35 protein-coding genes and 2 pseudogenes are annotated in these 42189 nt (G+C 48.7%); 17 read left to right on the top strand and 20 right to left on the bottom strand.

Annotated elements, in window-relative coordinates:
• Positions 1-22 precede the first annotated feature (22 nt).
• A pseudogene (locus tag FD07_RS06960) lies at positions 23-847 on the top strand (ATP-binding cassette domain-containing protein); the annotation flags it as partial.
• Positions 848-852: 5 nt separating this feature from the next.
• Complete coding sequence (locus FD07_RS06955; protein WP_020089562.1) at positions 853-2478, top strand: ABC transporter permease; 1626 nt, start codon at positions 853-855, stop codon at positions 2476-2478.
• A gap of 316 nt (positions 2479-2794) precedes the next feature.
• Here the strand turns inward: FD07_RS06955 and FD07_RS06950 are convergent, their stop codons facing one another.
• From FD07_RS06950 to adhE, 6 genes are all read right to left on the bottom strand, one after another.
• The gene (locus FD07_RS06950; RefSeq protein ID WP_020089563.1) at positions 2795-3982 is read right to left on the bottom strand and encodes an acetate/propionate family kinase; all 1188 of its coding nucleotides are present in this window, start codon (positions 3980-3982) and stop codon (positions 2795-2797) included.
• A 289-nt stretch (positions 3983-4271) separates the two neighbouring features.
• A complete protein-coding gene (locus tag FD07_RS06945) occupies positions 4272-4622 on the bottom strand; it encodes an aggregation-promoting factor C-terminal-like domain-containing protein (RefSeq protein WP_020089564.1) in 351 nt (116 codons plus the stop codon).
• Positions 4623-4856: 234 nt separating this feature from the next.
• Entirely contained in the window at positions 4857-5468 is a 612-nt protein-coding gene (gene apf, locus FD07_RS06940; protein WP_020089565.1) for an aggregation-promoting factor, read from the bottom strand.
• Positions 5469-6024: 556 nt separating this feature from the next.
• Positions 6025-6639: an aggregation-promoting factor gene (gene apf, locus FD07_RS06935; protein ID WP_020089566.1), complete on the bottom strand. Its 615-nt coding sequence runs from the start codon at positions 6637-6639 to the stop codon at positions 6025-6027.
• Between the two features lie 389 nt (positions 6640-7028).
• On the bottom strand, positions 7029-7499 hold the full coding sequence (locus FD07_RS06930) for a flavodoxin family protein (RefSeq protein ID WP_020089567.1): 471 nt from the start codon (positions 7497-7499) through the stop codon (positions 7029-7031).
• Between the two features lie 192 nt (positions 7500-7691).
• Positions 7692-10310 carry a bifunctional acetaldehyde-CoA/alcohol dehydrogenase gene (gene adhE / locus FD07_RS06925; RefSeq protein WP_020089568.1) on the bottom strand — a complete coding sequence of 873 codons (2619 nt, stop codon included), beginning with the start codon at positions 10308-10310 and terminating at the stop codon, positions 7692-7694.
• A gap of 433 nt (positions 10311-10743) precedes the next feature.
• On the opposite strand from adhE, the gene FD07_RS06920 reads away from it, so the two are divergent.
• Positions 10744-12537 carry a glycerophosphoryl diester phosphodiesterase membrane domain-containing protein gene (locus FD07_RS06920; protein ID WP_020089569.1) on the top strand — a complete coding sequence of 598 codons (1794 nt, stop codon included), beginning with the start codon at positions 10744-10746 and terminating at the stop codon, positions 12535-12537.
• A 69-nt stretch (positions 12538-12606) separates the two neighbouring features.
• Here the strand turns inward: FD07_RS06920 and FD07_RS06915 are convergent, their stop codons facing one another.
• Positions 12607-13134, bottom strand: a complete 528-nt coding sequence (locus FD07_RS06915; RefSeq protein WP_020089570.1) for a DUF1836 domain-containing protein — start codon at positions 13132-13134, stop codon at positions 12607-12609.
• Positions 13135-13357: 223 nt separating this feature from the next.
• On the bottom strand, positions 13358-15697 hold the full coding sequence (locus tag FD07_RS06910; RefSeq protein ID WP_020089571.1) for a cation-translocating P-type ATPase: 2340 nt from the start codon (positions 15695-15697) through the stop codon (positions 13358-13360).
• Positions 15698-15868: 171 nt separating this feature from the next.
• Between FD07_RS06910 and FD07_RS12485 the strand changes: the two genes are divergently transcribed.
• Together FD07_RS12485 and FD07_RS06905 are read left to right on the top strand one after the other, a co-directional pair.
• Positions 15869-16030 (top strand): hypothetical protein, encoded by a 162-nt coding sequence (locus FD07_RS12485; protein WP_020089572.1) that lies wholly within the window; start codon positions 15869-15871, stop codon positions 16028-16030.
• A 137-nt stretch (positions 16031-16167) separates the two neighbouring features.
• Positions 16168-17016, top strand: a complete 849-nt coding sequence (locus FD07_RS06905; protein ID WP_020089573.1) for an aldo/keto reductase — start codon at positions 16168-16170, stop codon at positions 17014-17016.
• A gap of 123 nt (positions 17017-17139) precedes the next feature.
• On the opposite strand, the gene FD07_RS06900 is transcribed toward FD07_RS06905, so the two are convergent.
• The 4 genes from FD07_RS06900 to FD07_RS06885 all read right to left on the bottom strand — a co-directional run bounded on the left by FD07_RS06900 (position 17140) and on the right by FD07_RS06885 (position 19015).
• A complete protein-coding gene (locus FD07_RS06900) occupies positions 17140-17565 on the bottom strand; it encodes an Hsp20/alpha crystallin family protein (protein ID WP_020089574.1) in 426 nt (141 codons plus the stop codon).
• A gap of 267 nt (positions 17566-17832) precedes the next feature.
• A complete protein-coding gene (locus tag FD07_RS06895; RefSeq protein ID WP_020089575.1) occupies positions 17833-18159 on the bottom strand; it encodes a hypothetical protein in 327 nt (108 codons plus the stop codon).
• Between the two features lie 2 nt (positions 18160-18161).
• Positions 18162-18488, bottom strand: a complete 327-nt coding sequence (locus tag FD07_RS06890; protein WP_033388842.1) for a type II toxin-antitoxin system Phd/YefM family antitoxin — start codon at positions 18486-18488, stop codon at positions 18162-18164.
• 161 nt (positions 18489-18649) lie between these two features.
• On the bottom strand, positions 18650-19015 hold the full coding sequence (locus FD07_RS06885; protein WP_020089577.1) for a hypothetical protein: 366 nt from the start codon (positions 19013-19015) through the stop codon (positions 18650-18652).
• A 215-nt stretch (positions 19016-19230) separates the two neighbouring features.
• On the opposite strand from FD07_RS06885, the gene FD07_RS06880 reads away from it, so the two are divergent.
• Positions 19231-20601 carry a hemolysin family protein gene (locus FD07_RS06880; RefSeq protein WP_020089578.1) on the top strand — a complete coding sequence of 457 codons (1371 nt, stop codon included), beginning with the start codon at positions 19231-19233 and terminating at the stop codon, positions 20599-20601.
• Between the two features lie 74 nt (positions 20602-20675).
• On the opposite strand, the gene FD07_RS06875 is transcribed toward FD07_RS06880, so the two are convergent.
• Positions 20676-20885: a hypothetical protein gene (locus tag FD07_RS06875; protein WP_155823064.1), complete on the bottom strand. Its 210-nt coding sequence runs from the start codon at positions 20883-20885 to the stop codon at positions 20676-20678.
• A gap of 102 nt (positions 20886-20987) precedes the next feature.
• Between FD07_RS06875 and FD07_RS06870 the strand changes: the two genes are divergently transcribed.
• Together FD07_RS06870 and FD07_RS06865 are read left to right on the top strand one after the other, a co-directional pair.
• A complete protein-coding gene (locus tag FD07_RS06870; RefSeq protein ID WP_020089580.1) occupies positions 20988-21911 on the top strand; it encodes an AEC family transporter in 924 nt (307 codons plus the stop codon).
• A gap of 139 nt (positions 21912-22050) precedes the next feature.
• Positions 22051-23385: an MATE family efflux transporter gene (locus FD07_RS06865; RefSeq protein ID WP_020089581.1), complete on the top strand. Its 1335-nt coding sequence runs from the start codon at positions 22051-22053 to the stop codon at positions 23383-23385.
• A gap of 135 nt (positions 23386-23520) precedes the next feature.
• Here the strand turns inward: FD07_RS06865 and FD07_RS06860 are convergent, their stop codons facing one another.
• Together FD07_RS06860 and FD07_RS06855 are read right to left on the bottom strand one after the other, a co-directional pair.
• On the bottom strand, positions 23521-24954 hold the full coding sequence (locus FD07_RS06860; protein WP_027825975.1) for a DHA2 family efflux MFS transporter permease subunit: 1434 nt from the start codon (positions 24952-24954) through the stop codon (positions 23521-23523).
• A 134-nt stretch (positions 24955-25088) separates the two neighbouring features.
• Entirely contained in the window at positions 25089-26600 is a 1512-nt protein-coding gene (locus FD07_RS06855; protein ID WP_020089583.1) for an ABC-F family ATP-binding cassette domain-containing protein, read from the bottom strand.
• 370 nt (positions 26601-26970) lie between these two features.
• Between FD07_RS06855 and nrdI the strand changes: the two genes are divergently transcribed.
• Positions 26971-27444 (top strand): class Ib ribonucleoside-diphosphate reductase assembly flavoprotein NrdI, encoded by a 474-nt coding sequence (nrdI, locus tag FD07_RS06850; protein WP_020089584.1) that lies wholly within the window; start codon positions 26971-26973, stop codon positions 27442-27444.
• Positions 27437-28189, top strand: coding sequence for an NADPH-dependent oxidoreductase (locus tag FD07_RS06845; RefSeq protein WP_020089585.1), 753 nt, complete (start codon positions 27437-27439; stop codon positions 28187-28189). The genes nrdI and FD07_RS06845 overlap by 8 nt, the downstream gene beginning before the upstream one ends.
• Positions 28190-28237: 48 nt before the next feature.
• On the opposite strand, the gene FD07_RS06840 is transcribed toward FD07_RS06845, so the two are convergent.
• Both FD07_RS06840 and FD07_RS06835 read right to left on the bottom strand, forming a co-directional pair.
• Entirely contained in the window at positions 28238-29437 is a 1200-nt protein-coding gene (locus FD07_RS06840) for an AAA family ATPase (protein ID WP_020089586.1), read from the bottom strand.
• Between the two features lie 238 nt (positions 29438-29675).
• The gene (locus tag FD07_RS06835) at positions 29676-30839 is read right to left on the bottom strand and encodes an MDR family MFS transporter (protein WP_020089587.1); all 1164 of its coding nucleotides are present in this window, start codon (positions 30837-30839) and stop codon (positions 29676-29678) included.
• 238 nt (positions 30840-31077) lie between these two features.
• Here FD07_RS06835 and FD07_RS06830 point away from each other — a divergent pair, with 238 nt between their 5' ends.
• From FD07_RS06830 to FD07_RS06820, 3 genes are read left to right on the top strand one after another with little or no spacing between them, the layout of a single operon-like run.
• Positions 31078-31305: a heavy-metal-associated domain-containing protein gene (locus tag FD07_RS06830; RefSeq protein ID WP_020089588.1), complete on the top strand. Its 228-nt coding sequence runs from the start codon at positions 31078-31080 to the stop codon at positions 31303-31305.
• A 29-nt stretch (positions 31306-31334) separates the two neighbouring features.
• Positions 31335-31562 carry a heavy-metal-associated domain-containing protein gene (locus tag FD07_RS06825; RefSeq protein ID WP_020089589.1) on the top strand — a complete coding sequence of 76 codons (228 nt, stop codon included), beginning with the start codon at positions 31335-31337 and terminating at the stop codon, positions 31560-31562.
• 32 nt (positions 31563-31594) lie between these two features.
• Positions 31595-32158, top strand: coding sequence for a Dps family protein (locus FD07_RS06820; protein ID WP_020089590.1), 564 nt, complete (start codon positions 31595-31597; stop codon positions 32156-32158).
• 289 nt (positions 32159-32447) lie between these two features.
• Here the strand turns inward: FD07_RS06820 and FD07_RS06815 are convergent, their stop codons facing one another.
• Entirely contained in the window at positions 32448-33422 is a 975-nt protein-coding gene (locus tag FD07_RS06815; protein ID WP_020089591.1) for a LacI family DNA-binding transcriptional regulator, read from the bottom strand.
• 185 nt (positions 33423-33607) lie between these two features.
• Between FD07_RS06815 and FD07_RS06810 the strand changes: the two genes are divergently transcribed.
• From FD07_RS06810 to FD07_RS06800, 3 genes are all read left to right on the top strand, one after another.
• Positions 33608-35032 (top strand): SLC45 family MFS transporter, encoded by a 1425-nt coding sequence (locus tag FD07_RS06810; protein ID WP_020089592.1) that lies wholly within the window; start codon positions 33608-33610, stop codon positions 35030-35032.
• Positions 35033-35062: 30 nt separating this feature from the next.
• Positions 35063-37372 (top strand): glycoside hydrolase family 31 protein, encoded by a 2310-nt coding sequence (locus tag FD07_RS06805; RefSeq protein ID WP_020089593.1) that lies wholly within the window; start codon positions 35063-35065, stop codon positions 37370-37372.
• 384 nt (positions 37373-37756) lie between these two features.
• On the top strand, positions 37757-39658 hold the full coding sequence (locus tag FD07_RS06800) for a heavy metal translocating P-type ATPase (RefSeq protein WP_020089594.1): 1902 nt from the start codon (positions 37757-37759) through the stop codon (positions 39656-39658).
• 98 nt (positions 39659-39756) lie between these two features.
• Here FD07_RS06800 and FD07_RS06795 read toward each other — a convergent pair whose 3' ends face one another.
• Entirely contained in the window at positions 39757-40572 is an 816-nt protein-coding gene (locus FD07_RS06795) for a hypothetical protein (protein WP_020089595.1), read from the bottom strand.
• 197 nt (positions 40573-40769) lie between these two features.
• Positions 40770-41615 carry an Ig-like domain-containing protein gene (locus FD07_RS06790; protein WP_020089596.1) on the bottom strand — a complete coding sequence of 282 codons (846 nt, stop codon included), beginning with the start codon at positions 41613-41615 and terminating at the stop codon, positions 40770-40772.
• 384 nt (positions 41616-41999) lie between these two features.
• Between FD07_RS06790 and FD07_RS12610 the strand changes: the two are divergent.
• Positions 42000-42189 (top strand): annotated as a pseudogene (locus FD07_RS12610) (RNA-guided endonuclease TnpB family protein); the annotation flags it as partial.

Raw genomic sequence — 42189 nt, 5'->3', positions numbered from 1 at the left:
TTACACATAATTATTTAAACACTCCTTCAACGTTCATGCCGGCGAGGTCTTTGGCTTTATCGGACCAAACGGTGCTGGTAAATCAACGACAATTCGAGTTTTACTCGGCCTCATTCGGGCAACTGACGGGAACGCCACGATCTTCGGTCAAGACGTTTGGACAAACAGCGTCGACATTCATCGCCGTTTAGCGTACGTTCCTGGAGACGTCTATCTCTGGCCCAATCTTACCGGTGGGGAAATTGTTGACCTGCTGCTAAAGATGAATGGCACACAGCATTCCTCCCGAACCGATGAGCTGATCAAGCAATTCGGCTTGGACCCGACCAAGAAGGCCCGGACCTACTCCAAAGGAAATCGCCAAAAGGTCGCGCTGATTGCCGCCTTCTCTCAGGACGCAGACTTCTACATTTTCGATGAACCCACGTCCGGCCTCGATCCCCTGAATGAACGGCAATTTCAAATGGCCGTTCTTAATCTGAAACAACAGGGTAAGGCGGTCCTCCTATCCAGTCATATCCTTTCAGAAGTTGAACGCATGTGTGACCGTATCGCCATTATTCGTGAGGGCACGATCATTGAAACGGGTAGCCTTGCTGAAATGCGGCACCTGACGCGAACCGTGATCAACGTCACGTTAAAGACGCCACTCGATTTGACTCAGCTCGCAGGCGTTCACAACGCCGAAGCTGGTCAGCATCCGAACGAATGGCAATTCTCAGTCGAAGCTAAGTCCCTTCCTGCGGTCATGACGGCATTAACAGATCACCATATTATGGCTCTACAAAGTACACCACCAACCCTAGAAGATCTCTTTATGCACTACTACACGACGGAAAAGGAGTGAGGGTTATGATATCTCATTTTTCTCGTACCGGTCGTCTAACCGGACTTGCCCTACGCCGCGATCGCTTTAAAATTTTGATCTGGGTTCTGATTCTTGCCGGGCTGATGGTGGGTGTGGCTTACAAATTTACCGACATTTTCGGCACACAACATGAGATTGCGGCGATTAAGGATACCCTGAAAAGTCCTGCTATGGTGGCTCTATTGGGTGCATTTAAGTTCACAAACAATCCATCGACGGCACAGATATTTTCTACCGAAATGGTCGTCTTCATGGTAATTACACAAATCATCATGAACATCATGCTTGGCATTCACGCAACACGGGGCGAAGAAGACCAAGGCATCACCGAGTTGGTTCGCTCACGAGCTGTGGGTCAATTGGCACCACTGAGTGCGGCAGCCTTAGAACTGGTCATCGTAAACGCCATTATTGCGGTCATCTATGGTGCTGGACTAGGACTGTCTGGGATGCATGGTATGACGACTGCTGGAAATTGGGCTGTAGGTCTTGGACTATCTGCTATCAGTCTCGTCTTTGGCCTACTAGGACTGGTCGCCGCGCAACTCGCTGATCATTCTGCTAGTGCCACGGGACTGACTTACGGCCTATTCGGTCTAGCCTACATCGTACGGATGATGACCGATGTTCAGAATCCCGACTACACCTGGTGGTCACCACTGGGCTGGGTGGAAAAAATATCGCCTTACTATCATCTCAATTGGTTGCCTATCGTCTTATCTCTGGTAACTGCCATTATCCTCTTCATTCTCGCAGCAAGCATCAACCTGCACCGTGACCTTAATGCCGGTGCTCTGGCCACCCGACCAGGTCGACGCACCGCATCTAGCTTTCTGCGCGGCCCCGCCTCACTGCTGTGGCGGCGCGAACACAATGTCATTATTGGGTGGATTATTGGCATCGCCATTCTTGGCATGACCTATGGCAGTATCTACAATACCGTTGGCGATATGCTGAAAACCAATCCGACGATGCAGCAAGTCTTCGGTGCCAATGTTTTGCACGAAGCCAATCACGTAATGTTGGTTAATTTCACATCAACATTAGTCGTTCTAATGGCGGCAGTGGCGGCTATCCCTGGCATTCAACTTGTTTACAAACTCTACAGTGATGAAACGAACGGCTGGTTGGAATCCCTATACGCTCGGCCGCTCTCACGAACTCGCCTGTTCTTTAGCTATGTAATCACTGGCCTCCTGAGCAGCCTTGTTACCTTTGCTGGTGCCATCAGCAGCCTGATCTTCGTCGGAAATGCAACTCTTGATCATCCTAAAGATGGTTTGACGATCTTTGAATTCTGGCAGTCCATCTGGGGACAATTGCCAGCAATCTTGGTCTTTATCGGCATCGCTGCAGCCATTATTGGCTGGTGGCCACGGATTCGTTTCCTGAACTGGCTCTATCTGGGACTTGGCTTCATTATGATTTACATGGGCGGCATGCTCAAACTTCCAAAATGGGCACAGCACCTGTCCCCTCTCGGTTGGATGAATAAAGTCCCAACCCATGATGTAGAGTGGGCTAACTTCAGCTGGATGCTGGTGCTTAGCATTGGACTCATCTTACTCGGTTGGTGGGGCTACCGCCGGCGGGACTTGCACATGAGCTAATTACCTCAATTCAGTAAATTCAAGCGGAATCCTTACCTTTGGATTCCGCTTTTGTCTTGCCTGCCTTTTAGTAGACCAAGCATACGGGATTTCACGGCTAATAGCAAGAGTTAATTGTTAATCATATTATTTATAATTTGATATCATAATACTTGTTGCGCTACCTGCCATTTTCACGCTATTTATATTCTAGGATTCGTCATCTAAACCCCTAAATAGAATAGTCAAATTGTTGTCGTATTTTCATTGTCAATCAGTTATGCTAGGTCTATACCAGTCCACATAAAAAGCCCGCTGGTCAACGGGCGCACACTTACTAAGTCGTTAACCGTGTAACATCACGGACAATCATAAGTTCTTCATTTGTTGGTACCACGAGAACCTGAACTGGGGTCCCCTCTGGGCTAACAACACGCTCTTTACCGCGACAATCATTCTTAGTCGGATCGATTACAATGCCAAAGTAGGCCAATTTGTCTGCAATCGTCTGCCGCATCTCAATTCCATTCTCACCGGATCCGGCAGTAAAGACAATTGCATCTACCCCACCCAGTTCAGCAATATAGCTCCCCACGTACTGAACGACACGACTCACGAACATATCGAGAGCTAGTTTGGACTTGGGTCGGTCAGCTTGCGTTTGTTCCAAGTCACGTTGATCCGGCGACAGTTCTGATATACCCAACAAGCCAGATTTATTGTTCAGAATCGCAATTATTTCTGGCATTGTCTTCTGCAACTTCTCAGCTAAGAAGGCCACCAGTGACGCATCAATATCGCCCGAACGTGTCCCCATCATGACGCCTGCAAGCGGGGTAAAGCCCATCGACGTATCCAGAGCTTTACCATGATCAAACGCCGTGATGGACGAACCAGAGCCTAAATGAAGCGTGATTAGCTTTAAGTCAGCCAACGGCTTGCCTAATAGCTCCGCCGTTCGCATTGCCACGTATCGGTGACTGGTTCCGTGAGCGCCATACTTTCGCGCTCCGAATTTTTCATAGTAACTATAGGGAATACTGTACATATAATTCACCGCCGGCATCTGCGCGTACAGCGAAGTATCAAAGACCGCCACCTGTTGGGCCCTCGGTAGCAGCTGCGTAAACACTTCAATATAATACGCCTGTACCGGGTTATGCAGTGGCGCATAATCCTTGAGCGCCTTGATTTGCCGCAACACAGTTGGCGTGATGACGGCAGAATCCTTAAAGATCTCACCACCTGCAACAATTCGGTGACCTACGCCGGTAATCTCGCTCAGATGCGACAAGATACCATATGATTTTAAGCGTGTTAACACCATTGCCGCAGCCAATTTATTGGTAATATTGTCCTGCGTTTCCGTGAATTTTTCACCGTTAGCTAGTTTAACTTTAAACAGTGAACCCGGTAGATTTAACCGGTCAACCATCCCCGAAGCAATCACTTGCTCCTCGGGCATCGAAAATAATTTCCATTTCAGCGTGGAACTCCCCGCATTAATTGCCAATACTTTTGCCATGAGCCGCCTCCCAAGCGTTATTTCTGTCTTAACACTCACAGTTTAGCGAACCCTGTAATCGTTTACAACCGAAACGCTGCACAACTTTCACTTAGTCATTAGCCGTTCCGTGCATCAGCTGTTGGGGTGACAACTGCCGTGTCCGAGTAAATAACGCGTAGGCCTCGTCAGGTAACAGAATCACTGGTTGGCCCAGCCAATAGTGAGGACGTCGTTTTCAAATCATCACTAACTAAAAAAGGTTCCTTGACCTTATCAGTCAAAGAACCCCTACATATTTACGATTTAATTAGAACCAGCCCCAGGATAACCAGTGCCGCTTAGCATGCTTCCACGTCCCATAACGACTGTGTGCGTAACGGTCAGCAGTTTTCTCTTGGTTAGCCTTACTGTAGTCACCCTTCAAGTATGAGCGGGTCAATTGGTACTTCCCGTAATACCGGCCATTGCTGGCACGGTAGTTACCACCGGATTCCTTGTTGGCAATCCAAGCCTTAGCCTTCTTTTCGCTCTTAGACAGGGTACAAACGTACTTCACGCTAGCTTCTGCCGTAGTGGTCGTGCTAGCAACTGAGGTCACGCTAGGCAGAACCATTGAAACAACCATTAACATAACCATGAATAGTGACTTAAGCTTCAATGTGGTCCCTCCTAGCGAATTTGTTAAGACCAGCATAACGTTGTTAAGTTACAGGAAAGTTGTCCGAATGTTACGAAACAGTAACAGCGACCCCCATTTTGACCAGACTGGGGTAAGAATCCCTAATTTATGCGCTCTTGGGGACGCAAAAACGACGGTCCACCTTTTTAGGTTTTACCGTCGTTTCTTATTTTAGTTGCTTAACTGACTAAATTTAGTGACGCACGGCCCAGTTTAGTACCAGCCGTTTGCTTGCCAGAAGGACTTTGCAGCTGCCCATGAACCATAACGGGAGGATACGTAGTTGTTCGCAACCTTTTCTTGGTTAGCGGCAGAGTAATCACCATTCAAGTAAGACTTACTCAATTGGTATTTACCGTAGTAGTTCCCATTAGAAGCCGTGTATGAGCCACCAGATTCCTTGTTGGCAATCCAAGACTTGGCAGAAGAACTGTTAGATGTTGATGAACTCGTCGTGCTCGTTGCAGCTGAGTTCGTTGTCCCAGTGGATGCCGTTGACGTGCTACTGTAGTTGTTAGTCCCAGTCGTAGCATGCGTCGTTGACGTGCTTGGCGTCGTAGCTTGGCTAGTCGTAGCCGTTGCGGTCGTTGAGCCAGGGACCACTAAGGATTCACCCACGTAAATTAAATTGACGTTCTTTAAGTTGTTTGCTTGTTCGATTGAAGAAACACTTGAACTGTATTGGTTAGCGATCTTTGCGACAGTGTCTCCCGACTTCACCGTTACCCGGACGTCGGCGTTAGCGGAAGTGGTGCCCGCGAATAAACCTGCACCTAAGACTGCGGCAGTACCTAAAGTAGTAACTAAAGCTTTTTTGATATTCATAGAAATGAATGTCCTCCTTTGATTTAAGTGAAGCGGTTGTCTATCAATTACTTAACGAGACCTATCATAACCTGTGGAGGTTACACCGCGATTGTTCCTGAGTTACACCCGCGTTAAGAAAAACCTGGTTAAATGACAAACTGTAACATGGTTAACGGTGCCGAAACATTAAGCCGGTTTTCGAGTGCTTCTTTGCTGGGATGTGACGGTTTTGACCAAATCCACGAATTATTTGCGTAAAAAAATTAGGTTTAAAATCTCAAAAATTAAGGAAATACGTCTTAATTTGACGAAAACATGCCGCAATCTTGTGGAAACCACGGTCCGTGTTCTCCGTGTCACGTCCGATTGTGACTAAAATTTTATGATCAGGCGGCTCTCTCAGCCACATTTTATTTGTTTTCCATGTAGTAATGGACAGATGATCCTCTAGCCGGCTTCACCCCATACTTTTCCTCTCACTCTCCAATGCATTTTATTAAAAAACGCAAAAAAGCCTCCACGGACCTGCATCCGTGGAGACTTACTTGATTTAAACGATTAGATTAGCTGAGTTTTAGTACCAGCCGTTTGCTTGCCAGAATGATTGCGCAGCAGACCATGAACCGTAACGGGAGGCAACGTAAGAGTTAGCCACCTTTTCTTGGTTGGCAGCTGAGTAGTCACCATTCAAGTAGGAAGCACTCAATTGGTACTTACCTACGTATTGGCCGTTACGAGCTGAGTATGAACCACCGGATTCCTTACCCGCAATCCAAGACTTGGCACTGGCTTCGGAGCCAGAAACACCAGTAGAAGCAGACGTGTTGCTGCTAGTAGCTGCTTGGTTAGAGTAAGAAGTGGTTGCTTGGCTAGTCGTGGATTGACTAGCTTGCGTAGAAGCGTTATTGCTGTAGTTTTGGCTAGCAACGTTAGCAGCAGTCGTTGACGTCGTCGTACTCGTAGGCACGTTCAGCGTTTGACCCACATAGATCAGGTTGCTGTTAGCAAGGCTGTTGGCCTTTTCAATGGCGTTAACGGACGTCTTGTACGTGTTAGCTAATGACCAAACAGAATCCCCCTGCTTGACCGTAACAGTATCGGCGTTAGCCGTTTCAGTAGTAGCGAAGAAACCGGCACCGACAATAGCGGCCGTTCCTAAAGTAGTAACTAAAGCTTTTTTGATATTCATAAGAAATGAATGTCCTCCTTTGTTTGCTTAACGGATATTAGAATAACTGATAGGTATTACATTCAAATTGATGTTAGATTACGCGGAGGTTAAGAAAAATATTACATTATGACATTCCGTAATATTTGTAATGGTGGTGTAATATAAAACGCTTTAATCAGCTAATTTTTACCCATTTCAGCTAAAACGAGGGCCGTTTTTAAGTGCATTTTGCACTGAAAAATCGGACTTTTTTATTATATTTAATGATAATTCGATGAAAATACGCCATTTTTCCGAATGTTTTTGAAAATTTTCGGAAATCACGTCTAAATTAGAGACTTAAAAAGCGGCAAATTTCACTGAAATTATCCACTTCAGCAAAACTTACCGCTAACAACATTCATTCTTTATAAAGGAAAATCATCCTTCAAGCCGGTCGCAATCTCATCCGGCGTATTCGCCGTAAAGCTATCTTGAATCTTAAAGTTCCCAGCTTCCGCCCACTCCTTCAGGTACGGCAAACTCTCGGTTACCCGGCTACTAGCACTCGTCACAAACGGAACCACCGTCTTACCAGCCAGCTGAGTGGTCGTCAAGAAGTTTTGAATGAGGCGTGGTGGCTGATGGTACCAGGTTGGGAAACCTAAATAAAGCGTCTCAACTTGACTCACATCGACGGGGTCAAAATCAGGTAACTCACGCTGCTCGTTCTCAGCATCGGTCCGCGCGACCAATTGCTGGAAGCCTGTCGTAGGGTACGGATCCTTAGCTTTTAGCCGAACCGGGGTAAGCTGCAGGTATCGCCCCACCGCTTCGGCGGCCGTCTGGGTCCGTCCTGATACAGAGAAGTACACAACTGCTGTTTTTGTTTGTGGCATAATGATTCCTCCTCAGATTAATTTGACACCTTAAGCATAACGCTGTTTAGGGACTAACGGTAATGATTATTGCTATATTATAGTAGAAACGCACCAATTAAAGCGCAAATTTACAGCAGATTGCTCCCCAATCTTCCTTTAAACAACACAAAAACGGCCACTCCATTCAGAGTGACCGTTCCCGGCTAAACCTTATTTTTCGACGTTCTTACCGTCGTATTCATCAATCATGATTTGCTTTAATTCAGAAACTAATGGTTCCTTAGGGTTAGCAGTCGTGCATTGGTCACCGAAGGCCAATTCTGCTAAGTGGTCAACGACCTTGTCAAAGTGGGCCTTGTCCACGCCGTTAGCCTTCAAGCTCAAGGTAACGCCAACTGAGTGCGCCAAGTCGATAACTTTCTTGACTAAGGCTTCCTTCAGTTCTTCCTTGGTGTTCCCTGGCAAGCCCAGGTAACGAGCGATTTGGGCGTAGTCTTCGTCAGCACGGAAGTACTCGTACTTCGGCCACATAGCCAGCTTCGTTGGTTCCTTGAAGTTGTAACGAATAACGTGTGGCAAGGTGATGGCGATAGCCAACCCATGAGGTAAGCCGAATTCCCCACCTAACTTATGGGCAATCGAGTGATCCACCCCGAGGAAGGCGTTGGCAAAGGCCATCCCGGCAAGTGTCGAAGCGTTATGCATTTCTTCCCGCGCCGTCACATCGCCATTGTAGGAGTTGGTCAGGTTTTCCATAACTAACTTGATGGCTTGTAATGACCATGGCCGTGTGTAATCGGAAGCCATTGCGGAAACGTAGGATTCGATGGCGTGAGTTAACACGTCTAGTCCAGAGTAAGCCACCGTCTTCTTTGGTACCGTTTGGATAAATTGTGAATCCACGATCGCCACATCAGGCGTCAAAGCGTAGTCAGCCAGTGGGTATTTCACGTGCGTCTTGGAATCCGTGATAACGGAGAATGGCGTTACTTCTGAACCAGTCCCAGACGTCGTTGGAATTGCAACGAATTGTGCCTTGTGAGGCTTGTGGAACTTGTAAGTCCGCTTCCGAATGTCTAAGAACTTCTGCTTAGCACCGAAGAAGCTAGCGTTAGGATCTTCGTAGAATAACCACATGTTCTTAGCAGCATCGATTGGTGACCCACCACCTAAGGCGATGATCGTGTCTGGCTTAAATGTCCGCATCTGAGCGACCCCACGTTCAACCGTGTCAGTCGTTGGATCTGGTTCAACGTCGGAGAACAGGGAGTATTCGATACCACCTGGTTGACGCTTCAATTCATTTAAGACAGTGTCGATGTAACCCAGTTCAACCATGGATGGGCTGGTTACCAGGAAGACCCGCTTGATGCCAGGCATATCGTCGAGGTAACGGACAGACGTCTTTTCAAAGTAAACTCGAGGTAATTTAATCCATTGCATATTATTTCGCCGCTTTGCAATCGTTTTGATGTTCAACAGGTCAAATGAGGAAACGTTATGGGATACAGAGTTCTTACCCCACGAACCAGTCCCCAACGTCAATGAAGGAATCATTTCGTTGTAGAGGTTCCCAATACCACCGATAGCGGATGGCGTGTTGACCAGCACCCGACTAGCCTTCATCTTAATCCCAAAGTCAGTAGCTAAGTCGTCATCCATCGTGTGAATGCCGGCCGTGTGACCTAAACCACCGAAATGGAGAAGTTCATCACAAAGTCTGAACGCATCTTCGTGGCTCTTGGCCTTGTAAACGGAAAGTACTGGAGATAGCTTTTCTTGTGAAAGTGGGAACTTAGGCCCAACACCCTTCAACTCAGCAGCCAGAACCTTCGCCGTAGCTGGAACTTTGATACCAGCAATTTCAGCAATCTTCTGTGCGGACATCCCCGCGATAGGTCCTTTGACCCCACCTTCTGGCCGAAACATTGCATCAGCTAAGGCCTTTTCGTCACTCTTCTTAATGAAGAAGACGCCACGATCTTCCATTTCCTTCTTAACGGTGTCGTAGATTTCTTGATCAATCACGGCACTGTTTTCAGAAGCACAGACCATCCCGTTATCAAACGTCTTGGAAAGCACAATGTCGTAGACAGAACGCTTGATGTTGGCCGTCTTTTCAATGTAAGCTGGACCGTTACCAGGACCAACCCCTAAGGCTGGCTTCCCAGTTGAGTAAGCAGCCTTAACCATGCCGGGACCACCAGTAGCCAAGACACTGGCAACCTTTGGATGGTTCATCAATGCCGTCGTGGCTTCCAGACTAGGCTTGTCGATCCACTGGATAACACCTTCTGGGGCACCAGCAGCAATCGCAGCGTCGCGAACAACCTTAGCAGCCATCACGGAAGACTTCTGTGCTTGTGGGTGGAAGGCAAAGATGATTGGGTTCCGCGTCTTAACGGCAATCAATGACTTGAACATTGCCGTTGACGTTGGGTTGGTGACAGGCGTTACCCCGGCCAAGATTCCCAGAGGTTCAGCAACCGTAATCAATTGGCGTTCACGGTCATCTTTGATGATACCGACCGTCTTATCGTTCTTGATGGAGTGCCAGATTTCTTCAGTGGCAAACATGTTCTTAACGGCCTTGTCTTCCATCACACCACGGCCAGTTTCTTCAAAGGCCGCCTTGGCTAATTCCATATGGTGGTCCAACCCAGCGATCGCCATTTGGTGAACGATGTGATCAACTTTTTCTTGGGTAAAGTCATCCATGGCGCACAGCGCGTCGTGGGCTTTAGCGGTCAACCGGTCGATCATTTGATCAACGGTTTCCGCACTTTCTTCTTTTTTTACTTTTGGATTTTCTTTCACGTCTTTTAACATTTTTATGCCTCCATTTGAAAACATCTTGTTAAGTTCTTCACGAGTTAAATCATATCACCTTTTTAAAATTCTGCAAGAGGTTTATGTTAAAAAAATCACAACTAGTTGGACTGACAAACAAACCCGCCGCCAGCAAGGCTTACAGCGATAAAGAATGTAAGCGCATACACAAATTTTAAAAAACTTTTCAGAAATTTTTTGATGTATTTTAAATCACAACCCATCACTTTTCTTTCATAATTCTGGCAGTTGCGCCACTGAACTCTTGTGTTCGCCAAGTTTTTTCCACCAACTGGGCAGTTTCCATACCGGCGGTGCAACGAGTATGCTACAGTTAAGACATGAAAAATCTCTAGTTCGGCCACTGCGCACGGTGAAAGCACGCCATGCCAGTTAGCCGTAAATCGCAAATAAATTTGAAAGCGTGATTTCTATGCGACCCTTAGCTTTCTGGCGTGACGCGAACAGCCACTTTTTCCATCATTGGGGTAGTTACGTCACCCTAGTCTTTCTAACCAACCTGGTCGTCAGCTACATTGCGGTGCCTACCTTTACCTGGTTGACTGCTGCTTTGATGCGCTGGCAACACGTACCTTACGTCTCCTATACCAATATTGGCGCCCTATTGATCCATCATCCTCTAGCCATCCTAGGGCTGATCGTCATTCTGCTCGCCATTACGACCTTGATCTATTGGCAGTTTGCCTACCTACTTCTGGGGATCACCAATATCCGTCACGGTCGGCCTCAAACCATGCTGGCCGTTTTAGGCGATACCATTCGTAGCATCGCCGGGGCCTCGCCTAGTACTTTTCTCTTCTTTATTGGCTACTTCATCGTGATCATGCCCTTTGGGAGCGAACTTTTTACAACCCCACTGCTCAATAAGGCCAAGATTCCGGCATTTATTATCAGCTACCTTATGGCCAACAACGCTTTTGCCATCCTCCTGGGTATCTTCTACGTTGGCGCGGCTTATCTGGGAATTCGGTTAATTGCCGTCCTCCCCTTAATGATGATCGACCACTATCACAGCCGTGACGCCATTCGCCTTAGCTGGCAACGCACCCGCGGTCACTTCTGGAACTATTTTCTTAAAATTATCGTGACCCTAGTCATCGTCAGCATCGTTGTCGCTGCTATCTACATGACCATCTACGTGGGCCAAGTTCTCTTTGATAAGACGGGGATTGCCCTAGTCACCGCGACCATCAATCTCTTTTTAATGGAGGTTATTACGGAATTCATCGTCTGCTACGCCACCGTGATTTTTATGATGGTGATTCTCAGTAGTCATGACGCGCACCAACCCGCACCATCCACTCTGTTCAGCTTTCGTGAGCCCGCCAAGACTCGGCTACGAACGCGACTCTTGATTATCACTGGTCTAGCGGCCATTAGCGCCGCCCTAGTCGGATTCAACTTGATCTACCTGAATGGGTTGACCATGAGTAGACCACTGACGATTGCCCACCGTGGTGTGGACAACGGCAACGGCGTCCAAAATACAATTCCCGCCATGGTCAAGACCAGCCAGGAACGGCCGGATTACGTTGAAATGGATATTCGAATGACGAAGGACCATCAGTTTGTCGTCATGCACGATGCTAATTTAAAAAATCTCGCCAATCTCAAACGCAAAGTCTCGTCCATGACCCTCAAGCAATTGGCTAACGTCACGGTCACCGAAAATGGTTACCAGGCAAAGATTCCCAGTTTCAATGATTACCTCAACACGGCGATCAAACACCATCAAAAATTACTAATTGAAATTAAAACTGGCGGTGCCGACACCAAGGACCTCCCCGAACGGTTCTACCGGCAATTCGGTGCTCGTATCCTCGCCAATCACGAGCAGGTTCACACCCTAAGTTACACCATTATGAACCGGTTGAAGATGGAGCATCCCGACCTCTTTGTCAGCTATATCATGCCGTATAACCTGACCTTTCCCCACACACGGGCCAACGCCTACACCATGGAGGCAACTACGCTTAACGACGCCTTCATTGAGCAGGCTAACCGCGAACATAAGAAGGTTTACGCCTGGGATATCGATGATATTACCAGCATGGATCAGATGATGTTTATTGGGGCTAACGGCGTCATCACCAATAACCTCCACCTGATTCAGCAGGAAATTAAGGACAACACGGATCATCCGAGCTACGCCAACCTCCTGTTAACATTTATGAACGACTTAACGTTAGAGACACAGACGCAGTAAGCTCTAACCAGTCGTATAGAAAAAAGATGCTCGACTATAACTAGTCAGGCATCTTTTTTACGTTAAAGCCTATTTACTTTTTTCAATCTTTCGGAGCGGACGCTTAATCAAGTGCAGTAGTTTTTCCGACTGTAACCGGGCTACTACGGCATCGACCGCAACCTGCATCAACTTTTCGTTTAAGTCCTTAGCAGCGGGTTGAACCTGTTCCTCACCTAAATGGTGCAAGCGGTCTTCCAGCTGGCCAATGAAGTTATCGTAGGCTTGCTTGGGGTAATCTCCGGCCGTGATCTGGTCAATCCCGGAGCGCACCGTATCCGTTTGGAACATGGGCTTAAGGAGGCTGATCATCAAGATATCCGTCAACTGCATTGTCTGATACTTCTTCTTGACGGGCGCTAGGATCACGTGATGCTTCACATAATTATTGATCATTGCCGGCGTGATGGTATCGATACCTAATGGTCCCAGAATATCGTTGATCAAGGCCGTCACCTGGTCCATGTAGAGGTCAAACTTTGGTAAATCATCCCATCGTGGCAACTTCGCTTTGTGCATCTGGTTTTCCCAACGGGTATATTGATTATAATCAGCCATATTTCTTCCCTGCCCTTCTATTTCTTGCTTTCATTATAGCATATTACCTAGTTCTAGTGACTAGATATAACTAGATTAAGTTATTTCAGCTAGCGTTAAGACGAAAACGCGGCCAGTGGACGAGTTGTGCACTGACCGCGTTACTTTTGTAGTTAGGTTTATCAGCTTTAGAGTAGCCAACATCCGTGTTTTGGGATAATCTCATTGCACCAATAATCAACCTTTACCGCCACCGAATACGACTCAAGATCCGTTTGCCTAAGCCTTCTTGAACCACGATGAAGACTGGGTACACGCTGATCATCAGTGGTAAGTAAATCAAAGCCAGTTTCCAATTCAACAGGCTAACCAGCGAGAAAATCGGACCAAACAGTAGGAAGACGACGGCAAAGAGTCCCGCCATGAGGGCAATCAGCCCGATCTTAAACCGGTTCAGCGGCCGGGCCACCATAATCAAGGCATTTAGGCTGATCAGCCCCGTCATCAGGACACTCAGCGTAGAGGTCGTGGCGAAGCTCAGACCAAATTGCGTGCCCAATGCCAAAATGACCAGAATGTAGCCCACTACACAGACGGCTGCCGGCGCAGCGACCTCCATGACTTGCTTCATGAAACGGCCAGCGATTCGCGCGTAGTTTGGCTGTAGCGCTAGGAAGAATGTTGGAATTCCAACCATCAGTGAAGAGATTGGTGTTAGCTGAATCGGCTCAAACGGATAGCTACGGCTCATGAAGATAAAGATCAGCGTCAACACCACGGAATACATGGTCTTGATCAGGTAGAGTGAGGCCACCCGCTCGATGTTATTAATAACCCGGCGACCTTCATTCAGGACGTTGATCATCGCATCAAAGTTGGAGTCGACCAGTACGAAATCCGCCAGACTCTTCGTGGCCTCACTCCCCGAGGCCATCGCAATACTGCAATCCGACTGGCGCAGCGCCAACAGGTCATTGACCCCATCCCCAGTCATGGCAACGGTATGCCCGGCCGTTTGGTAGGCCTTGATCAGTCCCTGCTTCTGCTGCGGCGTGACCCGACCGAAGACGTTGTAGTCCGCAACCAGTCGATCATAGTCGGGTTCTTCCCCGACCTGACTCATGTCGACCAACTGATCAGCGCCGTCAATTCCGGCCCGACCAGCGATACTGGCAACCGTCACCGGATTATCCCCGGAGATGACCTTCAGCGCCACATCCTGATTGGCAAAGAAGCTAAAGGTGTCCTTGGCCCGCGGCCGCAATTCATCGGTAATCAAAATCAGACCAATTGCCTCCGGATTAGTGGGCTTGGGTGCCGTTAATGCCGTGACTTCAGCCAGCAACAGGACCCGATAGCCTTGCGCGGCGAGTGTTTGAATTCGTTGCTTCACATCAGCTGGCACGTTATCAAAAATAAACTCCGGCGCCCCCATGACGTAAGCCCCAGTGGCCAACCGAGCTCCACTCCACTTACGTCCAGAGGAGAACGGCAAGACTTCTGGTGACGTGACGGTTGGTGTTCCCAGCGCGTTCTTGATGGCCGTTGCCGTTTCGTTGTCGTCACCCGTCGCCGACACCAGTTGGGCCAATGTTTCATTCAGGTCGTCCGTTGACTGATTACCTACGGCTTCGACCTTTTCTAATTCCAATTTACCGTTAGTGATAGTCCCGGTCTTATCCAAACACAGAACGTCGACTCGCGCCAGCGCTTCAATGGCAGGTAGTTCTCGAACCAACACGTGTCGCCGACCCAGAGTAAAAGCCCCCGCAGCCAACGCCACCGACGTCAACAGAACTAAACCTTCTGGAATCATCCCGACCATCGAAGCAACCGTTCCCAGAATGGCGCGGTTTTGGTCCTGTCCTCGCATCAACGCGGAGACGAACAACGCTGCTCCCAAAGGAATAATGGCAAAGGTCAACACTTTAATAATCCGGTTAATAATGATCAGGAGTTGGCTAGCGGAACGCCGTTTTTGCTTAGCCGAATGAGCCAGCTGTTTGACGAAGCTGCCACTGCCGACCTTGGTCGCTTGTACAATGGCCTTTCCACCGAGAATGACGCTTCCGGAGACCAGTTGATCGTTGGTGTTCTTAATGATTGGCGTCGATTCTCCGGTAATCTGGGATTCATCGACTTCCATCCCCGCCGTCTCGCGAACCAAACCGTCGACTGGTAGTTGGTCCCCGCGACCAATGGCAAGCAGGTCATCCTGGACGATTTTGTCCTGATGCATCGCCGTGAGCTCGCCATCTCGCAGCACGTTAATCTGGGCCTCCGAAAGTAGCGCGAGTTTATCGACTTGCCGTTTCGACCGAATTTCCTGAAAAATTCCAATCCCGGTATTAAAAATCACGACACCTAAAAACAGTAAATTTTTATAGCTGCCAGTGAACAGCACGAGGCCACCCAGCAGAATGTTGATTAAATTAAATAGCGTTAATAAGTTGTCTCTAAATATTTGTTTTACACTCCGCGTTAACGGTGGTAGCGGGTCATTCTTTAGCCCCTCAGCCACCCGTTGTTTCACTTCGACCGCAGTTAAGCCTTGATCGAGCGGTGGCAGGTAACGTTCTGTCATTTAGGCGTCCTCCTTTACCGATTCGTTACCCATATTGTACTCGATAATGCGCTTTCACGCCGACTAATCTGTTGCATTTTTGGGATTCTTAAATGAAACGCTAGCTGTTAACAGGGCTCGGCAAGAGTGGTTAAATGGAGATGGACCCAATTACACGAGGGAGGAATTACCATGAATCATAAATCATCGGCAGTTATTTTATTTATCCTCTACATTATCTTGCTCGGCTGCATGCTGGCACATCAAGAGATGTTGGCCATGTGGTTGATGACTTTCGGGATGCTGGCAGAAGCCGCGATTAACCTCTACGACCAATTCAAAGCCAAAAAGTAAGCGTTACCAATACCGCCAAATTGGCTTAACATATTATTTATAACCGTATTTAGACGCTGACCGCCAAACTTCGGGTAAGCCTGAAGTGGCCTAACAACATTTCGATCAACGCCCTTAATGCCAAGGAGGAAGAACTAATGACACTTACCAACATTGCAGATACGATCAAACTCGCGGATGGCAACAAGATTCCTGGTTTTGGTTTCGGGACCTACCTCATCAGCGACCAAGAAAGCATGGATACCACCATTAAAACCGCATGGGACGAAGGCTATCGGCTATTTGATACGGCGATGCTTTACCGCAACGAGGATATCTTAGGGGAAACGCTGCACCGTCTCGAAATCCCTCGTCAGGAACTGTATTTGACGAGTAAAGTTGCTGAAGAAGTTCAGGGCTACGACCAAACGTTGAAGTCTGTCGAAGGGTCTCTCAAGCGCCTGCAAACGGATTACTTGGACCTATTACTGATTCACTGGCCTGTGCGCGAACATTTCTTCGACACGTGGCGCGCCTTTGAACAATTGAAGGCGGATGGCAAGGTCAAGTCTATCGGGGTTTCCAACTACACCGCGGCACATTTGGACTTACTGGCAACCAAGGCTAAAGAAATGCCGGTCGTTGACCAAGTGGAATACCACCCCTACCTAAACCAGTTGGCACTGCTGGACTACAACAAGCAACACAACATCGTGACGGAAGCGTGGAGTCCACTGGGCCGGCGCGCTGTTCTGGGCGACCCAATGATCGCTAAGATTGGGAAGCACCACGACAAGTCCGTCGCTCAAGTTATCCTGCGCTGGGAACTCCAACACGGCATCCTACCGATTCCCAAGTCCCAACATCCAGAACGGATCGTCGAAAACACGAAGGTCTTTGACTTCACGTTGGATGAAGACGAAATGTCCACGATTGACCTGCTAAACAAGTACCAACGGACCGGGAACGAACCGGAAATCGTTTATGAAACGGGTAAACAATACTAATGATTAGAAAAGATCTGATGGCTGATAAGAAATTTACTGCCAATCAGGTCTTTTATTTTCCCTAAAAGAAAAGGCACGTATTCCGATCTCTCCAGAATGCGTGCCTTCACTCGTCTTTAGCGACTAGTCAATACTGATTTTATGGTTGTCTTCAACTTCGGTTTGCTTTGGCAGGGTCAACGTCAAGACACCATCAGTGAAGCCTGCCTTGACCTGCTTCAAGTCAATATTTGGCAGATAGAAGGAACGGGCAACGTTTTGGCTGTGACGCTCTTGCCGTAAGATCCGTCCGTCATCGTCCTTAGTGGATTGATTGACTTCGGACTTACCAGAGATCCGCAACGTCTCATCACGGTAATCCACGTGGATATCATCCTTCTTGAATCCTGGCAATTCAGCTGTAACCACGTAGTCCTTGTCGTGTTCAACAACGTCGGTCTTCATATCACTCTCACCACTAAACATATCGTGACCCAAGTTACCCACTTCGTTAAAGAAATTCATTGGATCAAAGAAATCAAAGTTCCGGTTCATTACATCATTAGCCATAATCAATTAACCCCTTTCTGCTTTGTTTGATTACATTTTCTATAATAGTCAGTATTGGTCAGAATTGCAAATAATTAGCACTCAATTTTTAGAGTGCTAATTCCAGCAGGCAATTGCCGATATAGAAGCATTCTATTTTCTGGTAGATTAACTCTTTAGTTTTCAAAGGTCAAATATATTGGCTAAAGGTCAAAGATCATTTAATACCTCTATACTTATACCAATGTAAAAAAAGTGTTTTGAGTCTCATGCTTTAGCGCGACTTAATCAAATCTTTAGTAATCCAGACAAATTCGAAAAGTGATAAACAATCTTATCAGCACGTTGTCCGATAGCCACAATTTGAATCACATTAATTTTTTCGCCATCCTGTGTAAATACAATCCGTAGACCCATTTTTTTATTCTTAAGCTTTCGGCAAAGACTTAGATCACCCTTCAGTGGTTGACCCGCTTGCATGCCCAATCGACTGATTCGAGCTAACCCCTTGTTCACAAATACTTTCTGCGAACCATCAAGCCGTTCATACTCCAGCCTAGCCTTCCTAAAATAGTTAATGACGTATTTGGATGAATGGTGCTCATCAGCAGTCATCCTTATTCCCAACCATCCTTTTCATCGATCTCAGGATTCTCGTTGGCAACCGAACCGCGAACCTCAGCATCCGTTGCCAAAGGCTCGGGATTTTTCGCCTGTTTTGCCAAGCGCTTAATGACTTCATAGTCCTGTTCCATTTCAAATACTTTATCCTTTAGCTCTTCGTTTTTATTGACCAATCGTTCATAATCAACGACCGATAACACAACACCTGCCGGCCGATCACGATTGAACACATAGACACCCGTTTTTTTATTTTCAGCTTCTTCAAACAACTTCTTAGGCGATTTTTTTAATTCCGTAATGTTACTGTATGGCACATCCATTGTTTTCACATTGACTCCCCCTTAGGCACCTAATATATACGAAATCAGCTTTAAATGACATTAAAAAGACTTTTAAAAGTCTACTAAAAGACTCTTTCAGTCTGCAAAAAAGCACCCAACATCTCTGTCAGGTGCTTCACCACAAGCAACGTGGTTAGCTTTTAGTAAGTTTCTTGGTCATTATCCTTAGGAACAACAATCTTTTCGCCCAAGGCGTCGGCTAAGTCTTGCAAAGCCGCTTCACGGGTTGGCACAACGTCCATGTTAAAGAGAATGGAGTCAATGTCCCCACCAGCAAAGTCAAATTGTTCAAAGTAAACGTAAGGATCGTGATCGTCGTCATTTTCCAAGAAGTGCTTCGTGACTGCCTTAGAGAGAGCCGTTGCCCAAGCTAGGTCCTTCATCTTTGGTAAGTCTTTCTTCGTTACAAATCCTGGCGTCAAAATTAATTCTGCCGCCTTTTCGACGTCGGCCGTTGGAATTTCAATGGTTGGCGCAATTTCTTCGTCCTTTGGTGTTTCTGCCATAATCAAAATCTCCTTTGATGTTACTAGTTTCAGTCTAGTCCTTTTTGACGAAAACGTTAAGTATCTCATTTCTCAAAGTTAATCCAATTATTTTGTCTTGTTCGGTTGCCAGGCGAACGCTTTGAGAGTAGAATTTGGTTCAATCTACTCACTACAAAATGGCGTGCAGACGCGCTATAATAAAGAGATAGAATTAATGAAATGAGGAATGATGTGTGGATAGCGGTCAGATAGTTGTGAACCTAATTATTATTTTAATTACCTTCTTCTTTGCAGCTTTCTTTGTTGCTTGTGAATTTGCCTTAGTACAGACCCGGCCTAGTGCCTTGGAGGAAAAGATTGCCGAACGAGACAAGCCGTCGGTTAAGCTCAACCGGGCCATGAAAATGGTAACCAACTTAAATGAATATTTATCAACGACTCAAGTGGGGGTCTCACTTGCCGGAATCATCTTAGGGTGGATCGGTGAAACCTTCTTCGTTGACCTTTTGCTGGACGGCATGGCGCCAGCGCACCTCAACACGGCAACGACCCACACCATCAGTGTGATCGTCGGGGTGCTCCTGTTGACCTACTTAGAAGTGGTCTTCACGGAAATTGTCCCTAAAAACATCTCGATCGACATGCCCATGAAGGTCTTAATGTTGATTGTGACGCCGTTGCACTACTGCCACATTATGTTCTACCCGTTCGTCTGGTTACTCAACACCAGTGCGTCCGGTGTCGTTCGGTTAATGGGGCTGAAGGTCGCCAACGAGAGTGACGAAGTCTTCTCACAAGCTGAGATTTTAAACCTATCACGGAGTGCCGTAGAAGGTGGCCAACTGGAAAAGAACGACTTGGTCTACATGCAACGAGCCTTCGAGTTAAACGACAAGGTTGCCAAGGATATCATGATCGACCGGACGCAACTAGAAGTCATCGACATCACGTCGAGTGTCAAAGAGGCGTTGAACGTCTACCTGCAAGAACGGTTCAGCCGTCTACCAGTCGTTGCCGATGGCGATAAAGATAAGGTCCTCGGTTACGTCTACAACTACGACTTGATTCGTCAGCAACAGGTTGACTCCTCCGTGCGCGTGGATAAATTGATTCGTGATATTTCCACGACGCCCGAGACGACGCCCATCACCGAAGTCTTACAACAAATGATCCAGAAGCGGACACCAATCGTCGTCGTTGTTGACGAATACGGGGGCACCTCCGGGATCATTACCGATAAGGATATTTACGAAGAGTTGTTTGGGACCGTCCGTGATGAAATCGACGACGCCAACGACCAGTACATCTTCAAACAGCCTAATGGCACCTTCCAAGTTAACGGTAAGATGACGACCTACGACTTCGAGCGGTACTTCAATACCGATATTAAAGGCTTTGAAACCACCGAAACCGTCACGATGGCCGGGTTTATCATTGATAATTACCCGAACGTCAAGGTCAACGATGTCATTCACCTGAAGAACTTCGATTTGAAGGTTCTGGACTACGAAAATTCATTTATCAATTGGTTAGAAGTCACGGTCAATCCGCCACAGAAGCAGATTACCACGACCGAAGCTAGCGATGATGATAGCGACAAATAACAAGGATTCATCAAAAAACCGCCGCCCAATTGGGTGACGGTTTTTTGACGGTTTTAAATTGCCTCGTAATGGCTTCACTTACGCGTCAGCATTCCCGCTACCAGATAGCCAACACCCCCGACCAAGCAGGCCAGTGAGACCCACCAGAAGACACTCGTCAGGCTAACTGAGATCACATTGGGCAACATGAGACCAATGACAACGAGACCACTCCAGAAGCGCACAGAGCGGTAAAATTTGCGATTAAAGCGCATAGTCTGATCAGCCTCTCTTTCTTTTCCCATTGTAAGCCCCGTGACGACCAAAATCACGGCCAAGTTTGACAGTCACCATCAACTGTTCCCATAATAGAGCGTTGTGTTTTTCCAGAAAGGAAGTCCCGTGTCATGGACATGGCTCAATTAACCACGCAAATTCTCCTGATGTTCCTACTGATGGGCATCGGTCTATTGACTAACAAGCTCGGCTTCATGCACGGCCAGACGGCGACGGATCTGACCAATATTCTTCTGTATATCGTCTCCCCCTGCCTGATTGTGAACGCCTTCGAGCAGGACTTCTCGACGAGTCGGTTACAGAGCCTCGGCCTCGTTCTCTTAGGGATTCTGTTGACTTACGGCCTCATGGTGCTGATCACCAACATTGCCTTCAAACGCGTTGCGGACCGCAACCTGCAGCGGATCATGCGTTTTGGTGCAGTCTACTCCAACGCCGGCTTCATGGGGGTCCCCCTGGCCAGCGCGTTGTTCGGCAGTACCGGTGTCTTCTTTGCCGTTGCCTCCCTAGCTGCCTTCAATATTTTCTGCTGGACGCACGGTATCGCGCTATTTACACCACGGCAAAAAGGGACACCACTCAACTGGCGGCAAATTCTACTCAATCCCAATATTATCGCGATTGTCGTGGGTTTGGCCATCTTCATCAGTGGCTTTCACCTGCCAAGTCTGCTGAATCACGCGGTAACTGACGTGAGCTCCATCAACACACCCCTGTCGATGATCGTCATTGGAAATAGCCTGGCCGCAGTCAAATTCAATCGTACCTCTCTTAATCAACGTCTCTGGTGGCCGTTGCTCTGCCGGAACCTCCTGTTTCCAGTTATCGATATCGTTATCTTGCGGGCCTTTGGTATCAGCGGAATTCCCCTCTACACGACGGTACTGATGGCCGCCTGCCCTGTCGCTGGTAACGTTGTGTTGTTCACACTCAAAGCTCACGGGGACCCGAGTCCAGCTGTGACTTTGATGAGTATCTCCACCATCTTTAGTGTCGCCACAATTCCGGTGGTCTTTGCGCTATGTACCCTTTGATGCTTGTTGACTACTGCAATAGTGGTCGCAGCCTTTTTTCATGGGCACGTTTAAAAGTTCCTCGAATCGTGGTGACTTTTTTCGCCAGTGACTGATATACTAAATAGCATTGAAACCGCTATCAACCAGGAGGAACGCAATGGCACCCTTAAAATTAACCGAAGGCCGCCCCATCAAACAGATTATTCTGTTTTCACTACCCTTGATTGGCGGCTCCCTCTTTCAACAACTCTATAACTTTATTGATACGCTGATTGTTGGTCGCTTAATTGGTGTCGATGCCGTGGCTGCGATTGGAGCCTATTATCCTCTGAGCTTTCTGATTATGGGCTTCGTACAGGGAACCTGTATTGGCTACAGTATTCCCCTCTCTCACAGTGTGGGTGAGGAGAATCATGCCGCAATTCGGCAATACCTGACCAACGCCGTGTGGCTCTGCTTGGTGCTCGCCGTGATTCTGACACCACTGATGGTCGCCTTGACGCCAACCCTACTGACCGCCCTACATACGCCAAACCAGATTCTTCAGTTGACCATCATCTTCACGGCCATCTCGTTTCTGGGGATTCCGGCCAATATCCTCTTTAATTACTCGGCGGACGCCCTGCGATCCTTTGGTGACGCGGTCCATCCGCTCTACTTTCTGATTGTATCGCTGGTGGTCAACGTGATTCTGGACCTGGTATTTATCCTGGTCTTCCACTGGGGAATTGCTGGCGCCGCCATCGCCACCGTCATTAGTGAATTCATCGGTGGCCTACTCAACCTGACCGTCTTTCCAAAATTCAGCCTGGGCTTGACCCGCAAGGATTGGGCGGTAAACTGGGCCCGGATTAAGAAGATGAACCTGATTGGTCTACCAATGGGCTTTGAATATTCCGTCTCCGCCATTGGGGCCATCGTGATGCAGGATGCCATTAACCTTCTGGGAACCAGCATCATTGCGGCCCAATCCGCCGCAGAAAAAATTCGTCAGCTCTTTACGTTGCCGATGGAGAGCGTGGGGGCGGCCATGGCCACCTACCAAGCCCAGAACTTTGGCGCCAAGCAACGGGGCCGAATGAAGCGGGGCATCATCGACGGGGTCTGGATTCAAGTGATCTACTCCGCCGCGGCCTTTATCATTATTAACCTGGCCAAGACACCGCTAGTGACCGCCATCATTGGTCCTGGCCATCCAGACATTGTCCGAGAGGCCAACTACTACATTATCATCATCAGCTGTTACTTCCCGGTTCACGGGATTCTGATGATTTTCAGAAACACCTTACAGGGTTGGGGCCACAGCTTCTACGCCATCTTCTCTGGCATGGGCGAACTGATTGGACGGACCACCGCCGGTTGGCTCTCCATCGCCGGCTTGGGCTTCACCGCCATTGCCTACGCCAATCCACTAGCCTGGGGACTCGCGTTGGCTTACTGTATCTTTATGGTCATCCGAGTCTTTCGTCGGAAGAATTTCTTAGATGATTAGCTAATAAGTGCGAGACAGCGGAACCATTTGGTGGAACACGTTTCAACTATAGTGAATACTGGCAAAAAAATGGACCTGAGATGTAAAAATCTCAGGTCCATCTTCATTTACAGTTTAAATTTCACACGAAACAGCTTACCGATTAGCCTTAGGAATTCGCAGCGCTAACACGAACCCAACGATAGCCAACGCAAACGTGAAGAAGAAACCGTAGTGTGCCCCGTTGACGAAGGCTCCGGCGGCGTGGTTCGCGCCGTTAGCCATGTAGGCTGCTTGCCCAATGCCCAACAGGCTGGTGGCAACCGCCGTCGCAATCGCCCCCACAATCTGTTGTAAGGTATTCATGATGGCACTCCCATCGGCCGCAATTGGTCCGGTCAGGGAGTTCAAACCATACGTCTGTGATGGCGACATCGCTAGCGGTGCCCCAATCATCAAGATGATGTGGGCCATGATGACGTACCAGATGGCACTGTGTGTGCTAGTAAAGGCCAACATCAGTGCCCCAACCATCGAGATGATAAAACCGATACGAGCAGGCATTTGCGCACCCACGCGGTCATACATCCGACCAGCAACGGCTGAAATAACCGCGTTCATAATCCCACCGGGGAACATGATGATCCCAGTCAAGGCAACTGGAACTAACAGTCCCTTTTGAATATACATAGGCAACAGGTACATTGCGGATAAAATAATCCCGAAGTTGATCATAACCAAGCTAGCCCCGATTCGGAATCCAGGAATTCCAAAGGCCCGTAAGTTCAAGATTGGTTTGTCCATCGTCAATTGGCGATGCGTGTACCATGCTAAGACTGCTAATCCGACAACCAAGGAACCAATTACGGCAGCTGAGCCCCAGCCTCGGTCACTGGCCAAGCTGACTCCGAGCACTAAACTCCCGAAACCAACCGTCGACAGTAGAATTGATAAGAAATCAACCTTAGGCCGCGTCACTTCAGCAATATTTTTCAGTGATAATACCGCGAAGATAAAAGCAATGACCAAGAATGGCACGAACAGCCAGAAAATCCACCGCCAAGAAGCAACCCCTAGCACGATACCCGCTAAGGTAGGACCAACAGCTGGTGCGAACATGATGACCAGTCCGACCATCCCCATGGCAGCCCCCAGCTTGTATGGTGGGAAGATCTGCATGGCAACGGTAAACATCAGTGGTAAGATCAGTCCAGTCGCAATCCCCTGAATCATCCGACCAAACAGTAAAACACCAAAGCCCGGTGCAGATGCAGAGATAACCGCCCCAACGATAAAGTCAATCAAGGCAAACAGAATCACTTGACGCGTTGTAAACCATTTCGTAATAATACTGGATAATAGCAGGATAATCCCAACCACTAACATATAACCCGTGACCAACCACTGAATCGTGGCGGTCGTTACGCCTAATTGCGCCATCAATTGTGGCAATGCAATATTCAAGGACGTTTCGGAAAACATCCCGACAAAGCCCCCGATGAGCATCCCCATCATGGCTAGCATTGGGTGGGCAACTTGTACTCGCGCTTTTTTAGCCACGTTCTCTTGGCTACTTTGTACAGAATCCATTTTGTTTTCACACTCGCTTTCATTTTAAACACAATGGATTACTCTACCAGAAAAAAACAATCTTCGTAAGCACAAATTTTGAAAACATTAAAGGTAACCGGTTTCATCGCTAATTTCTTATTCGTTTATTAGTTTTACGACTTCAAGGCCGCAATTTGAGCTCGTATTTCTTTGAGCCGTTGGGTATCCAGCTCGGGAGCCATCATCAATTGATCGTATTCAAACTGTAGCCGTGGCAGGTCCGTTACTGGCGTCCCTTGCGCCGTTTGTTTCGGATCGATCAGCTTTTGATCAGTCAATTCTAGTACCCGCGTTGCTACCTTTTCTCGGAAGGTCTGGTCATGCGCCACGAACAGGACCGTTCCGGGATAACCGACTAAAAAATCTTCGAGTGCCTGCAGAGCTGGCAGATCCAGGTAGTTGGTAGGCTCATCCAGAATCAACAGATTGCTGGCGCTGACCAGAATCGTCAGCAGTTGGAGTTTGACCTGCTCACCACCACTGAGGTCGCCAATTAGTCGATCGTAAAAGTTAGCGGTCAGACCAAAGGCGCCCATCACCTGGCGCGTCCGATTCTCATCCAACGCTGTCGCTCGCCGCAAGACGTGCCACACCGTTTGGTCGGTCGGTAACTGCGTCATGTCCTGATGGAAATAGCCTACCCGCGCGCTGGGAGCCAATCGCGTCCCCGGCGTTTGATCTAAAATAGCCGTGATCAGCGTCGACTTGCCACTACCATTGGGTCCGGCCAAGGCAACTCGTTCACCCGGACGGATCCGCAACTTCACGTGGTGGAGCAGGTCATGTTTACCCCGCTTCAGGTGAAGATCCGCTACCGTAATGAGGTACTTCCCCGTGACGGGTGGTAGATCGGTAGCGACGATCTTCAATGGCGCCGACTCATGCGGCTTCACAGCCGTGGTCTGACGGTCCGCCCGTTCCCGTAAGGCCCGCGCACCACGCTCCATCTTACCGGCATTCTGTTCCCGTATCTTCTTAGAATTCGACCGTTCAGCGGCGCTCATGCTTCGACTCCCCTTACGAATCCGAGCAGCTTTTTCATGACGGGCCTGGACGGCTTGCTGCAATTCTTTTCTTTCGCGCTGTTCGTTCTGGTACCGATCCAGCGCGTTATGCCGTTGTTGCTCTCGCAGGGCAGTGAACTCAGCGAAGCCACCGCTGTACTGCGTATACGTCCGCTCCGTCAGCGACCAGATTTGCGTGGCGACCGTCGTCAATAAGTCACGGTCATGTGAGATCAGCAGCAATAACCCATTGAAATGCAGGAGCTGTTGCGCCAACCACCGTTGATGCTCGTCGTCAAGATTGGCGGAGGGTTCATCTAAAATCAAAATAGCTGGCCGTTGCGCTAGGGCGACTCGCACCCGGTCCAACATGCTCTGCCCACCGGAGCGCCCACGTGTGGGGGCAATCTGTGGAACCAGCGTGACATCATCAGTCACGGTTCGTTGGCCGTCAAAATCAGTATCGCTGCCGGCAATGATCCGTGCCAGCGTCGTCTTTCCCGTACCGTTGGCCCCCACAATACCGATTCGTTCACCGGTGTGAGCCGTCAGTTGCGCCACGCTAAACAGCGTTTCGCCAGCAATTGTTTTCGTGATATTTTTTAAAGTAATTTGTGTCAAAGAGTCGTCCCCCTTTTAAAAGCAGGGATCGATGGCTGGCAAATAAAAAAAGTGGCCGCATTTCCCGTTCGGAAATGGCACCCACTGATTGCGTTTGGCAATTCAGTCGGCGAAACCATCAATCCCAATTGCAGGCCCACTCCACCCCTCTAAACGGTGGTGAAGCTGACAAACATTTGAGAGTGATTAGTTACGCATCGGCTGAATACCTCGTTCTTTCTTAAAGTACGAATAGAATAGCATACCCTAACGGCTTTGACAAGCCGTCGCCATTTTTCTGCCCAAAATATGCGTTAAAACTTAAGAGCATTCCCAGTAAATTTCGAGTACACTAGGGATAAACGAACAGCCGAAATCGGAGGGAAACTTTATGCAACCATTACGTATTTTATTCATCTCTATTGAAGGCAACACCCGCAACTTCGTCACTAATTTAACGACCTATGCTGCCAAACAGCACGCGCAAGATCCCGAACTGCCTGAAATCACGGCGACCGAGATCAGTGAAACGAGTGACCTTGTGGCCGAAACCCAGCCCTACTTCTGTTTTGTCCCTACCTATCTCGACGGGGGCAACGGCATCGACAACGGTGTCAAAGAACTCATGACCAACGTCTTAGGCGAATATATCGGCTATGCCAACAACGCGCAACACTTAATCGGCGTTGTCGGTAGCGGCAACCGCAACTTTAACGAACAATATTGCCTCACCGCTAAACGCTACGCCAAGAAATTCGACGCACCCTTTATTGCAAACTACGAACTCCGTGGCGTCCCGCGCGACGAGACCCGCGTTTACGACGCCTTAGTTGCCCGAATGAAAGAAGTATCTAACCATGACTAACCCAACACTAACAACCCTATTGAATCATCGCAGTATCCGTAAATTCACCACAAAAAAATTAACCACGGCGGAAATTACAACCTTAGTCGATGCCGCCCAACACACGCCAACCAGTACCTTTTCTCAACAGTACAGTATTATCAGTGTCACCGACCCTCAAAAGTTGGCGGCCCTCGGCGACATTACGGGTCACCACTGGCTCGAAAAATCGGGTCATTTCTTCCTATTTCTCGCCGATCAATACCGCAACTCCCAACTGGTCACAGCTACACCGGCAACCATCGCCAACCTGCACAGTACTGACAAGTTTTTGGCAGGAATCTTCGATGCGAGCATCGCTGTCGAGGCCATGGTCGTTGCTGGTGAGAGTCTGGGTCTGGGCAGCACCATCATGGGAAGTATCTTGAATGATGTGCCCCGCCTGATCGACCTGTTTCATCTGCCAGAGTTGACCTTCCCCGTCTTTGGACTCGCCGTGGGTCACCCGGCGGAGACGCCAGAACGCAAGCCTCGCATGCCGCAAGAACTGATGCACTTCACCAATGACTATCAGCCCCTAACGGCCGACAATGCAACCTTGGCGGCTTACAACCGGGTCATCACGGATTACTACCAGGCACGGGGTAGTCACCAACGCACCGAAACTTTTACTCACCACATCGCGACCGAGCTTGCACGGGACCCACAACAACGCGCAAAGCTAAATCAAGCGCTAGAGTACCAGGGATTTTTACAACACCATTAGCTTTTCAGCAGGATGTCTTGCAGGTGCAGGACATCCTTTTTTGACCCGCTATAAGTTTGGGTCAAATGCCGCCATTAAGTCACCTGGATCGACCGTTGGCATTGCACCAAAACGACCACTAAGATAATCCTGCAGCCAGCCTTCTGCTGGGACATCAATAAAGTCAAAGAGGGACACTAACTGGCTCTCCCCTCGATAATCCTTCTCCGCCAAGTAAATCTGATCAACGCGTAGGTGTTGGCTCATTAACACGGGTTGATTCGTCGTCAGGATGACCTGGCTCGTATTTGCCACCGAGTTAAACAGGGCTAGGAGCGCCGCTAGGGCCGCCGGATGAATAGCATCCAGTCGGCTGTCGGTCAGAATTGTTTGCGGCTGCTCGGCATGCTGAGCAGTAATCAGCGCCAATCCCAACACGACCAACTGCTGCATCCCCATCGACGTACTGGTCAGTGGCAACTCCTCTCGACCAATGACGGCCCCTTCCTCGTCGTACTTCTCATAGACCAGGTACAAATCGGGACGGGTAAACGCGGACCCATCCAGAAATTGAACGGCCACCTTGCGCTGTGTGATCCCAGCTACTTCACTGCCTACGGCCCTCAGAAATTGGGCCATCTGACTGTGGACCCACTCGCTGTCTAACGCGTGGCCACTAGGATGTTCGCTTAAAATAATCAGGTCGTTATTGAACCACTCGAAGACGTCGATGGCCGATCGATAGTTCCAGTCCTGTAGCGCATAGAGCATCAGTGCATTGGGCCGGACTCGTTGGGTTACCGGCAACAAGCCCTCCGGCACCACGGTCATCATTTCCTTCTCTCGTGCAAATAACACCTCGTAGTCATCCCCGGTGGCGACGCTCAGCACCTCATTGACGATTTGCGTCGCCGTGTAGCTGAATGCATAGCGATATTGCTGGTCATCACGGGTAAAATTCACCATGAACGTGGTCCGTTTGCTCGCAGACTCCCGATCAAACTGGAAGGGCTCATAGGGCAGATTATCCGTAATCTGTTCCGTGGGCCCCACGACCATCTGCCGCATCCGTTCCAATCCAGCCAACACGGCACTCTTACCCGCACCATTAGCACCAAAGATGGCTGCACTCTTCAGAAGGCTTAATTCAGGTGTAATCGGCACTGTATTTTCATGGGCCCACTGCTGGACGCCACCCCCAGTCTCCATTGAAAGTGTGGCGGAATCCTTGAACGAACGAAAATTACCTAACGTGAAGTCGATTAACATGGCAAAGCCTCCCCTTTTCTTAGCATATTACGCCTGTTCACGTGATAAGCAATTACTTTCGGTCTGTTCGGCTAAATCCGCTATTACAGAGTTTATAAAAGCGTTGCCTATCCCACCATAGCAAGGCCAGTCACCATACCCATTTATTAGTTTATGAACTAATCTAGTTGGACGAAAAAAGGGCAACTTCACGAAGAAATTGCCCCTTAAAGTAACGAGTTAATTCATTATATTTGGCCTACTTTAGCCGTGCTTGGTTCAGCCGGTTGCGAACCATAACTGCCACTAGTGCCAACAGCATCAGCAACGTCACTGACCCGAACAAGTCGCGATAACTACCATACTCGATCAGGAGGCCCCCATACAACGGACCAATTGCGCGACCAAAGGAAATCGCCATGTTATAGATTCCCTGGAATTTCCCTTTATCGTTGTCGCCGGCCAGCTTATCGATCCAGGCTGGAATGCCCGGAAATCCTATCATTTCCCCAATAGTCAAAATCACCATCGTCAGGACAAACATTGCGTAGGTCCTGGCAAAGACTAGAATCAGGAAGGACAGGATAAAAATCAACGCCCCGACCGCAATCTGCGAACTCATCTTAAAGTAACCACCCAGGCGATTGGCAATGGGTTGGCCGAAGACGATCATCAAGCCATTCAGCGTCCACAGCAAACTATAGTGCTCGAACGAAATTCCCAGATTGGTCATGTGAACGGAAATCACACTTTCCCACAGTGTATAGCTCATGTACAGGCAGAACACCATGACCGCAATTAGCCAAATCAGATTCAACTGTGCCGGCTTGGCGGCCTTTTGTTGGTGATGCTGGGTCTTGGTGGTAATCTTCATCCGGAAGTCCGCCAAAATAATCAGCAGGAGCGCCGTGTAACAGATACTAGCGGCGATGAAGACCAGTTGGACACCGTGGTCCATCAGGTAGCCGACCATCAACGTGCCGACAACGACCCCTAGGTTCATCCCAATATATAAGTAATTAAATACTCGGCGACTACTGATGGTCGTGACGTTAGCCGCAAACGAGTTGACCACGGTCATCACGACCCCATCACCCAAGCCAATAAATAGGAGCATGATGCCAAAGATTGGCCAGCCATGGAAGAAGATCAAAATTAACATGGGAATAAAGGAGCACAGCGTTCCCAAAATTGCCGATTTGAATGGTGACCAGTTATCGAAGAGCCAGCCACCCAACCAATTTCCTAAAATCATACACAACGACATCCCCAACAGGGCAATGCCGGCCAACGTCAGCGTCTGATGTAACTCATTGTGCATATAGACCGTTGTTAACGGCCACATACACGCTGCCGCTGCATTAAGCAGGAGCGTTGCCGAAAGAATCCCGACCAGACTGACTTCCTTGTTGCTTTTCCACATTTAAGATACCTCACTTGTTTGAATTCCGCTCTCCATTGTCGCATATTTTTTAAGGAAAGAAAACAACAACGCTCATCGGGCCTATTAAAGCAAGTTTTTAAATTCAATTTTATTCATTTTATGTATACTGCAAAAAAAGATTAGTCAACTTGATTTGAGTCAAGTTTTTCCCGAGCACCTGCCCGTATACTAGGTTATGTAATCAAGACAAACGAAATAGCCGAAGGAGGTTTTCACGATGCGTAAGGTAACAATGAAATTAGACGACTTGACCTGCCCGTCTTGCATGACCAAGATTGAAGGCGCGCTGGGCAAGAAGAATGGCGTGGAAAACGTCAAGGTCCTCTTCAATGCCAGCAAGGTTAAAGCCGAATTCGATGACGCAACCGTCTCCGCTGAGGATCTCGCAACCGTCGTCACCGACTTAGGCTATGCCGTTCAAAGCAGTAAAGTTAAGCAACTTTAGTTAAAACACAATACAGGAGGTTTTTGATTATGAGTAAAGTAACGATGAAGTTAGATGCACTGACCTGCCCATCTTGCATGACCAAGATCGAAGGCGCGTTGAGCAAGAAGGATGGCGTGGAAAACGTCAAAGTCCTCTTCAATGCCAGCAAGATCAAGGCCGAATTCGACGACAGTCAAGTAACCGCCGAAAGCCTAGCAGACACGGTAACCGATCTCGGTTACGTCGTTCAGAGTTCTAAAGTAAAGGCTCTCTAATCCCCCACCCACATTTGAAAGGAAGTTTACCTATGACAAACACCACAATGACCGTTGAAGACCGCTACGCTGCCGAACAAGCCCAAACGGAACACGACCACCACGTCCCAACCGCAGGCGCTATGACGAACCATATCCTGTCAAACCTGCACATCTCCATCGTTAAATTCCATCAAGTTCGCTGGTCCGTCAAAGGTCCACTGGCATTGAGCGTCCGCACCCTGCTCAGTGACTACATCGACACCTACCGCAAGCAATTCGACGCTCTGGGTGAACTGCTCCTGGATGAGGGCGAAATCGTCTCGACCACGACCAAGGAATTCCATGACTACAACATGCTCCAAGAAAGTGGCGCCAAGAAGTACCTGACCGCCGAAGAACAAGTCAACGAGCTGGTTCACGACGCAGATACCCACAACCTCTTCATCGACCGGGCCATCAAGCTTGCCGAAAAGGAAGAACGCCCCGCACTGGCCAGCTTCCTGACCACGTTACGCGGCACTAATAATCACATCATCCGTGAGCTTCAGGCCGTACTGGGCAACGATGCCCGCGATGGTCTGGACGAAGAAGACGATGATGACGACGAAGACTAATCGGGATTAATGCTGACGTCTGCGGTTACCAGGGATTGTGCCGGCTAAACTAGCCGCTAAACCCATGTACTAGCTCAGTCACCAGCACGTGTCATTTTTCCAGTCAACTCTGTAATACGAAAGCCGTGAAGCCACACTGCGAGGTGACTTCACGGCTTTTAATTTATATAAAACCAATCATCATTGACCCAACCGTCTCAATTCCACAGAAAAACTGCTAGCTAGTGCCGTTCAACGATAGCGCTAACTAGCAGTTTTTGTGCATAAACATTTTTTCTGGAAATTAACCCTATTTCTGAACGGCTACGCTCGCCCGCTCCGTAATCACGACCGGGATAAAATCTTCCGCCGGCTGTCCCATAACTTTATTGACACTCTGACTACCGATGCGGTAGAAATCCTGCGTCACACTGGTCAGCGCTGGCGTCGTAATCTGACAGATAATCGTGCCATCAATGCTCATGATGGAGAGGTCTCGGGGAATCGTCAGCCCCTGCTGCTGGGCCGCTGTCAGGAGGCCGGCCGCCACCATATCACTGGCCGCGATTACCGCCGTTACACCCTGGTCGTGGACCTGCTGGAGAAGTTTCACGCCGGACTCATAGCTGTAATCGCCAGAGAGAATGTCCGCGGCTGTCAGTTGATTGGCCGCCATGGCATCACGGTAACCGGCTTGGCGCTGACTTCCGGTATGGTAGCCATCGATCCCGACCAGACTGATCCGCGTGTGGCCCCGGTCAATCAGATACTGCGTGGCCTGATAGGCGAGGTCCCGGTTGTCCGAACTGACGGCGAGAATATCCCGGGTCCCCAAGTAGAGTGAGACAAAACAATAGGGAATCCGTGACGCCTTCAACAACGCTAGATCCTGCTCATCGGGCTCGATTGCCGCCAACAAGATCCCCGTCACGGACCGCTCCAATGCAGTGATGATGGCCTTATGTTGGAGCCCATTGTCCCGATTTCCCGCGTAGAGGATAATAACGCCCTGCCCCAATTCACTGGCGCGCTGCTGAATACCATCGATAATCTGCGTGGAAAAGTTGGTTGGCGTGGCATTAATGATCAAGGCAATCACGTCAGAGCGCTTCTTAACCAGGTCCACGGCCACCGAGTTCTTGCGGTAGCCGAGTTCCTTAGCAACTTTTAAAATTTTAATTTGCGTTTTTTCGCTATACGAGCCGGTCTTATTCCCCAGAACCCGCGAGACAGTGGCAATCGAGAATCCTGACTTCGCTGCAATATCTTTAATCGTTGGCTTCATAACGACCTCCACCTGACTTTCGTTTACAATACTCCCTAATTATAGTCTTAATCGTCCCATTTTCACAGCGGATTACGTAAACGTTTACCTTACTGTAGAATAGCCGTTGTAAACGTTTACGTAAAGTGATAGGATATAGGCGTTGAAAGGTAATTGTTTTAAATTAATCAAGGGGATGTCACACCATGAATCAACCAACAGCACACGCAGCTGGAGCCGCTAAACCGACTGGAACTGCCGCCAAGAAACCAGCACGGATCTCAAATTCCCTGCCAAATTTACCATTGAAGACATTATTCGCGATTACATTTGGATTCTGTGGGGTCAACATGGCCTTCTCACTACAGTCATCACAAATGAGCCGGATCTTCCAAACGATTGGTGCCGACCCGACCAACCTGGGACTCTTCTTCATTCTGCCCCCGCTTGCCGGATTGATTGTCCAGCCACTGGTCGGGAAGTATTCCGACCGGACCTGGTCACCACGCTTTGGCCGGCGGATGCCGTACCTGTTGTTCAGTGCCCCTATCGCCGCACTGGTTATGATTCTGTTACCTAATGCCGGGTCATTTGGCTTCGGTTACGCCTCACTTGCCGCCTTACTATTCGGGGCCATTGCCATTTTGCTGATGGACCTCTCCAGCAACGTCTGCATGCAACCCTTCCGGATGATCATCGGTGACATGGTCAACGAAAATCAAAAGGATAAAGCTTGGTCTTGGCAACAAGCCTTCAGTAACTTAGGTGGGGTGCTCGCCACTTTACTCCCCTTCGTGCTGACCTACTTCGGGGTCGCCAACACCGCTAAGAAGGGCGTTGTGCCCCTCTCCGTCCGCTTAGCCTTCTACATTGGAGCCGCCATTCTGTTAGGCATTTCCGCTTACACCATCCACTCCGTTAAGGAATACGATCCAGAAACTTACGCTGACTATCACCAGATCGATCCGCAAGCCCACAAGAATCACAAGTCCATCTGGCAACTGATCAAGGAAGCACCTAAGGCCTTGTGGGAAGTCGCCATCGTGCAAATGTTCGCTTGGATCGGGATTCAATACATGTGGACCTACACGACCGGGGCCATTGCCCAAAACGTTTGGAACACGACCAATGCCACGTCTGCCGGCTATCAAGCCGCTGGGAACTGGTACGGGATTCTGACCTTTATTCAGTCCATGGCTGCCGTACTCTATGGCTTTCTGATTCTGTCACACACTAACCCCTTCAAGCGGAAATTCTGGTACCGCTTCGGGATTACCTGCTTCGCTATCGGCTTGATCTGGGTCTTCTTCATCCACAACCAGTACCTGCTGATCTTACCATTCTGTTTAATCGGGATTGGCTTCTTCACGGTCCACGTTGAACCCTTCAACATTTTCACGTCATCATTGAATGGATCCAACGAAGGTTCTTACATCGGAATCTTTAACGGGACAATCTGTTTACCACAGATCATCGCCTCCGTTGCCAGCTTCCTGGTCTTCCGTCTGGTCGGCAAGTCCATGCCTGGTATGATGCTGGTCGCTGGGATTTCCATGCTGATCGCGGTCTTAGCCATCAGCGTGCTCAAGCAAGATAAGCCACAGAAAGATTTATCTGAAGATGTACAATAGTTTTAACTTCTGATTGAGGAGAGAATTCGTATGACAACTTTACCAAAATACACGCAAACTAAACAAACGGTGACACTGGATTATCCGCAGCATCCCCTGCAGCTTACCGTTGTGACCCCCGCTATCATCCGGGTCTTTGAAAATCGCGGCGACAACGGCCAATCCTACGCCATCGAAGGCAACAAGGAACAACCGACCAACTACACCCTTACCGACGCCGGCGATCACTATGAATTAAAGACCAGCGCTCTGACACTGAAATTAGATGCTGACCGCCACGTGGACGCTTACGACGCCAACGGCAACGCCCTCGTCACCGACTACCGCGGCGAACGGCAGCTCCTCGACAAGGGGATCGACAAGGTTCACCAACGGCTGGTTGAAGCCGAAGGTCACAGTGTCACGAAGTCAACGGTCAAGTCCGATACGGGCTACTACGAAGTCGTCAAGGCCCTCGCTCCTGACGAACACCTCTATGGTCTGGGTGACAAGACCGGCTACCTCGACAAGCGGGGCTTCGAATACGACAACTGGAACGTGGATAACCCCGCTCCCCAACTCGAAAACTTTCCGAACCTCTACAAGTCGATTCCCGTTATGCTGGGCTTGAAGAACGGTCATCCCTATGGTCTATTCTTCGACAACACTTACAAGAGTCACTTCGACATGGGTAAGGAAGACACCCACTACTACTTCTACTCTGCCGTTCAAGGCAATCTAGACTACTACATCATTGGCGGCCAAACATTGAAGGACGTTGTGACCAACTACACCTACCTCACCGGTCGCGTGCCATTGCCACAGAAGTGGACGCTGGGTTATCAACAATCGCGTTGGGGCTACAGCGCCAGCCAGGCGGAAGTCCAAACGATTGTAGACGGCCTGAAGAAGTACGATCTCCCCTGCGATGCGATTCACTTTGACGTCGACTACATGGAAGGCTACCGAGTTTTCACCTGGGACAAGGATAAATTCGAGGGTGACCCCAAGGCCTTCGTGGCCAAACTCAAGCAAAACGGGATCAAAGTTATTCCAATTATCGATCCCGGCGTTAAACAGGACCCGAACTATCACACCTACGCGGAAGGCCTCAAACAGGATTACTTCGTCAAGACACCGGATAACAAGGTCTACATCAACAAAGTTTGGCCCGGCGACTCCGCCTTCCCCGACTTTGGTCGGCCAGCGGTTCGCAAGTGGTGGGCAAACAACAATAAATTCCTAACGGACAACGGTGTTGGTGGGGTCTGGATCGACATGAACGAACCCGCAACGTTTGAGGGCAACATCCCGGACGATGTGGTCTTCAGCGACCAGGACACGCCATCAACTCACGCCAAGATGCACAACGTTTACGGTCACAACATGGCCAAGGCCACCTATGAAGGCCTGAAGAGTCAACAGGGACGGCGGCCATACGTCATCACCCGGGCGGCCTACGCTGGGACTCAGAAGTACTCGACCGTTTGGACCGGGGATAACCGGAGTATCTGGCCACACATTCAAATGATGATCCCTCAGCTCTGCAACTTAGGACTGAGTGGCTTCAGCTTTGTCGGCACCGACATCGGGGGCTTTGCTTCCGATACTAACGCTGAACTGCTGACCCGGTGGATCGAAGCCGCTATCTTCAGTCCCCTACTGCGGAACCACGCGGCGATGGGCACCCGGCGGCAGGAACCATGGGCCTTCGGTGAACCGACGCTGTCGATCTACCGCAAGTACTTGAAGCTCCGCTACCGCTTCATCCCCTACCTGTACGATCTATTTGCGCAGGAAAGTCAGACTGGGCTTCCCGTCATGCGGCCACTGGTTCTGAACTACGAGGATGACCCACGGACTCGCGACTTAAACGATGAATACATGGTTGGTGACGATGTGTTAGTCGCGCCAGTCGTTCAGAAGTCTCAAACTAAACGGCTCGTCTACCTGCCAGCTGGTAAGTGGATTGACTTCTGGAACAACCGTGAATACACGGGTAACCAGGACATTGTCGCCGATGCACCACTGGCTAAGCTGCCTCTATTTATCAAGAAAGACACCCTCTTACCATGGGGCGCACCAGTCAGCCATATCAGCGAGGAGCCCGATACGACCATGACCTTCAAGCTCTTCGGCAATGCCGGCACCTACACCCATTACCAAGATGACGGTCTCGACTTCAATTATCAAAACGGCGAATTCAACCGCTACGAAATCACCGTCAAGGATGGCCAGGTGGCCGTTGACCTGTTGCACCACGGTTACGATCCCGCCTACCAGACGATTACGGTCGATCTGCCAGACAGCAGCGTAACGTTGACCTACGACCGCGCCAGCGATGGTTACCGGTTGAAATAATTCCCTTAAATGAGTGATTACCCGTCGCCTGCGGTTCACGATAGTTACTAATTCAAGAATTATTGAAACCCGTGACATTCAATTCTATCAATCACAAAAATCCATCTACAATGTCAAAACGACACTGCAGGTGGATTTTCATATCTTACAAGCTTTACCGATTGATAGACGACAAGCTTCATCGCTCAGTACCACAACCAACAACCAAAGCAATTAGTGACAGAGCCTCCAGTAATCGCAGACAATAATTCTCACTTTATTTAAAATAAATCAGCCAACTTGATTCGCATCAAGTTAATGTCCGCCATTCCCAGGCATAATGAGTACATAAACAAGGAACGTAAAAACCTTAAATAACTTAGACAAAGAAAGGATCGTTATCTTATGGCATTCCAACGTTATATTTATTCTCACACTAATCCTATTACCTTCTGGTCCGCCGGCTTGATTATCGTCGGCTTCCTCAACGCCTGGTTCACCAAGGTGCCCTACGTCACCGACACCGCCTGGATCATCGCTTCCGTTATCGCCGCAGCTCCCATCGTTCTGCGGGCCATCAGTGCTTTGAAGGCCAAAGTCTTCAGTATTGAATTACTGGTCGGTATCGCCGTTATCGGGGCGTTTGCCATCGGTGAATTTGAAGAATCAGCCATTGTAACATTCCTATTTCTCTTCGGTTCCTACTTGGAACAAAAGACGTTGGCCAAGACGCGGGGCGCGATTCAATCCCTGACCGAAATGGCCCCAACCACGGCACTACTGGTCGGTGACGATGGTGAGACTGAAGAAGTCGATGTCGATGACCTTGAGGAAGGCAACATTGTCCTCGTCAAAGCCGGTGGCCAAGTCCCCGTCGATGGCAAAGTCGTCAGCGGTACTGGCTACGTCAACGAATCCTCCATTACTGGTGAATCCCGGCCCGTCAACAAGGCTGATGGCGATGGTGTTTACTCCGGTGCCATGGTCGAAAGTGGTACCCTGCAGATTGAAGCCACCCAAGTTGGTGATGAAACGACCTTCTCCAAGATTATTGAATTGGTCGAAGAAGCCCAAGACACCAAGTCTCCCGCTGAAAAGTTTATCGACAAATTTGCCCAATACTATACGCCAGCCGTTCTGGTCATTGCCATTCTGGTCTTCGTCTTCTCACAAGATCTCCGGTTGGCCATCACGGTCCTCGTCCTTGGTTGCCCTGGGGCCCTGGTTATCGGTGCGCCAGTCTCCAACGTGGCTGGGATCGGTAACGGTGCTAAGAACGGCATTCTTATCAAGGGTGGCGATGTGGTTGAAAGTCTCGCCAAAGTCGACACGATTGTCTTTGATAAAACCGGGACGTTAACGACGGGTAAAATGGACGTCGCTAGCATGAAACAATACACAGGCGATTCCGATTTATTAGGTGCCATCGCTCAGGTCGAACAAACCTCCGATCACCCGTTAGCAACAGCCATTACGAGTCATCTCGCTGCCCACATGCCAGCGGATGCGGCCACCATGACTACCGAAACCATCAAGGGTCGCGGCATGATCGGTCAATGGCACGATGAACCCCTCTACGTCGGTAATGCTGCCCTGTTGAAAGACAACGGCATTACGTTAACCGATACGCAATTAACTGATTTACACGAGATGCAAGACGATGGCCAATCCACGGTATTGGTCGGTTACCAAGGTCAATTAGCTTTCATCCTCGGTGTTGCTGACACAGTGCGGACAGAAGTTCCCGCCGCACTCGCTGCGCTGAAACGCCAAGGTATCAAGCACCTGGTTATGTTGACGGGTGACAACCAAGCCACCGCCCAAGCCGTTGCCGAATCCTTAGGCATCGACGAGGTCCACGCCGACCTGTTACCAGCCGACAAGGTTACCTTCGTCAAGAAGTTCCAAGACATGGGTCGCAACGTGGCCTTCGTTGGGGACGGTATCAACGACAGTCCTTCCTTAGCCACCGCTAGCGTCGGTATTGCCATGGGTGGTGGGACCGATGTCGCCATTGAAACGGCGGATGTTGTCCTGATGCAATCCAGCTTCAACGCCCTGAATCACGCGGTTGGCTTGGCCAAGAAGACCTCTGCCAACACCAAGGAAAACATCACGATTGCCATCGCTACGGTCTTGTTCTTACTGATTGGCCTGGTCTACGGTTACATCTACATGGCCAGTGGGATGTTCGTCCACGAAGCCTCAATCCTCGTCGTTATCTTCAACGCGATGCGCTTGATTGGCTACCATCCCCACGTCAACAAGCCCACGAAACAACCCGTTCAGCAGTTAGCCACGAACTAACACAGTCGAATAGACGCGACAAAAAACCGATTACCCAGAAATTTAGGGTGATCGGTTTTTTAAAATACAAATTTTAATGTTCCTGGAAGCAGTTACGCTTAACCAAAGTCATTAATGATGCCAGAGAAGTAAGACTTGCCATTGACCGTGTAGTTATTCCACGTGCCACCATAATAGTCATCTTCGAAGGATTTACTCCCTTTGGTCTTAAGGTCGGTAATCTTCATCTGGTAAGTGTGCGCACTAATCTTCTTGCCGGGTAAGCCTTTGATGTACTTGTTATATTGTACCGTCGTCGTGTTTCCCTTGACCGTAGTCTTAGTCATCTTGGCAGAGGCGGTCGGCTTGTAAACTTCCATACTATTGCCATAGTTGACTGACATGACGCCACCATTATCATATTTATTCATCGCGGTCTGATTGTAATACTGAATGTAATTGTCAAGTGTCAGGTAAAACATTGGCAAGGCAAATCCATTCTTCTTGGTATCCTTGAACCCATTTCCTTGGCGTAGAATCGTTCCGCGGATTGGGGCCTTGAGACTGACCTTCTTAAAGTTTCGTTTCGTTAACGGCACCGAATCCGTCATATTAAAGGCTAAATTTTTGAGCCGATTATAGTGTACCGCCCCGGAAGTGAAGGACGCCTTAACCACTGGGCTTCCAAACTTCTGCGTTGAACTGGTCACGAAGAGCAAGGACCCTTTCTTCTTTAGCAATGGTTTGTATGTATGCCCGTGTCGTTGCGAAATACCCACGTACACGTTGCGCTTGGCCCGAACGTAACTCCCATACTGGGCCGTCAAATACTTGCTTGAGGCCTGCGCCGTTGCTGGTGCTGTGAGCATCCCCATCCCCACAATCGCACCGGCCAACAGTAAGCCAGTCAGCAGTGTTCCTTTAAAGTTCAACAATCTAATTACCCCCTAGATATATGTGATACATAACTATTATACAGCGGAATTAAGGCCATAATCACAACTGACTGCGTATTTTTCTGGGTGGGAATTCTCGCTAATCTTCCACGCGTACTTACAAATACCGAACAAAAACCATCATTTCGCAAATTTACGAAATGACGGTTTTAACTAACTATTTTATAGAAACAAGCTTACTTCGTGAAAGTCCACTTTGCAGCTGGTGCAACGCCGGCCTTAACGGCAACGACTTGGTCCTTGCTGTTAACGATCTTGAACTTCTTAGCAGAAGTGAAGCGTAAGTAAAAGGTCTTAGACGTCTTAGAACCCTTAGGCGTGTAATTAATCTTCCAGAACGTAGGGGTCTTAGCCTTAACACTGTACTTAGCGTAAGAAACTAAAGTCTTAACCTTCTTACCGTTCTTGTAAAGGTATTGGTTGAAACCAGTCTTTTGGCTGAAGACGATCTTTTGAGAATACTTCTTAGCCGTGTTAGACTTCCAGGTACCAGTAGGCGTCTTAACCGTGAAGCTAGCAGCCTTCTTGGTTGAAGTCGTCTTCTTGGCAGTGGCCTTCTTCGTAACTTTTTTAGTTGTCTTCTTCGTTGCTACCTTTTTGGCAGTCGTCTTCTTAGAGGTTACCTTCTTAGTCGTTGCTTTCTTAGTAGCAGCGGCTTGAACCCGGATGATCCGGTAGAAAGACGTCTTCGTCTTCGGATTAGTAGCGTAAACGTAGACGTTAGCGTTCTTCTTTAACTTCTTGGCTAACTTAACCGTGTACTTACCCGTCTTCTTAGAAGCCGTTGCACTACCCAAGTCTTTCTTGGCATTCTTCGTGCTCTTGACCGTAATCTTAGAGCCCTTCGTAGCCGTCCCCGTGATTGACTTAGAATTGTTGTGAATTGCCTTAACGCTCAAGCTAGGCCCAACGTGCGTAGCGGCATGTGCGGTCGTCGTGGCAGTACCCGTCACAGCTGGTACTGTGGCACCAATTGTAAATAAAGTAACCAAACCAGTCATCGCAACCATAAATTTCTTCATTGTTTTCCTGACCCCTTATATTGAGTTTGACCGACAAATTTTGCCGACAAAGTATTTTTCTAACCGCCTAGTAGTATAACAGATTTTTTGCAAATTAGTGACAAATTTATAATCAGGTTGCGCCTTCTTTAACAACACTTAAAACAAATTAATCCGTTATCCATTCTTTACCCGCACGTTAGGCGTCAGTTCCCGCGATAGCAACCTTAGGCGTAGATTGGTCCGTTGACGTGGCATCGCTTTCAAATTATTAAAAACTAAGCAGAAAACCTGCGATTTTGATCGCGGGATGAATGCCAGAATTTAATATTTTTTCGAAACATATGTTCCCCTGAAAGAGACTAAACATGGTATACTTAACCCAATCTACAGGGGAGGCATCCATTGGTTAAATTAGGGCGAACAATCAAGCTGAGACTCTACCCGGACACTAATCAGGCAGACCAATTTCTAGCGATGAGCCAGGAGTATCAACGATTAGCTAATATTGTCAGTCAATGGATCTTTGACAATGGGTTCCAGCTAAGCTGGTTAAAAATCAACCAGCAGCTGTACAAAATATTTAGACAAGAAT

The sequence above is a fragment of the Levilactobacillus parabrevis ATCC 53295 genome (assembly GCF_001434055.1).
Classification (GTDB): Bacteria; Bacillota; Bacilli; order Lactobacillales; family Lactobacillaceae; genus Levilactobacillus; species Levilactobacillus parabrevis.
The sequence above is the reverse complement of the archived record's forward strand: the minus strand, read 5'-3'. Positions and strand labels throughout refer to the sequence as shown.

Bases quoted from the DNA above. Each gene is read 5' to 3' on its own strand.
- FD07_RS06955 (WP_020089562.1), top strand. From the start codon at position 853: ATGATATCTCATTTTTCTCGTACCGGTCGTCTAACCGGACTTGCCCTA.
- FD07_RS06820 (WP_020089590.1), top strand. From the start codon at position 31,595: ATGACAAACACCACAATGACCGTTGAAGACCGCTACGCTGCCGAACAA.
- FD07_RS06835 (WP_020089587.1), bottom strand. From the start codon at position 30,839: ATGTGGAAAAGCAACAAGGAAGTCAGTCTGGTCGGGATTCTTTCGGCA.
- FD07_RS06895 (WP_020089575.1), bottom strand. From the start codon at position 18,159: ATGACTGCTGATGAGCACCATTCATCCAAATACGTCATTAACTATTTT.
- FD07_RS06885 (WP_020089577.1), bottom strand. From the start codon at position 19,015: ATGGCAGAAACACCAAAGGACGAAGAAATTGCGCCAACCATTGAAATT.
- FD07_RS12485 (WP_020089572.1), top strand. From the start codon at position 15,869: ATGAATCATAAATCATCGGCAGTTATTTTATTTATCCTCTACATTATC.
- FD07_RS06910 (WP_020089571.1), bottom strand. From the start codon at position 15,697: ATGACAGAACGTTACCTGCCACCGCTCGATCAAGGCTTAACTGCGGTC.
- FD07_RS06870 (WP_020089580.1), top strand. From the start codon at position 20,988: ATGGACATGGCTCAATTAACCACGCAAATTCTCCTGATGTTCCTACTG.
- FD07_RS06840 (WP_020089586.1), bottom strand. From the start codon at position 29,437: ATGTTAATCGACTTCACGTTAGGTAATTTTCGTTCGTTCAAGGATTCC.
- FD07_RS06830 (WP_020089588.1), top strand. From the start codon at position 31,078: ATGCGTAAGGTAACAATGAAATTAGACGACTTGACCTGCCCGTCTTGC.
- FD07_RS06790 (WP_020089596.1), bottom strand. From the start codon at position 41,615: ATGAAGAAATTTATGGTTGCGATGACTGGTTTGGTTACTTTATTTACA.
- FD07_RS06815 (WP_020089591.1), bottom strand. From the start codon at position 33,422: ATGAAGCCAACGATTAAAGATATTGCAGCGAAGTCAGGATTCTCGATT.
- FD07_RS06950 (WP_020089563.1), bottom strand. From the start codon at position 3,982: ATGGCAAAAGTATTGGCAATTAATGCGGGGAGTTCCACGCTGAAATGG.
- FD07_RS06905 (WP_020089573.1), top strand. From the start codon at position 16,168: ATGACACTTACCAACATTGCAGATACGATCAAACTCGCGGATGGCAAC.
- FD07_RS06890 (WP_033388842.1), bottom strand. From the start codon at position 18,488: ATGGATGTGCCATACAGTAACATTACGGAATTAAAAAAATCGCCTAAG.
- FD07_RS06875 (WP_155823064.1), bottom strand. From the start codon at position 20,885: ATGGGAAAAGAAAGAGAGGCTGATCAGACTATGCGCTTTAATCGCAAA.
- FD07_RS06915 (WP_020089570.1), bottom strand. From the start codon at position 13,134: ATGGCTGATTATAATCAATATACCCGTTGGGAAAACCAGATGCACAAA.
- FD07_RS06900 (WP_020089574.1), bottom strand. From the start codon at position 17,565: ATGGCTAATGATGTAATGAACCGGAACTTTGATTTCTTTGATCCAATG.
- FD07_RS06930 (WP_020089567.1), bottom strand. From the start codon at position 7,499: ATGCCACAAACAAAAACAGCAGTTGTGTACTTCTCTGTATCAGGACGG.
- FD07_RS06860 (WP_027825975.1), bottom strand. From the start codon at position 24,954: ATGGATTCTGTACAAAGTAGCCAAGAGAACGTGGCTAAAAAAGCGCGA.
- FD07_RS06805 (WP_020089593.1), top strand. From the start codon at position 35,063: ATGACAACTTTACCAAAATACACGCAAACTAAACAAACGGTGACACTG.
- apf (WP_020089565.1), bottom strand. From the start codon at position 5,468: ATGAATATCAAAAAAGCTTTAGTTACTACTTTAGGTACTGCCGCAGTC.
- FD07_RS06800 (WP_020089594.1), top strand. From the start codon at position 37,757: ATGGCATTCCAACGTTATATTTATTCTCACACTAATCCTATTACCTTC.
- FD07_RS06920 (WP_020089569.1), top strand. From the start codon at position 10,744: ATGCGACCCTTAGCTTTCTGGCGTGACGCGAACAGCCACTTTTTCCAT.
- adhE (WP_020089568.1), bottom strand. From the start codon at position 10,310: ATGTTAAAAGACGTGAAAGAAAATCCAAAAGTAAAAAAAGAAGAAAGT.
- FD07_RS06825 (WP_020089589.1), top strand. From the start codon at position 31,335: ATGAGTAAAGTAACGATGAAGTTAGATGCACTGACCTGCCCATCTTGC.
- nrdI (WP_020089584.1), top strand. From the start codon at position 26,971: ATGCAACCATTACGTATTTTATTCATCTCTATTGAAGGCAACACCCGC.
- FD07_RS06865 (WP_020089581.1), top strand. From the start codon at position 22,051: ATGGCACCCTTAAAATTAACCGAAGGCCGCCCCATCAAACAGATTATT.
- apf (WP_020089566.1), bottom strand. From the start codon at position 6,639: ATGAATATCAAAAAAGCTTTAGTTACTACTTTAGGAACGGCCGCTATT.
- FD07_RS06810 (WP_020089592.1), top strand. From the start codon at position 33,608: ATGAATCAACCAACAGCACACGCAGCTGGAGCCGCTAAACCGACTGGA.
- FD07_RS06845 (WP_020089585.1), top strand. From the start codon at position 27,437: ATGACTAACCCAACACTAACAACCCTATTGAATCATCGCAGTATCCGT.